This is a genomic window from Rhodocaloribacter sp. (assembly GCF_056451265.1).
On the sequence record NZ_JBWOPL010000062.1, the window covers coordinates 1 to 56929 of the forward strand.

At 65.9% G+C, this 56929-nt stretch carries 50 protein-coding genes (1 of these 50 cut by a window edge); 29 read left to right on the plus strand and 21 right to left on the minus strand.

The window, feature by feature from the left end; translation table 11 throughout:
* The first annotated feature begins 115 nt into the window (after positions 1-115).
* The 7 genes from AC1HIY_RS11110 to AC1HIY_RS11140 all read left to right on the plus strand — a co-directional run bounded on the left by AC1HIY_RS11110 (position 116) and on the right by AC1HIY_RS11140 (position 5962).
* Positions 116-727 carry an RNA polymerase sigma factor gene (locus tag AC1HIY_RS11110; protein WP_479576805.1) on the plus strand — a complete coding sequence of 204 codons (612 nt, stop codon included), beginning with the start codon at positions 116-118 and terminating at the stop codon, positions 725-727.
* 24 nt (positions 728-751) lie between these two features.
* Positions 752-1399 carry a hypothetical protein gene (locus tag AC1HIY_RS11115; RefSeq protein ID WP_479576806.1) on the plus strand — a complete coding sequence of 216 codons (648 nt, stop codon included), beginning with the start codon at positions 752-754 and terminating at the stop codon, positions 1397-1399.
* 53 nt (positions 1400-1452) lie between these two features.
* Positions 1453-2349 (plus strand): hypothetical protein, encoded by an 897-nt coding sequence (locus AC1HIY_RS11120; protein ID WP_479576807.1) that lies wholly within the window; start codon positions 1453-1455, stop codon positions 2347-2349.
* A gap of 41 nt (positions 2350-2390) precedes the next feature.
* Positions 2391-3176 carry a hypothetical protein gene (locus AC1HIY_RS11125; protein ID WP_479576808.1) on the plus strand — a complete coding sequence of 262 codons (786 nt, stop codon included), beginning with the start codon at positions 2391-2393 and terminating at the stop codon, positions 3174-3176.
* A gap of 425 nt (positions 3177-3601) precedes the next feature.
* Complete coding sequence (locus AC1HIY_RS11130) at positions 3602-4777, plus strand: N-acetylmuramoyl-L-alanine amidase family protein (RefSeq protein ID WP_479576857.1); 1176 nt, start codon at positions 3602-3604, stop codon at positions 4775-4777.
* Between the two features lie 19 nt (positions 4778-4796).
* A complete protein-coding gene (locus AC1HIY_RS11135) occupies positions 4797-5324 on the plus strand; it encodes an adenine phosphoribosyltransferase (protein ID WP_479576809.1) in 528 nt (175 codons plus the stop codon).
* Positions 5325-5389: 65 nt separating this feature from the next.
* Entirely contained in the window at positions 5390-5962 is a 573-nt protein-coding gene (locus AC1HIY_RS11140; protein WP_479576810.1) for a hypothetical protein, read from the plus strand.
* Between the two features lie 6 nt (positions 5963-5968).
* Here the strand turns inward: AC1HIY_RS11140 and AC1HIY_RS11145 are convergent, their stop codons facing one another.
* Entirely contained in the window at positions 5969-6370 is a 402-nt protein-coding gene (locus tag AC1HIY_RS11145) for a RidA family protein (protein ID WP_479576811.1), read from the minus strand.
* Between the two features lie 113 nt (positions 6371-6483).
* On the opposite strand from AC1HIY_RS11145, the gene AC1HIY_RS11150 reads away from it, so the two are divergent.
* Positions 6484-7299, plus strand: a complete 816-nt coding sequence (locus tag AC1HIY_RS11150; protein WP_479576812.1) for an SDR family oxidoreductase — start codon at positions 6484-6486, stop codon at positions 7297-7299.
* Positions 7300-7392: 93 nt separating this feature from the next.
* A complete protein-coding gene (locus tag AC1HIY_RS11155) occupies positions 7393-8352 on the plus strand; it encodes an MBL fold metallo-hydrolase (RefSeq protein WP_479576813.1) in 960 nt (319 codons plus the stop codon).
* 3 nt (positions 8353-8355) lie between these two features.
* Here AC1HIY_RS11155 and AC1HIY_RS11160 read toward each other — a convergent pair whose 3' ends face one another.
* A complete protein-coding gene (locus tag AC1HIY_RS11160; RefSeq protein ID WP_479576814.1) occupies positions 8356-8607 on the minus strand; it encodes a hypothetical protein in 252 nt (83 codons plus the stop codon).
* 211 nt (positions 8608-8818) lie between these two features.
* Between AC1HIY_RS11160 and AC1HIY_RS11165 the strand changes: the two genes are divergently transcribed.
* From AC1HIY_RS11165 to AC1HIY_RS11200, 8 genes are all read left to right on the plus strand, one after another.
* Positions 8819-10660, plus strand: a complete 1842-nt coding sequence (locus AC1HIY_RS11165) for a T9SS type A sorting domain-containing protein (protein WP_479576815.1) — start codon at positions 8819-8821, stop codon at positions 10658-10660.
* Positions 10661-10772: 112 nt separating this feature from the next.
* Complete coding sequence (locus AC1HIY_RS11170; protein ID WP_479576816.1) at positions 10773-11201, plus strand: copper-binding protein; 429 nt, start codon at positions 10773-10775, stop codon at positions 11199-11201.
* 478 nt (positions 11202-11679) lie between these two features.
* The gene (locus AC1HIY_RS11175; protein ID WP_479576817.1) at positions 11680-12291 is read left to right on the plus strand and encodes an acyltransferase; all 612 of its coding nucleotides are present in this window, start codon (positions 11680-11682) and stop codon (positions 12289-12291) included.
* 315 nt (positions 12292-12606) lie between these two features.
* The gene (gene paaZ, locus AC1HIY_RS11180) at positions 12607-14682 is read left to right on the plus strand and encodes a phenylacetic acid degradation bifunctional protein PaaZ (protein ID WP_479576818.1); all 2076 of its coding nucleotides are present in this window, start codon (positions 12607-12609) and stop codon (positions 14680-14682) included.
* Positions 14683-14702: 20 nt separating this feature from the next.
* On the plus strand, positions 14703-15122 hold the full coding sequence (locus tag AC1HIY_RS11185; RefSeq protein ID WP_479576819.1) for a secondary thiamine-phosphate synthase enzyme YjbQ: 420 nt from the start codon (positions 14703-14705) through the stop codon (positions 15120-15122).
* Positions 15123-15150: 28 nt separating this feature from the next.
* Positions 15151-15603 carry an OsmC family protein gene (locus tag AC1HIY_RS11190; protein WP_479576820.1) on the plus strand — a complete coding sequence of 151 codons (453 nt, stop codon included), beginning with the start codon at positions 15151-15153 and terminating at the stop codon, positions 15601-15603.
* The gene (locus tag AC1HIY_RS11195) at positions 15600-16445 is read left to right on the plus strand and encodes a 2,3,4,5-tetrahydropyridine-2,6-dicarboxylate N-succinyltransferase (protein ID WP_479576821.1); all 846 of its coding nucleotides are present in this window, start codon (positions 15600-15602) and stop codon (positions 16443-16445) included. Before AC1HIY_RS11190 ends, AC1HIY_RS11195 begins: the two co-directional genes overlap by 4 nt.
* Before the next feature lie 495 nt (positions 16446-16940).
* Positions 16941-21455: an Ig-like domain-containing protein gene (locus AC1HIY_RS11200; RefSeq protein ID WP_479576822.1), complete on the plus strand. Its 4515-nt coding sequence runs from the start codon at positions 16941-16943 to the stop codon at positions 21453-21455.
* Positions 21456-21585: 130 nt separating this feature from the next.
* Here the strand turns inward: AC1HIY_RS11200 and AC1HIY_RS11205 are convergent, their stop codons facing one another.
* Both AC1HIY_RS11205 and AC1HIY_RS11210 read right to left on the minus strand, forming a co-directional pair.
* The gene (locus tag AC1HIY_RS11205; RefSeq protein ID WP_479576823.1) at positions 21586-23358 is read right to left on the minus strand and encodes a FlgD immunoglobulin-like domain containing protein; all 1773 of its coding nucleotides are present in this window, start codon (positions 23356-23358) and stop codon (positions 21586-21588) included.
* 62 nt (positions 23359-23420) lie between these two features.
* Positions 23421-23951, minus strand: a complete 531-nt coding sequence (locus AC1HIY_RS11210) for a hypothetical protein (protein ID WP_479576824.1) — start codon at positions 23949-23951, stop codon at positions 23421-23423.
* Between the two features lie 263 nt (positions 23952-24214).
* Here AC1HIY_RS11210 and AC1HIY_RS11215 point away from each other — a divergent pair, with 263 nt between their 5' ends.
* From AC1HIY_RS11215 to AC1HIY_RS11230, 4 genes are all read left to right on the plus strand, one after another.
* Positions 24215-24982, plus strand: a complete 768-nt coding sequence (locus AC1HIY_RS11215; protein ID WP_479576825.1) for an enoyl-CoA hydratase/isomerase family protein — start codon at positions 24215-24217, stop codon at positions 24980-24982.
* On the plus strand, positions 24979-27087 hold the full coding sequence (locus AC1HIY_RS11220) for an alpha-ketoacid dehydrogenase subunit alpha/beta (RefSeq protein ID WP_479576826.1): 2109 nt from the start codon (positions 24979-24981) through the stop codon (positions 27085-27087). The genes AC1HIY_RS11215 and AC1HIY_RS11220 overlap by 4 nt, the downstream gene beginning before the upstream one ends.
* 90 nt (positions 27088-27177) lie before the next feature.
* Positions 27178-28404 (plus strand): dihydrolipoamide acetyltransferase family protein, encoded by a 1227-nt coding sequence (locus AC1HIY_RS11225; protein ID WP_479576827.1) that lies wholly within the window; start codon positions 27178-27180, stop codon positions 28402-28404.
* 50 nt (positions 28405-28454) lie between these two features.
* Positions 28455-30149: a hypothetical protein gene (locus AC1HIY_RS11230; RefSeq protein ID WP_479576828.1), complete on the plus strand. Its 1695-nt coding sequence runs from the start codon at positions 28455-28457 to the stop codon at positions 30147-30149.
* A gap of 6 nt (positions 30150-30155) precedes the next feature.
* Here AC1HIY_RS11230 and paaD read toward each other — a convergent pair whose 3' ends face one another.
* The 12 genes from paaD to AC1HIY_RS11290 form a co-directional block, all read right to left on the minus strand.
* A complete protein-coding gene (gene paaD / locus AC1HIY_RS11235) occupies positions 30156-30653 on the minus strand; it encodes a 1,2-phenylacetyl-CoA epoxidase subunit PaaD (RefSeq protein WP_479576829.1) in 498 nt (165 codons plus the stop codon).
* A gap of 56 nt (positions 30654-30709) precedes the next feature.
* The gene (gene paaC / locus AC1HIY_RS11240; RefSeq protein WP_479576830.1) at positions 30710-31489 is read right to left on the minus strand and encodes a 1,2-phenylacetyl-CoA epoxidase subunit PaaC; all 780 of its coding nucleotides are present in this window, start codon (positions 31487-31489) and stop codon (positions 30710-30712) included.
* A gap of 37 nt (positions 31490-31526) precedes the next feature.
* Positions 31527-31826, minus strand: a complete 300-nt coding sequence (gene paaB, locus AC1HIY_RS11245; protein WP_479576831.1) for a 1,2-phenylacetyl-CoA epoxidase subunit PaaB — start codon at positions 31824-31826, stop codon at positions 31527-31529.
* Complete coding sequence (paaA, locus tag AC1HIY_RS11250; protein WP_479576832.1) at positions 31826-32782, minus strand: 1,2-phenylacetyl-CoA epoxidase subunit PaaA; 957 nt, start codon at positions 32780-32782, stop codon at positions 31826-31828. The genes paaB and paaA overlap by 1 nt, the downstream gene beginning before the upstream one ends.
* Before the next feature lie 180 nt (positions 32783-32962).
* The gene (surE, locus tag AC1HIY_RS11255) at positions 32963-33757 is read right to left on the minus strand and encodes a 5'/3'-nucleotidase SurE (RefSeq protein ID WP_479576833.1); all 795 of its coding nucleotides are present in this window, start codon (positions 33755-33757) and stop codon (positions 32963-32965) included.
* 126 nt (positions 33758-33883) lie between these two features.
* Positions 33884-34717, minus strand: coding sequence for a 3-methyl-2-oxobutanoate hydroxymethyltransferase (gene panB / locus AC1HIY_RS11260; RefSeq protein ID WP_479576834.1), 834 nt, complete (start codon positions 34715-34717; stop codon positions 33884-33886).
* A 163-nt stretch (positions 34718-34880) separates the two neighbouring features.
* A complete protein-coding gene (locus AC1HIY_RS11265) occupies positions 34881-35459 on the minus strand; it encodes an OmpH/Skp family outer membrane protein (protein WP_479576835.1) in 579 nt (192 codons plus the stop codon).
* A gap of 48 nt (positions 35460-35507) precedes the next feature.
* Positions 35508-36062: an OmpH/Skp family outer membrane protein gene (locus AC1HIY_RS11270; protein WP_479576836.1), complete on the minus strand. Its 555-nt coding sequence runs from the start codon at positions 36060-36062 to the stop codon at positions 35508-35510.
* 111 nt (positions 36063-36173) lie between these two features.
* The gene (gene bamA / locus AC1HIY_RS11275) at positions 36174-38654 is read right to left on the minus strand and encodes an outer membrane protein assembly factor BamA (protein ID WP_479576837.1); all 2481 of its coding nucleotides are present in this window, start codon (positions 38652-38654) and stop codon (positions 36174-36176) included.
* Between the two features lie 185 nt (positions 38655-38839).
* Positions 38840-39613: an isoprenyl transferase gene (locus tag AC1HIY_RS11280; protein ID WP_479576838.1), complete on the minus strand. Its 774-nt coding sequence runs from the start codon at positions 39611-39613 to the stop codon at positions 38840-38842.
* A 149-nt stretch (positions 39614-39762) separates the two neighbouring features.
* Positions 39763-41139 (minus strand): RIP metalloprotease RseP, encoded by a 1377-nt coding sequence (rseP, locus tag AC1HIY_RS11285; protein ID WP_479576839.1) that lies wholly within the window; start codon positions 41137-41139, stop codon positions 39763-39765.
* Between the two features lie 117 nt (positions 41140-41256).
* Positions 41257-42447 carry a 1-deoxy-D-xylulose-5-phosphate reductoisomerase gene (locus AC1HIY_RS11290; RefSeq protein WP_479576840.1) on the minus strand — a complete coding sequence of 397 codons (1191 nt, stop codon included), beginning with the start codon at positions 42445-42447 and terminating at the stop codon, positions 41257-41259.
* Positions 42448-42759: 312 nt separating this feature from the next.
* Here AC1HIY_RS11290 and AC1HIY_RS11295 point away from each other — a divergent pair, with 312 nt between their 5' ends.
* The 6 genes from AC1HIY_RS11295 (at position 42760) to serS (ending at position 49720) form a co-directional block, all read left to right on the plus strand.
* Positions 42760-44655: a tetratricopeptide repeat protein gene (locus AC1HIY_RS11295; RefSeq protein WP_479576841.1), complete on the plus strand. Its 1896-nt coding sequence runs from the start codon at positions 42760-42762 to the stop codon at positions 44653-44655.
* A gap of 27 nt (positions 44656-44682) precedes the next feature.
* Positions 44683-45948, plus strand: a complete 1266-nt coding sequence (locus AC1HIY_RS11300; RefSeq protein WP_479576842.1) for an asparagine synthetase B — start codon at positions 44683-44685, stop codon at positions 45946-45948.
* Positions 45949-46107: 159 nt separating this feature from the next.
* Positions 46108-46656, plus strand: coding sequence for an acyl-CoA thioesterase (locus AC1HIY_RS11305; protein ID WP_479576843.1), 549 nt, complete (start codon positions 46108-46110; stop codon positions 46654-46656).
* A 28-nt stretch (positions 46657-46684) separates the two neighbouring features.
* Positions 46685-47176 (plus strand): hypothetical protein, encoded by a 492-nt coding sequence (locus AC1HIY_RS11310; protein WP_479576844.1) that lies wholly within the window; start codon positions 46685-46687, stop codon positions 47174-47176.
* 147 nt (positions 47177-47323) lie between these two features.
* Positions 47324-48250 (plus strand): dTDP-4-dehydrorhamnose reductase, encoded by a 927-nt coding sequence (gene rfbD, locus AC1HIY_RS11315; protein ID WP_479576845.1) that lies wholly within the window; start codon positions 47324-47326, stop codon positions 48248-48250.
* Between the two features lie 189 nt (positions 48251-48439).
* Positions 48440-49720, plus strand: coding sequence for a serine--tRNA ligase (gene serS / locus AC1HIY_RS11320; RefSeq protein WP_479576846.1), 1281 nt, complete (start codon positions 48440-48442; stop codon positions 49718-49720).
* 72 nt (positions 49721-49792) lie between these two features.
* Here the strand turns inward: serS and AC1HIY_RS11325 are convergent, their stop codons facing one another.
* From AC1HIY_RS11325 to AC1HIY_RS11335, 3 genes are read right to left on the minus strand one after another with little or no spacing between them, the layout of a single operon-like run.
* On the minus strand, positions 49793-50764 hold the full coding sequence (locus AC1HIY_RS11325; protein ID WP_479576847.1) for an aldo/keto reductase: 972 nt from the start codon (positions 50762-50764) through the stop codon (positions 49793-49795).
* 19 nt (positions 50765-50783) lie between these two features.
* Complete coding sequence (locus AC1HIY_RS11330) at positions 50784-52181, minus strand: flavin monoamine oxidase family protein (protein WP_479576848.1); 1398 nt, start codon at positions 52179-52181, stop codon at positions 50784-50786.
* Positions 52182-52202: 21 nt separating this feature from the next.
* Positions 52203-52946 (minus strand): hypothetical protein, encoded by a 744-nt coding sequence (locus AC1HIY_RS11335; RefSeq protein ID WP_479576849.1) that lies wholly within the window; start codon positions 52944-52946, stop codon positions 52203-52205.
* A 256-nt stretch (positions 52947-53202) separates the two neighbouring features.
* Between AC1HIY_RS11335 and AC1HIY_RS11340 the strand changes: the two genes are divergently transcribed.
* Both AC1HIY_RS11340 and AC1HIY_RS11345 read left to right on the plus strand, forming a co-directional pair.
* Positions 53203-54756, plus strand: coding sequence for a radical SAM protein (locus AC1HIY_RS11340; protein WP_479576850.1), 1554 nt, complete (start codon positions 53203-53205; stop codon positions 54754-54756).
* Positions 54757-54792: 36 nt separating this feature from the next.
* Positions 54793-55131, plus strand: a complete 339-nt coding sequence (locus AC1HIY_RS11345) for an SdpI family protein (protein WP_479576851.1) — start codon at positions 54793-54795, stop codon at positions 55129-55131.
* A 183-nt stretch (positions 55132-55314) separates the two neighbouring features.
* Here the strand turns inward: AC1HIY_RS11345 and AC1HIY_RS11350 are convergent, their stop codons facing one another.
* Together AC1HIY_RS11350 and pcaF are read right to left on the minus strand one after the other, a co-directional pair.
* Positions 55315-55803 carry a protease complex subunit PrcB family protein gene (locus AC1HIY_RS11350; protein WP_479576852.1) on the minus strand — a complete coding sequence of 163 codons (489 nt, stop codon included), beginning with the start codon at positions 55801-55803 and terminating at the stop codon, positions 55315-55317.
* A 256-nt stretch (positions 55804-56059) separates the two neighbouring features.
* A protein-coding gene (gene pcaF, locus AC1HIY_RS11355; protein WP_479576853.1) for a 3-oxoadipyl-CoA thiolase crosses the window boundary here: on the minus strand, positions 56060-56929 show its 3' portion. The gene runs 336 nt beyond the window's last position; 870 of the gene's 1206 nt are visible here — the last part of the coding sequence; its start codon lies beyond the right edge, outside the window — the gene reads right to left on this strand; the stop codon is at positions 56060-56062.

Sequence of the window (56929 nt, forward strand, 5' to 3'; positions counted from 1 at the left end):
CCAAACTTTTTCCCGCCCGCGCAATAATACCGGGAACGGCGGCGTTGTATAGAACGAACGTCGGACACAGCGAACGGTCCCTGACGGGTCCCCGACGCGGTCGATCGCCCTGCGGATGCATCTACAAGACGAACAACTGGTCGAAGCTTATCTCGAGCGCGGCGATCAGCGGGCCTTTGGCGCGTTGGTCGAGCGGCATCAGGAGCGCGTGTACGGCTACCTGATGGGGATGGTGCGCGACCCCGACGTGGCGAACGACCTGTTTCAGGAGACCTTCCTCCGGGTGATCGCGGCGCTCCAGAAGCGGCGCGGATCGTACACGCGGCAGGGGCGCTGGCTCGCCTGGGTGATGCGCATCGCCCGCAATGCGGCGCTCGACTATCTGCGCAGCCGAAAGAAGTGGCAGGACGTGACGCCCGCCGACGACGAGGACGGCGCGTCTTTCTGGGAGCGGCTGCCGGACACGGGCGCGCTCGCCGCCGATGAGGCCCTGCACCGCGCCGAAGAGGGCGCATGGCTGGCCGCGTGCATCGACCGGCTGCCGCCCGAACAGCGGGAGGTGCTGCTGCTCAGGCACGAGGCGGAACTGACCTTCCGCGAAATCGCCGAGCTGACCGGCTGTTCGATCAATACGGCCCTCGGACGGATGCGCTATGCGCTCTTGAACCTGCGAAAGATGATGACGACGGCAAAAAAAAAGAGTCTGGCCGAGCCCGCGACGTCCTGACGGACGCTAACCGTGATGACGCCTATGGATAAGAAGCTACAAATAGTGCGGCACCTGTACGGCGAGGTGGATGACCGCGCCGCCTTCCGCCGTCTGCTCGAAGACGAGGAGGTGCGGGCGGAGCATCAGGCGATGAGCGAGGTCAAGTTTCGGCTCGACCACGCTCCGAGGAGACGTCCCGATCCGGCCGTGCTCGGCCGCATCATGGAGGCGGCCGGGCATCCGGAGCGTCTCGAAGCCTCGCCGTCGCGTCGCCGGGATCGCCTTCCGGTGCGCGCCGGACGACGCCGGATGTGGCCGTGGGTCGGCGCGACGGCCGTGGTGGTGCTGGCGGTGGGCCTCGGCCTCGGGCGGCTCGCCTCCGGTCCGGACGACGCGCGCCTCGCTTCGGACGAACGACCGGCCTTTTCCGACCAGGACGAGGGACTGCGGGCGACGCGCGCGCCCGCGACACAGGGAAGACAGACACAAACGGCGGCCGCAGGCCCGGACGACGCGCTCGACTGGGACGGCGCCGACGACGTCCGGCGGCTGCACCGGCGCATCGAGCAGTTGCGGGCGCGCAACGCCGCGCTCCGATGGGGCGAACCCGCCGTGCCGCTGGAGAGGTTGCCTTCGTCCGTGCCCGGCGTCCGGCTGAGCCCGGCCGGCAGCCGACCCCCGGGACGGTGAGGTCCTGCCAACCCCGGCGCCCGAACCTCCCAACGACCCATACGCATACGACGATGAAATCATACCTCCGAATCCCCCTCCTGAGCCTGCCGATGTGGATGCTGGTCGGACTCCTCTTACCCGCGCAGGCGCAGCCCACGCATGCCTTCACCATCAAGGAAGGCAAGGTATACATCGACGGGCGCGAGCTGCCGAAAGACGAACTCCCGGCCTCCCTGAATCTCGAAGGAATGACCGCCGAACTGAAGTTTACCGGCGATGCGCAACCCGTCTTCGAAGTCGGCGGCATCCTCTACAAGGTCGATGCGGAGGGCCTGGTCGAGATTGACCCGGAAGAGGCGGAGGCCTCCGGCGTGGCCGTCTTTTTCCTGCCGGACCTGAAGTTCGATTTCCCGGACATGAACTTCGATGTCAACGTGACCGGCGATGCGCCGCTCGAGGATGTTCGCCAACAGTATGTGGTGGCGCTGAACAGCCGCGCCGAGCAACTGAAAGCGCTGAGTTATGAGTTGAAGACCAGGCACGAGCAGGAGGCCGCACAGATCATGCAGCAGGCGCACCTGCAGGCCGAGGAGGCCGCGCGCATGGCCGGGGCGCTGCCGCGCATCGAACGGGAAAGCTACCTCCGGGAGGTCCGGAAGCACGACCGCGAACTCTTCGAACAACTCATGCGCGAGGAGCAAATGGAGCAGGAGACGCACCGCCTCGCCGCGCGGATACAGACCACCCCCGAAGGCGAAGCGCGGGATGCGCTCATCGAAAAGCTTCGCGCGAAGCTCACCGAGATTTTTGAACTCAAACAGGCCAACCGCCGTCGAGAAATCGCGCAACTCGAAGCGCAACTCGACGATCTCCGCAAGCGCATGAACGAACGTGAACGGATGCGCAAACGCATCATCGAACTGCGCCTGAAAGACCTCCTGGGCCCGTCCGACCCGTACAACTGGTAACGCTTCGTCCGGTCGTGCCCTTTCCCCAAACCCCGATACGCATGAAACCGATGCCGGATTTCCTACCGCTTCGCCGCTTTGTTCTGAGTGCAGCGCTGATGCTCTTCGCCGCCCCCTCGTTCGCGCTCGACCTTGCCGCCGTTGACGCGGCGCCGGACACGATCACGGTCAAAGGCTCGGGCTTCACGGTTCAAGTGATCGACGGGAAAGTGTTCGTCAACGGAGAGGAAGTGGAGGAGGGAACCGCGCTTGCCTTCGAGGTCGATGAGGACAACGTGTGGGTCGATGACGACGATGCGCACATCGTCATGAAGAAGTCGAAGGGTGGGCGTTTCCACGACGAAGATGCGTTCGCCTTCCGGGTGGGGCCCGGCGAGGAACGGGAGCACTTCCGCGCGTTTTTCGGAGAGGGTCCCGAGGTGGAGCGGGAAATCCGACGCGAGCATTTCGCGGGGCCCATCGCGGGGCCCATGAGGGGCAAAAAAATGCTTTTCATCAGCGATGACGACGACGAAAGGTTCGAGCATGTGTTCACCGAGTACGCCGACGCCGAGGTGCGAGAGATGGAGCGTGAGGCGAGCCGGCTGGCGCGGGAGGCCCGCCGCGCCGACGACGACGAGCGAGAGAAGCTCGAAGCGGAACTGCAGAAGAAGCTCGAAGCCATCTTCGAACGGAAGATGGAGCTTCGTGAAAAGCGCGTCGAAGCGCTGGAAGAATCGCTCGAAGAGGCCCGCACGCGTCTGGAAGAGCGGCGGAAGGCCCGAGAGGAGATCATCAGACGACGCCTGCGCGAACTCCTCGGAGAAGACGACCTTTATGAATGGTGATGCGCCGGGGGGCGATACGCTCCACCGGTGAGGGAAATATCTTCCGGAACGAATGAGTGGTTGGTCCGGATGGCCCCTGTCGCGCGCACGGCAGGGGCTTTTCTCTTGCCCTCGAGCGTCCGTCGCGCACGGGTCCGGCGTGGGGGCAGGCGCCGGAGACATGCGTATGGAAATGCGGGCTTTTGGTATTCCCGCGCACGTGGGTTAGTTTACGGGCGACCCTGCCGCCGGAAGCGGGTCGGCGTTCCGGAACGGTAGCGGCGCGCCTCCGCGCCCGCCGGACGGCGGCAACGGGCATCTTGTTTGATGGGAGGAGAAACACGCGCCGGCTCGACGGGTCGATGAGATCAGGCCATGGAACGAGGGGCGGCGCGCGTCCCCCGGATGATATTTTTGCCGAAAGTAATGGAGCACAGGTCGTTGTGATGCAAAGACGGATGGGCCATAGCCGCGTGCGGTCATGGGTGGGCGGTCTGGCGCTGTGGATGGGGGTCGTCGCGCTGGGCGGTGCGGCGGCGGCGACGCCCCGCGTCGAGCGGGTGTCCTTCACGGCGCGCGCCGACGGACAGGGATACGTGATCCGTTTTCACACGAACGAACAGGTGGCCGCCTACAGCGATCCGGTGCGCGTGAGCGACCGGGTGATCGAGATCACGCTCTTCCACATGGACCTCGCGCCCTCGTTCGTGAAGGACGCGCCGGAGGGACCGGTCGAGCGATACACCCTCACTCCGGAGGACGGGCGCATCGTGGCGCGCTTCTTCCTGCGCCGGACCGTCTCGGTGAACGCCTACCGGGATCGTGAAACGACGGATCTGCTGGTGAGCCTGACCTACGAGGCGGGCGCGGCGCAAAAGACCGTCGAGCCGACGGAGGACGCGCGCGAGCGGTGGCGGCTCGACACCGTGGTCATCGACGCGGGACACGGGGGCAAAGACGCCGGTGCGACGGGTGTGGGCGGGCTGCGGGAGAAGGACGTGGTGCTCGCCGTGGCGCTCAAGCTCGGGCAGTACCTCGAAGATCTGCTCGGCGTCAAGGTGGTCTATACGCGCCGGAGCGACCGCTTCATCCCGCTCAAAGAGCGCGGGCGCATCGCCAACGAGGCCGGCGGCAAGCTCTTCATCTCCATCCACGCCAATGCCTCGCCGAGCCGGGGGGCGAAAGGCACGGAGACGTATTTCCTCGGCATGCACAAGACGGCTGCCGCCAGCCAGGTGATGGAGCGCGAAAACAGCGTGATCCGGTTCGAAACCGATCAGGAGCATTACAAGAATTTCGACGAGGCGGACCTCATCCGGATGCAGCTGGCGCAGAGCGCGTTCATGCGACAGAGCGAGCAGCTGGCCGGCCTGGTCGAAGCGCAGTTTGCCGAGCGGGTGGGCCGTCGGAGCCGGGGCGTCAAACAGGCGGGCTTCTACGTGCTCTGGAGCGCGTCGATGCCGGCGCTCCTCGTCGAGCTCGGCTTTCTCTCAAATCCGCGTGAAGCCGCATTTCTCCGAAGCAAATCCGGGCAAGCGTACATGGCAAGCGCTATCTTTAGGGCCGTCAAAGCCTTCAAGAACGATTATGAAAAAGGGCTGCACCTCGTCTCGGCGAAGTGACGCCCCCGACCCCGAGCCCATGGACGCCCTCGAAGCGCTGCGCCGGGCCGTGCGCACCATCCCCGATTTCCCCAAGCCCGGCATCCGGTTCAAAGACATCACGCCGATTTTCGGCCACCCGGAGCTTTTGCGGGAGGCCGTGCGCCTGCTCGCCGACCCCTTCCGCGAGGCCGGCATCACGAGGGTCGTCGGCATCGAGGCGCGCGGATTCATCCTGGGCGGTATGCTGGCTCACGCGCTCGACGTCGGCTTCGCGCCCGTGCGGAAAAGCGGGAAGCTCCCGTATCAAACCATGCGCGAAACGTACGAACTGGAGTACGGCGTGGACAGCCTCGAAATGCACGTCGATGCCGTGGGACCGGGCGACCGGGTGCTCATCCACGACGACGTCATCGCCACCGGCGGCACGGCGGCGGCCACGGCCCGGCTGGCCGAACGCGCCGGCGCGGAGGTCGCCGGCTATGCCTTCCTCATCGAACTCGGCTTCCTCGAAGGCCGCCTCCGGCTCGACGAAGGCCTCCCCGTTCACGCCGTGCTCACGTACTGACGTCCCAGGCTCACGCGCCGACGTCCCGGACGGCCTTCGAACGCGACCCAACCCGCAAAAGACGCATGACGAGATTGTCGATGACGCGCCTGTTCCTGGCCTTCGCGCCGGCGCTGCTCCTGTTTTCCGGTTGCGATTCGTCGCCGAGCGAGCCCGGGACGATCATCCTGCGGCCCGAAGTGTCGGAGGCCGCCGACGGCAAGGACATCAGCTTCTCCTTCTCCGCGGACGGCTTCCCGGTGGGGCAACTCACCGACGTGGACTGTGATTGCCGGATCGACCTCGGGCCGTACCTCGAAGAGCAGGGCTTCACGAAAGCCGACGTCGTCTCGGCTACGCTGGAGTCCGCCCGGCTGGTGATGCTCTTCCCGATCAGCGAAAAGCTCGACTTTCTCGATCAGGCCATCCTCAAGTTCGAAGCCGACGGCCTTTCCGTCACGGAGGTCGCCAACCGGGGCGCCTTTCCGGCCGAGCGGGAGGCCACGCTCACGGTGTTGCCGAACCGGGACGTCTCGGGTTTCCTCACGCGGAGCGACTTCGGAGCGATCCTTCAGATCGACGCGCGGGCGCTGGAGCCGGGCGAGGACTACGAGGTGGCGCTGGTGATGACGTTCCGTCTGGAACTGGAGGGGCTGTGAGCGCCGTCATCGCACCGCGATGCACGAGATCTCGACGCGGACGCCGCGCGGGAGGGCCGCCACCTGAACGGCTTCGCGGGCGGGCGGAGCCTCGCTGAAATACCGGGCGTAGACCTCGTTCATCTGCGCGTAGTCGTTGATGTCGATCAGATAGACGGTGCAACGAACCACGTGCCGGAAGTCCATCCCGGCAGCCTTGAGGACGGCGCCCAGGTTCTCGAGCACGCGCTCGGTCTCGGCCTCGATGCCCTCGTCGATGAGGTGGCCGGTCTTCGGATCGATGGCGATCTGACCCGAACAGTACAGGGTGTTGTCGACGAGGAGAGCCTGACTGTACGGGCCGATGGCAGCCGGCGCGAGCGGCGTCTTGATGCGGGTGCGGGCGGTAGGAGCAGCTTGACGGCGCATAGAACGAAAGGGGTCGTTGGGGGAACCAACTTAACTTCAGGAGCAGAGCCGCTGAACACAAACGAATATTCTTTTAAAAGCCTTTCTCCATTAAAAACACACAACGAACCGACATGGATCTGGGACTCAAAGACCGCATCGCTTTTGTGGCGGGGGCCAGCAGCGGGCTGGGCCGCGCCGTGGCCACGGAACTGGCGCGGGAGGGGTGCAAAGTCGCCCTGTGCTCGCGCGACGCCGCGCGCATCGAGGAGGCCGCCGGGGCGATCCGCGAGGCCACCGGCGCTTCGTGGGACCGCCTTTTGCCTCTCGCGTGCGACGTGACGGACGAGGCGCAAATCGAGGAGGCCGTGCTTCGCACCGTCGGGCATTTCGGCGGGCTGAACGTCGTCGTGACGAACGCGGGAGGGCCGCCCGCCGGCTTCATCGGCGACTTCGATGCGGAGCAGTGGCGCGCCGCGCTCGAACTCAATCTGATGAGCACGATCAACCTGTGCCGCCACGCGCTGCCGCATCTGTACGCAGCGGCAGACGCAGACGATCCCCTGGCGCGCATCCTGATGATCACGTCCATCTCGGCCAAAGAGCCCATCCCGAACCTCTATCTCTCGAACGTGTCGCGGGCGGGCGTGCAGGGCTTCGCCAAGAGCCTCGCCGCCGAGGTCGGACCGGCGGGCATCACCGTGAACACGATCCTGCCGGGCTATACGCGCACCGAACGGCTGACCGAACTCTCGGAGGCAATCCGGGCGCGCACGGGCGCTTCGGTCGAGGACGTCGAGCGAGGATGGGCCGAGGCGACGGCGCTCAAGCGCCTGGGCACGGAGGCCGAGTTCGCCGCCGCCGCTGCGTTCCTCGTCAGCGCCCGCGCCTCGTACGTCACCGGCGTCGCCTTCGTCGTCGACGGCGGGCGGGTGAAGCACCTCCTGTGAGCCGACCGCCCGGTCTGATCTCGCGGACGGCGCGTCCGAGGCGCGCGCGGAATGTGCGTCTCGGCCCGTGTCACGCATACGTTTCGGGAAATCATGAACCTTCGAAAACATTCCGGGGCGAGACGCCTCGCTGCCATGACGGGCGGACTGCTCGTCCTCCTGGCGTGCGCCGCGCCCGCGCCCGCGCCGGAGCCGTACCTCGTCGTGCTCGGCATCGCTCAGGACGGCGGCGTGCCGCAAGCCGGGACGAAGACGCATCCGGGGTGGACCGACCCGGCCTTCCGGCGGCATGTCGTCAGTCTCGGCCTCGTCGATCCGGCGAGCGGCCGCCGATGGCTCTTCGAGGCCACGCCGGATTTCCGCGAGCAGCTTCACACGCTCGATACCTTTGCGCCGACGGCGGGGAAGCCCGGCCTCGCGGGCATCTTTCTCACCCACGCGCACGTGGGCCACTATACCGGGCTCATGTTCCTCGGCCACGAGTCGATGGGCGCCCGCGGCGTGCCGGTCTATGCCATGCCGCGCATGAGCGCGTTCCTCGCCTCAAACGGTCCCTGGAGCCAGCTCGTCCGGTATGAGAACATCGCGCTTCGCCCGCTCGAGGACGGCGCGCCGGTGCGACTCAACGAACGCCTCACCGTGACGCCGTTTCTCGTGCCGCACCGGCAGGAATACTCGGAGGTCGTCGGCTTTCGCATCGACGGGCCGCGCCGCTCGGTGGTGTTCCTCCCGGACATCGACGCGTGGGAGGCGTGGGACGCCGAGGGCACGCGCATCGAAGACGTGATCGCGGGCGTCGACGCGGCATATCTCGACGCCACGTTTTATGCGAACGGCGAGATTCCGGGGCGCGACATGACGGGTTTCCCGCATCCGTTCCTCACGCACAGCATGGCGCGTTTGGCTCCGTTGCCGCCGTCGGAGCGGGCGAAGGTGCGGTTCATCCACCTCAACCACACCAACCCCGCCCTGTGGCCCGGCTCCGAGGCGCGCGCCACGGTGGAAGCGAACGGCTTCCGCATCGCCGAAGAGGGAGAACGCGTGGAGCTTTGAGCCTCAGCGCCCGAGGCCGGCGTCCTCGACGAGCATGATGCCGGCTTCGAGAGGGTCGGTCCGGTTGGCTTCCGGCGCGATCACCCATGAGCCGGCCCGGAAGCGGGGAGGGGAGAGATGACGGCTTCCCGCGGGGCCGCGCCGTCTGGTATCGTATCTGCTCTCGGGGGCGTCGGTACCTCTTGTGAATGCAGGAGATAGGCGCTCGGTGCGGGCCGTCGGCGGGCCGGTCTCTTCGAGATGGAATACGGACATATTCGTCACACAAACGTGCCCGGCCGCCGGCGATATTATCCTACCCTGACGTGCGATACCGGTGCGTTGCATCTCATGTTTCAGTTCGCATCGTCTCGGGAGCACGGCTCGCGCCGGTTCCCCGGCTTTCTGCCTCGTCTCCGCGCGTTTCGGGAGGCGTCTCACCCGCGCTCGGAAGCGCGCCGCCGATCACCTCAACCCCCTCAGCCTCATGCTTCGCCAGAACCGACTCCCGGCGCCGCCACGCCGAAACCGCCGCGCGCATGCGCCGATCGTTGCGCGTGCGGCTGCCCTGTTGCTCGCCGCCGTCGTTACCGCGCCCGGTCTCCTCGCGCAAAACTTCGTGCGCCTCGAAAACCCCGCGGACAACCCCATCACCGGCCTTTCGGCGCCTTCATACAGCGGGGTCGCCTGGATCGATTATGACGGCGACGGCGATCTCGACCTGTTCATCAACAATGATTTTCTCTTTCGAAACGACGGCGGAGACGCCTTCGCGAAAGTGGCCACGGAGATCGGCGCGGTGCAGCCCGAGGCCCTCGGCAACGGACAGACGTGGGCCGACTACGACAACGACGGCGACCTCGACGTCTACGTGTGCAGCGTCACGTCTTTTCTCTATCGAAACGAGGGCGGCGGGGCGTTTACGCGCATCACCGATGGCGAGATGGGGGCGGGAACGGCCAACCGGGGCTGGTCGTGCGCGTGGGCCGATTATGACAACGACGGATACGTGGACCTCGCCATCACGTACCCCGACGGCTTCGTCGATGGGAGCCAGTCGACGAACCACCTCTTTCGGAATGACGGCCCGCCCGCGTACACCTTCAGCCGCATCCTCACCGGGCCCATCGTCACCGGCTTCGCCACGTACACCGTCGGCACGTGGTCCGACTACGATCAGGATGGGGACATGGACTACTTCATCGGCGCCGGACCGGTGAGCAGCGCCACGGCGCCGGATTATCTCTATCGCAACCTCCTCACGGAAAGCGGCGAAGCGACGTTCGAACGCATCACCGAGGGCATCATCGCCACGGAGCCGCAGGACGGGCAGGTGTGGACGTGGATCGATTACGACAACGACGGCGACCTCGACGCCTTCCTGACGAACTGGGGCCTCTTCGTCAACGGCGGCATGCCCAACCGCCTCTATCGCAATGACGACGGCGTCTTCACCAAGGTCACCTCCGGTCCCGTCGTCGAAGACAACGACGTCTCGATCGCGCCGGTCTGGGGAGACTTCGACAACGACGGCGACCTCGACCTCTTCGTGACAAACGACAGCGGGCGTCCCGACCGGTATTATCAAAACAACGGCGACGGCACGTTCACCTCCGTCGAGAACGAGGCCACGCGGACGCAGACGAGCCGGGGCGCTTCCGCGGGCGACTATGACGACGACGGCGACCTCGACCTCGTGGTGGCGGCTCCCGATGAGGGCACGGCGCTCTTTCGAAACGACCTCGCCGAAGGCAACCACTGGCTCAAGCTCCGGCTCACCGGCACGACGTCGAACCGGGCGGCCATCGGGGCGAAGGTGCGCGTGCTCGCCACCGTCGGCGGCGTGTCCGTGTGGCAGATGCGCGAGGTCTCGGCGCAAAATACGTTCAACGGCCACAACAGCCTTGAAGTGCACTTCGGTCTCGGCGACGCCGCCACCGCCGAGACCGTTCGCGTCGAATGGCCGAGCGGAAGTGTGAGTGTGCTCAACGACGTGCCTGCGGATCAGACGCTCTCGATCACGGAGGTGCTCGTCAACGTGGCGAATGAGACGGACGAGCTCCCGGGGGACGTCGCGCTGTGGCAAAACTACCCGAACCCTTTCAACCCCGTTACCACCATCGGCTTCGATCTGGCCCGGGCCGGTTCGGTGCGTCTGAGGGTATTCGATCTGGCGGGCCGCACCGTGCGCACGCTCGCCGAGGGCTTCCGCCCGGCAGGCGCCTATGAGGTGCGCTTCGATGCGACCGGGCTGCCGAGCGGCATCTATCTCTACCGGCTCGAAGGGGAAGGCTTCGCGCAGACGCGGCGGCTGACGCTGCTCAAATGATTCGCGCGCCCGCCCGTCGAAAAAAAATGTACAGGTATGCGGGCGACGTACGTGTAACGTTGCTTCCCCGAGGGGAACGAAGAAGAACCGTGACCGACTTCACAGGAGAAACATGACGAAAAAAAGACTCTGGATCGCCGCGCTGATCATGGGGCTTGGGCTGGCCGGTTGCGCGCAGAAAAGCAAGGAGGCCTCCGAGACCGCTGCGGCGACGAACAGTCCCGCCGAAAGCGTGGAGACCACACCGCCCGACGCTGTCGCCCCGGATCACGAGGCGACGGCAGCCGAAGGCGGCGAGCCCGCAGCCGAAGTGCAGACCTTCGAGGGAACGGGAGTCGTGAAGAACATTACGCCGAGCAAAAGCCACATCATCATCGAGCACGAAACGATTGAGGGCTTTATGAATGCGATGACGATGCCTTTCCGAATCAAGGACCAGGCGGTTCTGGAAGGGATCGCGCGGGGAGATAAGGTCAACTTCGTGCTCACCGTGGCGGGCAACGACGTCTACGTGAGCGCCCTTAAGAAGGTGGACGAATAGCCGCGCGTCGCGCCTTCAAAGAACTAAGACCTGGCCGGGGAATCTCTCGTATCGTACCGTTTTAACGGTGTGGGGAGCGCTATGAGAGCAAAACCGGCCGGGTCTTACTGTTTATTGTCGCCGGGGACGCACCTCTCATGCCGGGGCCGTGATCCCCGACGTTGACCCCGTGCCCGTCGGCGGCATCCCCCGTCCGTGCGTCCTCCGCGTGGGCGCTATACGTAACGAAGCACTTCTTTTTCCGAGCAAATCCGGACAAACCGTTACGGTCCTGATCGGGTGGGGCATGAGGTAGGAAGACCTCTCCGGCGCGCAAAGGGATTGCTTCTTGATCCCCACGTCAAATTTCGATCTGCTCGTCCTGTGGCGGCAAAATCGCATTTGGAACCTTGTCGGCTCCGGCCTTAAGTTGAAGCCGTGAAAAGCATCTTCGGCGCTTTCAGCCGGTTCACGATTCGTCCCTACGCCCTACGTCCCCATGCCGAACATTTTTGAATTCGAAGGCTTTCGCCCGGTCATCCACGAGAGCGCCTTCATTCACCCGAACGCCACCGTCGTGGGCAACGTCGTCATCGGGCGGGACGTGTACGTCGCGCCGGGGGCCGTCATCCGGGGCGACTGGGGTGAGGTCGTCATCGAAGACGGGTGCAACGTGCAGGAGACGTGCGTCATCCACATGTTTCCCGGCGTCACGGTGCGTCTCGAAGAAGGCGCCCACATCGGGCACGGCGCGGTGATCCACGGGGCGCACGTCGGGCGGAACACGCTCGTGGGCATGAACGCCGTGGTGATGGACCACGTGGTGGTGGGCGCGGGATGCATCGTCGGGGCGCTGTGCTTCGTCCCGGCGGACATGAAGATCCCTGCCCGGAAGATCGTCGTGGGCAATCCGGCGAAGATCGTGGCCGACGTGAGCGACGAGCGCCTCGCGTGGAAGACCGCCGGCACGGCACTTTACCAGCAGCTTCCGGGACAGCTTCACCGCTCACTCAAACCCTGCGAGCCGCTCCGCGAGATCCCGAAGAACCGCCCCAAACAGGAGGCCACGTACCGGACGTTTCGGGAGACCATGACGGGGGATCGTTCGTAGTGCATAGTTCGTATGGCGTATCCTCTCATCCGGTCTTCGGAATGATCGTACGTCGGCGCTGTCGTCCGCGCAGCCTGAAGGCTGCTTCTTCATACAAACCATGTGATCGCATGCTTTAGCTTGCGCGGAAAGAGAAACCGGGTCAAGGAAAGCTGTAGAAGGGATATATGCCGGTTCCGCTTACAAAGGTCGGGATAGCTCCTCCGTCATGCGTAGTGCGTATTTCGTAAAGGAGGCGCCAACGGACGGAAAGCCGGTCTTGCGAAATCGAAGATTCACGCCAGTAAATACACAATCCTTAAACCTCATACAGCCATGGAAACGACGGTTCATCTTCACAGGGTCCAGAGTTACGCACAGGGACGGTGGCACGCGGGCGGCGGGAACGCCCGCGCCGTCTATCACGCCGTCACCGGGGAGCCGGTGGCCGAGGTCTCGAGCGAGGGCCTCGACTTCGGGGGTATGCTCGACTATGCGCGGACCGTCGGAGGGCCGAAGCTCCGCGCGATGACCTTTCACGAGCGGGCCCGCATGCTCAAGGCCATGGCGAAGTATCTCATGAGCCGGAAAGAGGAGTTTTACGAAGCCTCGTGGGCCACCGGCGCGACGAAGAAAGACGCCTGGGTGGACGTCGACGGCGGCATCGGGACGTTCTTCGTCTATTCGAGCAAAGGGCGGCGCGAGCTTCCCGACGAGACCTTCCTCCTCGACGGCAACCCGGAGGTCCTCTCGCGCGGCGGCACGTTCATCGGCCATCACCTCCTCGTGCCGCTCGAAGGCGCGGCGGTGCACATCAACGCGTACAACTTCCCGTGCTGGGGCATGCTCGAAAAGCTCGCCCCGACGTTCCTCGCCGGGATGCCCGCCATCGTCAAGCCCGCTTCCGTGACGGCGTTTGTGACCGAGCGCATGGTGCGCGCCATGATCGCGTCCGAGATCCTCCCCGAAGGCGCGCTTCAGCTCATCAGCGGCGGCGTCGGCGACCTCTTCGAGCACCTCACGGGACAGGACGTGGTGACGTTCACCGGCTCGGCCACGACCGGGCGCAAGCTCAAGGCGCACCCGACGGTCATCAACGAGGGCGTGCGCTTCAACATGGAGGCGGACTCGCTCAACTTCTCCATGCTCGGCCCCGACGTGACGCCGGACATGCCGGAGTTCGACCTCTTCATCAAAGAAGTGGCGAAAGAGATGACGATCAAGGCCGGGCAGCGATGCACGGCCATCCGCCGCACGTTCGTCCCGGAAAGCCGGATGGACGCGGTGATCGAAGCGCTCTCGAAGCGGCTGAGCGGGGTGAACGTGGGCAATCCGGCGAACGAGGGGGTGCGGATGGGGCCGCTCGTGAGCCGGGGGCAGGTGCGCGAGGTGCGCGAGCGCGTGGATGAGCTGGCCGAAGCGGGCGAAGTCGTGTACGGCGGGCTCGCGGGCGCCTTCGAGGTGATCGACGCCGACCCCGAGGCGGGCGCGTTCTTCCCGCCGACGCTCCTCCACTGCGCCGAGCCCTTCGCCCACACGGCCCCGCACGACGTCGAGGCCTTCGGTCCGGTGAACACGCTCATGCCGTACGCCACGCTCGACGAGGCCATCGCGCTGGCGAAGCTCGGCAAGGGCAGTCTCGTCGGCTCGCTCGTGACGGCGGACGACCGCGTGGCGCGCGAGGTGGTGCTCGGCACGGCGGCGTATCACGGCCGGCTCCTCGTGCTCAACCGCACGTGCGCGAAGGAGAACACGGGGCACGGCTCCCCGCTGCCCCACCTCGTCCACGGCGGCCCCGGGCGCGCCGGCGGCGGCGAGGAGATGGGCGGCATCCGGGGCGTGCGACACTTCATGCAGCGCACCGCCATTCAGGGCGCGCCCACCACGCTCTCGGTCATCGCCAACGAGTGGCTGCCCGGCGCCGACCGGCCCGAGGCCGACCGGCATCCCTTCGGCAAACCCTTTGAGGATCTCGTCATCGGCGAGACGCTCACCACCGCCCGACGCACCGTCACCGAAGCCGACATCGTCAACTTCGCCGGCGTCAGCGGCGACTTTTTCTACGCCCACATGGACGACATCGCCGCCCGCGAGAGCGACATCTTCGAGGGGCGCGTGGCGCACGGCTACTTCGTCCTCTCGGCGGCGGCGGGCCTCTTCGTCGATCCGCGACAGGGGCCGGTGCTCGCCAACTACGGCCTCGAAAACCTGCGCTTCACCAAGCCCGTCCGCCCCGGCGACACCATCCGGGCAAAGCTCACGGTGAAGAAGAAGACCGCCAAAGAACCGCGCGAGGACGAGCGCCCGAGCGGCGTCGTGGAATGGCACGTGGACGTGACGAATCAGGACGACGAACTCGTCGCCACGTACGACATCCTCACGCTCGTGGCGCTGCGTGACGTCGAAGCGTGAGCTTGTCCCGGAAAAAGCCCATGACCGTGCATCAGGAAACGCTCGAATTCGCCACCACCGGGCACGGCGACCTGCGCGACGTGACGGAAGCCGTCGCGGGCGTCGTCCGCGCCTCGGGCATCGCGACGGGGCTCGTCAACGTGCACGTGATCGGGAGCACGGGAGCCGTCGGCACGATCGAGTATGAGCCGGGGTTGAAGCGCGACCTCCCGGAGACGCTCGACCGCCTCATGCCGCCGGGTCGCCATTACGGGCACGAGCAGACGTGGCACGACGGCAACGCCCATTCGCACCTGCAGGCCACCACGCTCGGCTCGTCGATCACCGTGCCCGTCGGCGAGGGCGGTCTGCTCCTCGGCACGTGGCAACAGATATTCTTCCTCGAATGCGACGTTCGCCCGCGCCGCCGCACCCTCGTCGTTACCGTGCAGGGCGCGTGATCCCTTTCATTCTCCCCCAAACCCGCTCATGGCCACCGTAAACGTCACCCTCGAACAACTCGACGACGCCTTCCACTTCCGCGCCTCGAACGCCGACGGCAACACCGTGGACATCGACGACGCCACGGCGCGGGAGGACGGCGTGGGCAAGGGCGTCGGGCCGATGCAGCTCGTGGTGATGGCGCTCGGCGGATGCAGCGCCGTCGACATCGTCTCGATCCTCCGCAAGAGCCGTCAGAAGATCGACACCTTCACCATCGACGTGACGGGCGAGAAGCCCGACGGCGTCAGCCCCTCGCTCTATGAGCGCATCCACGTCCACTATGCGCTCACCGGCGACCTCGAGGCGAAGCGCGTGCGCCGCGCCGTCGACCTGAGCCTGAACAAATACTGTTCGGTGGCGAAGACGCTCGAGCCGACGGCCCGCATCACGGCCTCGTTCAGCGTCAACGGCGAGCGGTTCGACCTCCCGCGACCATGAGCCCCGACGCCCTTCGAAGCCGCATCGAGGCGCTTGCTGCCCGTCCGGACACACCCGGTGCGGAGGAAGCCTTCCGCGCCTTCCGCGACGCCCTGGACGCCGGCACGATCCGCGCCGCCACCCGCGACGACGACGGGCGCTGGCGCGTCCACGCGTGGGTGAAGGCGGGCCTTCTTCTCGGCTTTCGGCTCGGCGCGCTCACCGACTTCTCCACCGGCCCTTTCGCTTTCTTCGACAAGCACACCTATCCTCCGAAGGCGCTCCGCGTGGCGGACGGCGTGCGCGTGGTCCCGGGCGGTTCGGCCATCCGGAGCGGCGCGTACGTGGCTCCCGGCGTGGTATGCATGCCGCCGATGTACGTGAACGTCGGGGCGTACGTGGACGCCGGAACGATGATCGACTCGCACGCGCTCGTCGGGAGTTGCGCGCAGATCGGCCGGCGGGTGCACCTCTCGGCGGCCGCACAGATCGGCGGCGTGCTCGAGCCCGTCGGGGCGCTGCCCGTCATCGTCGAGGACGATGTGTTCGTCGGGGGCGGATGCGGCGTGTATGAGGGCTGCCTCGTGCGGGCGGGGGCGGTGCTCGCGCCCGGCGTCACGCTCACACGCGCCACGCGGCTCTTCGACCTCGTGCGCGAGCGCGTCCTCACGGCGGAGGACGGGGTGCTCGAAGTGCCTGCCGGGGCGGTCGTCGTGCCCGGCTCGCGCCCGGCGGCCGGAGCGTTCGCCGCCGCGCACGGGCTCGCGCTCTACGCGCCCGTCATCGTCAAGTACCGGGACGAGAGGACCGACGCGGCGACGACGCTCGAAGAAGCGCTCCGGAGCCGCCTCCGAGGCGTGTGACCGGACCCTTTGCCGCCCGCTGCCTGCGCATCTTCTGCGCGCCCCTGTGCACGGCGTGCGCCGCCCCGGTGCGCCGGAACGTCCATACCCGGCGCGCGCGGTCGCCCCGGGCCATACACGCACCGGAATTTTTACCGGTCCGTTGCCTGATAAAATCTGATTCGGGACCCTTTCGCCAAAATATTTCCCCGTGGATTCGCCCAAAGGTGCATTTTAGTGCGGGAATGCAGATATTCTTCTCATGCCGTGAACCGATGTGCTTCTCTCATGCGGCGCCACCCGTGCGAAAAACGAGAGAGGGGGGAAACCAAAAAAGAGACGACCACCGGAGTCTCTGCACTGCAAAAGAGAGCAATCGTAAAGCTATTTTTGAAGTCCTGACCTTGCCGTCAATTTTTCCGGCACAGTCATTTCAGGTCAGCGATTTGCTCTCCGATACCCTTCTCCAACCCGCACTCCACCACGTATATCCCGGGACAGGTATAGGACCGAACTATGAGGCGACTGGCTACGACGGTTTTCGGCTTGCTATGGGTTGTTTCCGCCGTTGCGCAAACGATCCCCGACATCCCCATTTCCTTTACGCTTCCCGAAGCGGGGTATGTCACCATCGTGCTCGAAGATCAGAACGGCAACCGTGTGCGCAATCTGATTCAGGAGACCTATTTCCCGGCGGGTGCGCACACCATCTCATGGGACGGCTATGACGTTGGCTATCCCGTGAACCGGCCCCGCCCGGAGGGTGAGTACGACATCGAGCGGCAGCTCGTCGCTGCCGGGACGTACCGGATCAAGGGACTCTTTCATAAAGGCATCTCCTATAAATACGAGTTCTCCGTGCAAAGTCCGGGCTCGACGCCCTGGCTCACGGACGACGAGCGCGGCGGCTGGCTCTCGGACCAGCAGACCAGTTACGACGTGATATGGCTGCCCGCGGGCGCCGTCGGCATGACGCCGGAGCCGAGCCTTTTCTTTGCGGCGAAAACCGGTGAGGCCGGCAACGCCCTCATGATCACCGACGAAGACGGCAACAAGGTCTATGGTCGGCAGAGCACCCCCGGCGGCTTCTTCGGCGCGCACAACCTCGCGCGCGATCCCGGCCCTGCAGCCAACCCGGACGTGGCCGTCTACCTGGCTGTCGCCGACAGCACGACGCTTCGGGTCCATCATTTCAAAGGGATCAACGGCAACGTCAACGACGATCCGGCTACCTATACGCTCGCCGTCAATGACGACGCCAACGTCAAGGGAATGGCGGTCTACAATGAAATAGTCGCCGTCTCGCTCCCGCTCATGAACGAGATCGTCTTTTTCGATTACCCGAACCGAACGGTGCTGAAAACCGTCTCGGCCGCGAGCCCGCGCGGCATGTACGTGACCGAGGATGAGTTGCTATACGTGGTCGAAGGAACGGAGGTGGTCCGTTATGACGCCCGCTTCGATACGGGCGCTCTCGCACAACGCACCGTCATCGTGGCGAGCGGGCTCGAAGATCCGCAGAGCATCACCCTCCACAACGACGAGATCTACGTCTCCGACTGGGGGTCGAGCCATCAGGTGAAGGTCTTCGACATGAACGGCGTCTTGCAGCGGACCATCGGCAGCCCCGGAGGTCCGCAGATCGGCCTTTACGATGAGACCGGCATGGGCTACCCGCGCGGCATCGCCGTGGACAGTCGCAATCAGCTCTGGGTGGCCGAAAAGCACAAGGCGCCGAAACGTATCTCGCGATGGGATGCGCTCACCGGCGCCTTCGACCGGGCGTGGTACGGCCCGCCCAAGTACGGCGGCGGCGGCATGCTCGACCCCTTCGACCAGACGCGCTTCTATTATTCGCAGTCCGGAAAGGACGACAAGATGCGCGGCTACGAGTTTGAAATCGACTGGGCTGCCGGGACGTCTCACGTCTCCCGCATCCTCGTCGATGAGGAGCACCACCCCACCGGCGTCGACGTGCCCACCCGGCGCGCGCCCGAATATGTGCGCATGGTGGACGGCAGGAAGTACCTCGTCAACAACAACCAGGAGCCGCAGGCCGGACGCGGCGCCGTGACCATCTGGCTGCTGGAAAACGACCGCCTGTGGCCGGTGGCCGCCGCCGGACCCGCAAGCGAATGGGAAGCGGTCGCGGAGTTGAATGAATGGACGGCCTACGACGACGACAACCGCAAGGTGTTCTTCGTCTGGAGCGACCTCGACCGGGACGGCGACGTCGAACCCGGGGAGGTGCAATACCACAGCCAGGATAAATTTCAGGGAACCGTCTATGCCGAGGAGGACCTCTCGGTGACGAGCATCTGGGGCTACAAGGTGGGCGCGCCGAGCATACAGAGCAACGGCGTCCCCCTGTATGACATCGACACGTGGACGGCCTTCGCTCCGGACTCCGTCGGCAACGACTTCCACAGCTACCACCTCTCGAACGACAGCCTCTTCATCAGCATGCTCGGGCCGCTCACCTTCTTCAAGGACGGCCAGCTCATCGCGCAATACCACTCGCAGTGGCCCAACCGCAACCCGGACGAAGTGCCCGTGCCCACGGAACAGTACCCCGGGCAGTTGCTCGAAACGGCCCGCGTCCTCGGCGACTTCGTCGAGCCCAAAGGCGGCGACGCCGGGCTGATCTGGGGCGTCAACTCGGACTACGGCCAGGCCTACCTCCTCACGTGGGACGGCTACTTCGTCACCAAAATCCTCGAAGACGACCGCACGCATCCCATCTGGCGCTTTCCCGAAGGCGAAATTCAGCGCGGCGACGAGATCGCAGGGGTGAGCGCCGAGTTCGAGCAGTTCTGGATCACCCTCAACCAGGGCGCCGACGGCGAGGTCTACCTCGTGGCGGGCAAGGAGCACGCTTCCATCCTCCGCGTCGACGGCCTCGACACGATCCAGCGCTTCGACTTCGGCGACGTCGTGGTGACGGAGGAGGACCTCGGCGGCGCCGGCGACACCATCACCGAGGGCTTCGCGCCGCTGGCCTTCATCACGTCTCCGGCGCTCGATGAGAAGTTTATCGTGCCTTCCGACGTCCCCATCGTCACGGACGTGAGCGACAATGACGGCGTGGTCACGAAGGTCGCGTTTTACGCCGACGGCGTGCTCATCGGGGAAGTCTTCAGCGAACCGTTCGACTTCACCTGGACGAACGTTCCGGCGGGGACGCATACGCTTCAGATCATTGCGACCGACGACGACGGCAACGAAGGGCCGTCGGGTGAAGTGCCTATCCTCGTGAACACCCTGCCGACGGCGACCATCGTCGCTCCACAGGCGGATTCGGTCTTCCTCGCGCCGGCCACGATCACCATCGAGACGGACGTTGCCGACGTGGACGGGACCATCACCAACGTCGCTTTCTGGAGCGGAGGCGTCTTTCTCGGCGACGTGACGGCGCCGCCCTATACCTTCACGTGGACCGACGCCGAGGCCGGAATCTATGACCTTTACGTCATTGCCACGGACGATCAGGGCGACACGGCGACTTCGGACATGGTTTCCATCACCGTCAACGCTCCCCCGACGATCTCCCTGAAAAAACCCGCCGAGGGGGAGGTCTTCACCCTCCCCGCAGACATCGAGATCCGCGCCACGCCCCTCGACGACGACGGGACCATCGCCGGCGTCGCGTTCTTTGCCGGCGACTCGCTGCTGACCGAGTTGACCACGGAACCGTTTACGTACTTCTGGAGCGACGCCGCGCCGGGCGCGTATGCCCTCAGCGCCGTCGCCACGGACGACCTCGGCGCCGCCGTGCGGTCGGACACGGTGAACATCATCGTCAACGAGGCGGGCACGGTCGCGATCACCTCGCCTTCGGACGGCGCGATCTTCGTCTGGCCCGCTGAAATCACCATCGACGCCACGGCCGACGACAGCGACGGCGCGATCGCGAAGGTCGAGTTCTTCCGGCGGAACCTGCTCCTCGGCGAAGACACCACGGCTCCGTACAGCTTCACGTGGGCGGACCCCGGCACGAACACGCACGACCTCATCGCCGTGGCCACCGACGACCAGGGGGCCGTGACCGTCTCCGACACCGTCACGGTCATCGTCACCGAAGCGCCGACGGCCGCGATCCAGAACGTCGCCGACGGGGCCGTCTTCGTCGAGGGCGAGGACCTCGACATCCGCATCAACGCCACGGACGACGGCGCGGTGGCTCAGGTCGAGCTCTTTGCCGACACCACGAGCCTGGCCGTGCTCACCGAGTCCCCCTACACGTTCACATGGACCGGCCTGGAACTCGGCGCGTATGTGCTCACCGCCGTCGCCACGGACGATCTGGGCGTGCAGACCACCTCCGATGCGGTGAACATCGAGGTGCAGGCCGCCGTCGCCGATCTCACGGTCACGGTGACGCCGCTCGATGCGCCCATCGTCATCGGGGCCTCGGGCGGGCTCTATCAATACGACCTCGACGTCGTCAATACCGGCACCATCTCGGCGACGACGGACGTGTGGGTCACCTTGAGCGGGCCGGGGATCACTTTCACGAAGGGGCCGATTCCGATCACCGTGGCGGCGGGGGACACGTTCGGAGCCACCATCGCGCAGAACGTCCCGGCCGGAGCAGCGGCGGGCACGTATACGCAGAGCGGATCCATCGGCGCGTTCCCCATCGCTGATCAGTCGGACAGCTTCACGTTCGAGAAACTGGCGGGCAAACGAGGGAGCGGTCCCGTCGTGACCAACTGGAACTCGACCTTCGATGCGCTCATCGCCGCGTCCACCGAGGAGCCGATTCCGGAGTCCTACGGACTCGGCCAGAACTACCCCAATCCCTTCAACCCGCAAACGACGATCACGTACGATCTACCCGAGTCGGTGCCCGTGCGCCTGACGATCTATGACGCACTGGGCCGTGAGGTGGCGCGTCTCATCGACGGGGTGCAGCCCGCCGGCACGCACCGCGCGGTGTGGAATGCCGGACGCATGGCGAGCGGGTTGTACTTTTACGACCTGCGGGCCGGAGACTTCCATCAGGTGAAAACGATGATTCTCCTTCGTTAGCGCGTTCCTTCGTTAAAATGTTTGAACGTTCCTCCAGGGCCCTGACGTTCAAACGCCCCGACGCAAAGAAGCCCTCCCACGGACCGCCGGGGAGGGCTTCTTTCATGAAACCGGAAGGGCCGGATAGCGGCTATTTGAGCAAAACCATGAGGCGGCTCTTCTCGAAGTCGCCGGCCCGGAGCTTATAGAAATACGTGCCGCTCGGCAGGTCGGCCCCGGCGTCGTCACGCCCGTCCCACACGACGGAGCGGAAACCGGCGTTCTGCACACCGGAGGCGAGCGTGCGGACCTCGCGGCCCAGCGCATTGTACACCTTGAGCGTCACCCGCGCCGGTTCCTTGAGGGCGTACCGGATGGTCGTCGTGGTGCGGAACGGGTTCGGGTAATTCTGTTCGAGGCTGAAGATGGCGGGCACGACGCGCGAGCCGGCGGTCTGGAGGTCTTCGGTCACCCACGCCTGTCCGTCTTTCACCGGCGCGTCCGTGCTTGCGTCGAAGAGGGTCCAGCGGTCGTCGCCGCGATGGGCAGCCGCCGCTCCGGCGAGTTTTTCGAACGTGAAGCCGTCCGACTGATCGGCGACGGGGAACGCGCCGACGGAGGCCGTATAGGTGTACGTGCCCGCCGGCGCTCCGGCCGGCACCTTCTGCGTGACCGTTCGGAGGAGCGAGCCGCTCGCGTCGAGCGAGACGTTGAACGGCCCCCGCGTCACGTCGACGCCGCCGTCGTTGGTGATCGAGAGCCAGAGGTCCGTCGTCTGCGCCGAGGTCGTCGTGTTGACCACCGTGAGGTCGAAGGCGAAGCTCCCGCCCTCGGGCGGAATCTCGACGGGCGGGTTCAGCGGCGCGACGGCGACGGTGACGGCGGATTGATCGTCCTGTCCCCAGTCGCCGAGGGGCGTCAGCGTCGGCCCGCCGACCTCGCAGGTGTCGAGGTCGCCGCCGAGATGGCGGTGCCCGGTGCGGTACCACAGCACGACGTCCGTCTGATCGATGGGCTCCCCGTTGACGAGGCCGTTGGGCTGGATCTCGCACTGAAACGTGTTGTCGTCGAGCTCATTGGGGCGGTAGCTCGTAAAGAAAGCGTCCAGCTTTGAGAACTCGTCCACGGGCAACTCATAATCTTCGAGTCCCGGTTCGAGGTGGTAGCCGCGCCCGGTCAATGCGTCGAGGACGGACCAGCCCACGTTGTCGAGCGGGTCGCCCCACGTCCGCGTCGTCTCGGTGGCGAAGGTGAGGTCCGCGCCGGCATCGCTCGTCTCGACGATGTAGTCATTCGCCGCCCCTTCGATGTCGAAGTCGAGCCGCCAGTAGACGTGATGGTTGTGCGTATTGTTCACGCATGAGGCGGGCACCGAGGCGAAGGCAAACTCGGGCTGGATGCGACCGTCGAGGTAGAAATTCCAGCGCATCGTGTAGCGGTACCATCCCGCTTCGGCCTGGGTGGTGAGCACGAGCCGGTCGGCGTACGACTCGGACGCGACCCCGGTGAAGCTGCCCACGTCGCCGCCCGAGCCGCCGGTGTCGCAGACGGTCTGCACGGTCCCCGGCGTCGATTCGGCATAACAGCTGTTGACCACGCCGTCGGCGATGAAGGTCACCTCCTGATCGAGCCAGTCACGGAAACAGCCGCACCCGCCCGGATCATATTCCACGTTGAGGATGGGCGCGTGCCCGCGTTTGAGCACGAGGCGCCCGTTGTACCTTACGTCACGGATCTCGATGCCGGAGCCGTTGGTCCCCGAACTGGCGGCGGCCGGGATCCAGCAAAACTCCCAGACGGGGTTCGTCTCGGGCCAGGCGACGGGATTGCATCCGCCCGTGCAACTTTGTGCGGCGGCGGAGACGGGCCCCAGAAGCCCGATGAGACCAAGGCTGAAGAAGAGGGATAAAGACAGGCGTTTCATATGCGGGGGAAGCGGCAGGATGAAGGGGGCGACGGAAAAGAGGCGGGTGCGCCGGGCGGCGCTCAATGGCCCGGATAAAGGTTGCGGTGCACAACCCGGCGGGACACCAGGTCCACGGCGACGAAGCGAAGCGAGCGCGTGCGTTCGGGCGCGAGGATCTCGATCTGAAGGCAACGAGTGCCGGGACCGCAGGGCCCTTCATCCTCCCGCAAGACGAAACCGCCGTCGAGCACGGCGTTGTTCTCCCGGAAGAGCGCGCCGAGTTCGTCGTCGGCCAGCACGAGGGTGTATGCCTCCGCCAGTTCTTCGGCGGTGGGCCGGGGCAGCTTCGTCACCGTCTCCTGTTCGATGAGCGTGCCCGCCGCATCGTAGACGTACTGCCGGGCCTCCCCCGCATCGTAGTCGAAGACGACCTCGACGCGGTAGACGAGCTCTTGTCCGTCCACCTTGACCGGCTCGGACCATGACTTGAGCACCCGCGTGTTGCCCTGCCCCCACGCACCCGGCGTCGACCAGAGCGCCGCGAGCGCTACGATGAGGGCCGGGCCCAGGCTCCGGCGAATGAAACGGGGAAAGAGGGCGCGCAGGATCATGACGTTGAGGGAGACGGTGAAGGGGGCGGCGGACGTTTCTCACACATAATTACTTTTATTCAAAATAACGCAAGGCGTCATGGCAATCCAATCGCCGGGGCAGATTTGCCGAAAGCTCCCCGTCCGGGCGTTTTCGGGCCATTATCCACCTATACTCCATCTTGTGCCCTGTCCATCCCGGCCCGGATTGCGGTATATTGGCGCGTCCGCTTTCGTCAGACCTTCCCGGCCGTTCGATGTCTTCAACGCCTTCTTTTTCGACCGTGCTTCTGGACGTAGACGAGCAGGGCCTCGCCGTGTGCACGTTCAACCGTCCCGAGGTGCGAAACGCGCTGAACATGGACATGGTGCGCGACGTCCGGCGCGTGCTCGAAGTCCTTGCCGTGCGCGACGACGTGCGCGTGCTCATCTTCACGGGTGCGGGCGGGCAGGCGTTCGTCAGCGGGGCCGACATCGCCGAGCTTCGGGAGCGGGGCCGCGCCGACGCGCTCCGCCGGATCAACAACAGCCTCTTTCGGGAGATCGAGCAGTTCCCCGCGCCGACGATCGCGGCGGTGCGCGGGTGGGCGCTCGGGGGCGGCTGCGAGCTGGCGATGGCGTGCGACCTTCGCGTGGCGGGCGAAGGCGCGAGGTTCGGTCAGCCCGAAGTGGCGCTCGGCATCATCCCCGGGGCGGGCGCCACGTACCGCCTGCCCCGCCTCGTCGGCCTGGGCGCGGCCCGCGAGCTCATCTTCACCGGTCGCCTCATCGACGCTTCGGAAGCGCTTTCGATCGGCCTCGTCAACCGCGTCGTGCCGGACGACGAGGTGCTCTCGGCCGCCCGCGCCCTCGCCGCGCGCATCGCAAAGAACAGCGCCGTCGCCGTGCGCTTCGCCAAAATGGCTCTCAACGCCTCCGACGAGATGAGCACCGACGCCGGGCTCGCCCTCGAAACGACCATACAGGCGGTGCTCTTCGAAGACGAGGAGAAATACCGGCGCATGACGGCGTTTCTCGAAAAAAAGAAAGCGAAGAAAGACCAGCGACCATGACCCCTCCCCCCGCACAAACGACCTCCGGCGCTTCGTCGGCCACCCGTGCCGCCCTCGACTGGCGGCGGGCGGCCTACCACGTGCTGTGCTCCCGGGCGCTCGACGAGATCGAGGAGACGCGGCTCGTCCCGGCGCGGAAGGTGCTCTATCAGTTTTCCGCCCGGGGACACGACGTGGCGCAGGTGCTCCTGGGCATGCTCCTGACGCATCCGAAGGACGGCGTGAGCGCGTATTACCGGTCCCGCCCCCTCCTCCTGGCGCTGGGCCTCACCCTCGAAGACGCCTTCGCCGCGCCAATGGGCAAGGCGGGCGGCTTCAGCGACGGGCGCGACATCGGCGTCGTGTGCAACCTGCCCAACCCCGGCGGCCCCACCGTGCTCCCGATGGCAGGCGACGTGGGCTCGCAGTATACCCCGGCGGCGGGGTGGGCGCAGGCCCTCCGGTTCCGGCGCGCCACGCTCGGCGACGAAACTTACGAGGGCGCCCTTGCCGTGGCCCACGGCGGCGACGCCTCCGTCGCCACCAACGGCTTCTGGTCCGCCCTCACCATGGCGACCACCCTCCGCCTGCCCGTGCTTTTCTACATCGAGGACAACGGCTACGGCATCTCCGTCCCCTCCCACCTCCAGACGCCGGGCGGCAACATCGCCGAGAACCTCGCCTCGTTCAAAAATCTGCACCTCCTCGACGGCGACGGGACGGACCCCGCGACGGCGCTTCCGATGATGGAGGAAGCCGTCCGTCACGCGCGCTCGGGGGAGGGGCCGGTGCTCCTTCGCCTGACCGTTCCGCGGCTCTCGGGTCATTCGGGGCAAGACAACCAGGCGTATAAGGGCCGGGAGCGGATCGAGGCCGAGCAAGCCCGCGACCCCCTTCCGAAGCTTCGCCGCTTCCTCGTGCCCGAACACCTGACGCCGGCGGAGTGGGAAGCCCTCGAAGCCGAAGTGACCCGCGACGTGGAGGCCGCCCTCGAAGCCGCCCTCGCCCGCCCCGACCCGGACCCTGCCTCCGTCACCCGGTATGTCTTTGCCGAGACGAAGGCCGACGGCTCCCTCGCCGTGCAACAGGTCGGGGGCCTTGCCCCGGAGCGCGTCCCGTTGCCCGTCGGCACGGACACGCCGACGCCCGAGCCCTCGCGCGTCAACATGATCACGGCGATCCGGCGCACGCTGGAGCACGAACTGCGCGTCAATCCGCGCCTGCTCATCTTCGGCGAAGACGTGGGGCCGAAGGGCGGCGTCCACACCGCCACGATGGGACTTCAGGAAGCCTTTGGCGAGGCGCGGGTGTTCGACACGAGCCTTTCCGAAGAGGGCATCGTCGGGCGGGCCGTGGGCATGGCGCTTGCCGGACTGATGCCGGTGGCCGAGATCCAGTTCCGGAAATACGCCGATCCCGCCACGGAGCAGCTCAACAACTGCGGCACGATCCGATGGCGCACGGCCAACCGCTTCGCCGCGCCCATCGTCGTCCGGATGCCCGGCGGATTCGCCAAGGTGGGCGACCCGTGGCACAGCGTCACCGACGAGGTTCGGTGGGCGCACGCCATCGGGTGGCAGATGGCCTTTCCTTCGAATGCGGAGGACGCCGTGGGGCTGCTCCGGGCCGCCATGCGGTCGAACAACCCGACGATATTTTTCGAGCACCGCCTCCTTCTCGACTACCCGTGGGCGCGCCGCCCGTACCCCGGCGACGAGTACGTGCTCCCGTTCGGAAAGGCGCGGCGGATCCGGGCAGGCGACGACCTGACGGTGGTCACCTGGGGCGCGATGGTCGAACGGTGTGAGCGTGCGCGGGAGCACGCGAAGGTCTCGGCGGAAATCATCGACCTGCGCACGATCATGCCGTGGGACAGCGAGGCCGTGCTCGCCTCGGTGCGGAAAACGAAGCGCTGCCTGATCGTCCACGAAGACGCCGTCACGGCGGGCTTCGGAGCCGAGATCGGGGCGACGCTGGCGCGGGAAGCCTTCTTCGACCTCGACGCTCCCGTCGAACGCCTTGCCGTCCCGGACGTCCCGATCCCGTACAACCTCGGCCTTCTCGCCGCAACCGTGCCGGGCGTGGAGGTCATCGCCGAGAAGATGGCAGAACTTGTCGCCTTTTGATACGTCCCTGGACCTTTTTTCGAGTGAAATGGACCTTTTCCGGCAGGCACGCCGGGGCGGTCCGTTCGCATTCACGACGCCGATAATGCCATGACCGTCCCCGCAACGACCCTCATCGACATCACCATGCCGGCTTCCGAGGAAGCGACGGAGGCCGTCGTGATGGGCTGGTTCAAGCAGCCGGGCGACCCGGTGAGTGAGCACGAGCCGCTGCTCGAAGTGAGCACGGACAAGGTGACGATGGAAGTCGCCGCGCCCGCGTCGGGCGTGCTCCGAGAGATCCTCAAACGCGAGAACGAGGCCGTCGCGCCGGGGGAGGTGCTCGGACGCATTGCCACGGGAGAAGGGGCGGAGCACGCGTTGGCGCGCGAAGCGGAAGGTCCCCGTGCTCCCGAGACGTCCGTCTCCGCGCCGTCTCCGAGCGCCGCGCCGCCCGTGGCGTCGGATCGGCGGATGAGGCTGAGCCCGCTCGTCAAGCGCATGCTTCGGGAGCACGATCTCGACCCCGCCCGCATCTCCGGCACGGGACGCGGCGGGCGCATCACGCACAAAGACGTCCTCGCCTACCTCGAAGGCATGGGCGCCGCCCCCGCGCCGCCGCCGTCCGGCCCGATCCCGAGCCGCATGGTCCCGCACACACCGATCCGGCGACGGGTCGCGGAGCACATGGTCGAGAGCATGCTCCGCACCGCCCCTCACGTGACGGCCGTCTTCGACGCGGACCTGACGGCCGTCGTCGCGCACCGGGCGGAGCACAAGGCGGCCTTCGCGGAGAAAGGCGTCAAGCTGACGTATACGGCGTATTTCGTGAAGGCGGCGGTGGAGGCGCTCCAGGCCGTGCCCGAGGTGAACAGCCGGTGGCACGACGACGCGCTCGAAATCTTCGAGGACGTCAACGTCGGCGTGGCGACGGCGCTCGGGAAGAAGGGGCTGATCGTGCCGGTGATCCATCAGGCGCAACTGCTCGGCCTCTTCGGCATCGCCACGAAGCTCCAAACGCTGGCGGAAAAGGCGCGCGCGGGCAAGCTTCAGACGGAAGACGTTCAGCGTGGCACGTTCACGATCACGAACCACGGCGTCTCCGGCAGCCTCGTCGCCACGCCCATCATCAACCAGCCGCAGTCGGCCATCCTCGGCATCGGCAAGATCGAGAAGCGCATCACCGTGGCGGAGGATCGCGGGCGCGACGTGATCCAGATCTCGCCGCGCGCATACGTCACCCTCACCATCGACCATCGCGCGCTCGACGGCTTCACGGCCAACCTTTTCCTCTCGAAGTTCGTCGAGGTGCTCGAACACTGGAACGAGCGCCCGTGAGCGTCGTCCTTTCCCAGACATACCCGGAACCTTTTAAACGGAGTTTTCGAATGGCGCGAGACGAACGTGTCCTCGTTCTCGGCGGATCGGGCCTGGTCGGCTCGCAGATCGTGCGCGAAGTGAGCCGACAGTTGAAGCCGAAAAAGATCGTGGTGGCAAGCCTCTCCGAAGACGAGGTGCGCGACTTTCTGCATGATGTGAGCCGGGAATTCCCGGACATCGACTTCGACGGCGCCTGGGGCAACATTTTCGTGCGGGATGCTTTCCGCATGGAGCCTCGTGGACGCCTCGTCGAGCGTGAGGAGCATCGCGAGGCCCTGTACGAAGACCTCTTCGGCGACATCGACGCGGCCTACGAGCGTTCGGTGCTCGTGCAACTCATCCGGGAGCACCGCCCGGACGTGATCATCGACTGCATCAATACCGCCACGGCCATCAGCTATCAGGACGTGGAGCGCATCAGCAAAAAGACGCACGACGCGCTCTCCCGTCTGCGCGAGGCTGCCAAGGACGACGAGGCGCTTCGCGAGACGGTCGAGCATCTCGGACAGGACGTAAGCACGCTGCTCATCTCGCAGGCCACCTCCCAGCTCATCCGCCACGCGCGGTTGCTCTACGGCGCCATGCGCGAGGTGAAGACGCGCCTGTACGTGAAGGTGGGCACGACGGGCACCGGCGGCATGGGGCTCAACATCCCGTACACGCACAGTGAGGACAAGCCGAGCGTACAGCTCATGACCAAAACCGCCATGGCTTTCGCGCACACCGGCCTGCTTTTCCTCATGGCGCGCACGCCCGAGGGGCCGCTGGTCAAGGAGCTCAAGCCTGCCGCGATGATCGGATACCGACGCGTGGCGCATCAGGCCGTCAAACGACGCGGTCGCCCCCAGTTCGTCTATGAGAGCCGAACCGAGACGCTCGACGATGCGCTGACGCTCCACGACGACGACACCCGGTACGAGCAGCGCGGCGAACTGAAGATGGCAGGCGTCGATACGGGCGAGAACGGCTTCTTCGCGCGCGGCGAGTTCGAGACGATCACGTACATCGACCAGATGGAGTTCGTCACGCCCGAGGAGATCGCCGAGCAGGTGGTCCTCGAAATCAAGGGCAGCAACACCGGGCATGACATCATCGCGGGGGTGGACAGCAACGTGATGATGCCGAGCTACCGCGCGGGGGTGCTTCGGGACACGGCGCTCCGGCGGCTGGTGAAGATCGAGGAGGAATCGCAGGGGCACAGTGTGGCGCTCGGCCAGCTCGGGCCGCCCGAACTGTCGAAGCTCCTCTACGAGGCGCACCTGCTCAAGCTCAACTACGGCACGCTCGAAGCCGTCCGCGCGACACCTGCCGAGGAGATCTCTGAGACGCTCTTCCATTTCCTCGAAGCCAACGACGCGCTCCGCACGCAGATCGTCTCCATCGGCGTGCCGATCCTCGCGCCGGACGGACGGCGGCTCATCCGAGGGCCGTTCATCAACATCCCGGAGAGCATCTATCCGGAAGTGGAGATCCGCGAGGGGGACCTCGACAAGTGGGCGCGCAAAGGCTGGGTAGACCTCCGGCCCGTGAGCATGGAGAGCTGGCGGGAGCGGTTCGGCCGGATGCAGCGCGCCCAGGACATGCTGCACACGCGCGGCACCTCGTCCATCACCCGCACCACATACCTGTACGAGACGATCGAAATCGGCGCGGTGACGGCGTGGATCTTCGCCAACGAGGAAGGCGGCTACCGGATCAAATGACGAGCGTCAGATGCACTTGAAGTGCTCGAACGGCTGTTGACAGGCGCGGCAGAAGTGGAGGGATTTGCAGGCGGTGGAGCCGAACTCACTCGTGCGCTCGGTGTCCTCGGAGCCGCAGAAGGGGCACCGGACGGGCTTCGGCTGCGCGGCGAAAGGCAATGCCGGCCACAGCGCGTCGTCCGTCTTCGGCGGCGGCGCGATGCCGTACTTTTCGAGCTTGCGCTTCGCCTCCTCGGTCATCCAGTCGGTGGTCCACGCTTCCCGGAAGACCGTATGGACGACCACCTTCTCGAAGCCTTTCGCGTGCAGGGTGCGGACGATCTCCTCCTCGATGGCCTTCATGGCGGGACAGCCGGAGTACGTCGGCGTGATGTCCACGTGCACCGTGTCGCCGTCGAGGCGCGCGTCGCGCACGATGCCCATCTCCACGACGTCGAGCACCGGGATCTCCGGGTCCTTCACCTCGGCGAGATAATCGAGCACCTGCTCCCGGGTCGTTTCCATAGCTTTCCCACGTCGAATGTCGGCCGGATGCGCGAGGCATTCGGCCTTTTCCCGCTTTACCACACCGCGTCGGGATAGGCGCGGGGGAGAAACTGCATCTCGGCGAGGATGTGGCCGAGGTGCTCGGTATGCCGGCCCGAGCGCCCGCCGGTCTGCATGAAGTCGTCTTCGGGCAGCGTCAGCGTTGCCTGCGAGACGACGGCCTCGACGCGTTCGCGCCACGGCGCTTCGAGGGCGCGTGGGTCGGGCGCGAGGCCTGCGTCGATGAGCGTTCGGAGCGTGTCGTCCTTCTCGAAAAGCTCGCCGCTATACATCCACAGATCGTCGAGGGCCGTCTGAGCGCGGCGGTGGCTCTCGTCGGTGCCGTCGCCGAGGCGGATCAGCCACTCGCTGCTGTGGCGCAGGTGGTAGCGCGCCTCCTTGAAGGCCTTGGCGGCGATCCCCGCCAGCGGCTCGAAGGCGCTCTCGCGCAGCCCTTCATAGAGCAGATGCGCATAGGCCGAAAAGAAGAACTGCCGGGCGATGGTGAACCCGAAGTCGCCTTTCGGCAGTTCAACGATCAGCGCATTGCGGAAATCCAGCGCATCGCGGCGGAAGGCGAGGTCGTCGGCGTCGCGGCCCGCGCCTTCGACCTCGGCGGCCAGCCCGAGGAGGCTGTTCGCCTGTCCCACGCAGTCGAGCGCGATGTTGGTCAGGGCGATGTCTTCTTCGAGATACGGTCCGTGGGCGCACCATTCCGAGAGCCGGTGGCCGAGCACGAGCGCGTCGTCTCCGAGGCGCAGGAGATACTCGAAGAGGGCCGGGCGCAGCGCGGGGTTCAGGGTCTCTGTGGTCATGTCTGTGTCCGATGTGGGCGTTCCGGAGGCGCGCCCGTCAAACATTCTTCACCCCGTGGGGGACCTTGTAGAAGGAGGGGTGGCGGTACGGCTTGTCGTCGGCGGGGTCGAAGAACGGCCCGCGGTCATCCGGCGTGGTGGCGTGGATGGCCGAGGCGGGCGTCACCCACAGGCTCACCACCTTGCCGCGCCGCCCGTACACGTCGCGGGCGTTCTGAAGCGCCATCTCGGCGTCGCTCGCGTGGACGTTGCCCACGTGCTCGTGCGGGGCGCCCGTGCGCGGCTGCACGAACACTTCCCACGGGACCATTCCATCCGTGCTGTTCTGTTCACTCATCAGGCTGCCCTCAGGCCGTTTGTTTCCTGTTTTGCTCGTTGTTTGGCCGCGTACGCTTCGGCGGCGGCCCGCACCCACGCGCCCGCCTCGTGCGCCGCGCGGCGGGCCCGCAGGCGCTCGCGGTTGCACGGTCCATGCCCCCGCACCACGCGCCAGAACTCCTCCCAGTCGATCTCGCCGAAACGCCAGGCGCCCGCCTCCTCGTCGTACCTCAGGTCCGGGTCGGGGAGCGTCATGCCGAGCGCTTGCACCTGCGGCACGGTGATGTTGACGAAATGCCGGCGGAGTTCGTCGTTCGACTTCTGCTTCACCTTCCAGCGCAACAGTTCGGCGCTGTTCGTCGAGTCCTTGTCCGAGGGGCCGAACATCATGAGCGTCGGCCACCACCACCGGTTGATGGCGTCCTGAAGCATCTCCCGCTGTTCCGGCGTGCCTCGCGCCATCGTCACACAGATCTCGTAGCCCTGTTTCTTGTGAAAATTCTCCTCTTTGCAAATGCGGATCATGGCGCGCGCATACGGCCCGTACGACGCCTTCGCGAGCATGGTCTGATTGACGATGGCCGCGCCGTCGACGAACCACCCGATGACGCCGATGTCGGCCCACGTCAGCGTGGGATAGTTGAAGATGCTCGAATACTTCGCCTTCCCCTCCAGAAGGGCCTGCACGAGGTCGTCCCGGTCGACGCCGAGCGTCTCGGTGGCGCTGTAGATGTAGAGGCCGTGCCCCGCCTCGTCCTGCACCTTTGCCAGCAACGCCATCTTCCGCCGGAGGCTCGGGGCGCGGGTGATCCAGTTGCCTTCGGGCAACATGCCCACCACTTCCGAGTGGGCATGCTGGGACATCATGCGCACCAGCTGTTTGCGATACCGCTCCGGCATCCAGTCTCTCGGCTCGATCTTCTCTCCCTGCCGGATGCGGGCCTCAAAATCTTCGACCTGGGCGACTTCGTTCATGATTTTCCTCGTCTGATCGGAAGGGACGTGAAGGGGGGACGACCGTTCGGAACCGCTTCCGAAACCGGCGCAAAACGTGACGGCTGTCGGGTCTCGGGGATCGAAAAACCGTATGCCGTTCCAACCCTCGGGGTTGCGTCTTGGTTTCCGCCGGGAGGCGGCTCCCGCGTGCCGGAGCCGTCAACCGCCCCACGACCGGCCTCGGAGCGCGTCGAGGGCCTCGTATGCGGTCAGGTCGTAGTGGAGCGGAGTGACGGAGACGAAGCCGTTGTCGATGGCGGCGAGGTCCGTGTCCGCGCCCTCGTCGAGGTTGACGAAGCGACCCGTCAGCCAGTAATACGGCTGGTTCGAGGGGTCGACGCGGTCGACGAAGGACTCCTCCCAGCGCGAGTGCGCCTGCCGGGTGACGGCCACGCCCCGGATCTGGTCGAGGGGCAGCGCCGGGACGTTCACGTTGAGGAGCACACCTGGCGGGAGCCCTTCGCGCAGCACGTTCCGGGCGATGCGCCGGGCATACCGCCCCGCCGGCCCGAAGTCGCCGCCCCGCCACTGGCACAGCGACACGGCGACGGCGTCGATGCCGAGGATGGCGGCTTCGGTGGCCGCGCTGACGGTGCCGCTGTAGATGACGTTGACGGCGGCGTTCGGTCCCTGGTTGATGCCGCTGACGACGAGGTCCGGGCGGCGCGGCACGAGCTTGTCGATGGCGAGCTTGACGCAGTCGGCGGGGGTGCCGGTGACGGCGTAGGCGGCGACCACGTCCGGCGGCGTCTCGAAGGGCCACGGACGCGCGCGCACGGGGTCCCGCACGGTGATGGCATGCCCGACGGCGCTCTGCTCGGTCAGCGGCGCGACGACGCACAGGTCGCCGAGTCCGGAGAGCGCCGAGACCAGCGCCCGAAGGCCCGGCGCGTCGATGCCGTCGTCATTGCTGATCAGGATGAGGGGCCTGTTCGTAGAGAAGTCGTTCGTCATCTGCTCATGGCCGCGAAGCCTGCCGTTGGTTGGCTGCGCACGCCGCGAGCCGCCTCCGGCGCGGGACGATGCTCTGGGGAATCGGCGGCGAAGGCGACATGCCGGGCCCGGGCGCGTTGCGAAAGATCAATAGCTCTCCTCGTCGGTGGGGAAGGAACGCTCCCGCACGTCCTGGATGTAGGCCTGCACGGCGTCGGTGATGACGGCGTCGAGGTGGGCATAGCGGCGGACGAAGCGGGGGTTGAAGTCGGTGGTGAGCCCCAGGGCATCGTGGGTGACGAGCACCTGTCCGTCGCAATGCACGCCGGCGCCGATGCCGATGGTCGGGATGCGGATGGATGCGGTCACTTCGGCCGCGAGCGAAGCCGGGATCTTCTCGAGCACGATGCCGAAGCACCCGGCCTGTTCGAGGAGCACGGCGTCGCGTTTGAGTTGCTCGGCCTCCTCCTCTTCACGCGCCCGCACCCTGTACGTGCCGAAGCGATAGATGCTCTGCGGCGTCAGGCCAAGGTGGCCCATCACCGGGATGCCCGCCGTCAGGATGCGCTCGATGGTCGGCACCACCGCCGCGCCGCCTTCGAGCTTGACGGCGTGCGCGCCGGCCTCTTTCATCACGCGGATAGCCGAGATGAGCGCTTCCTTCGAATTGCCCTGATACGAGCCGAACGGCAGGTCGACGACCACGAGCGCGCGCTGGACGGCCCGCACCACACATTGCGCGTGGTAGATCATCTGATCGAGCGTGATCGGCAGCGTGGTTTCGTGGCCGGCCATCACGTTCGAGGCCGAGTCTCCCACCAGCAACACGTCGACGCCGGCGCGGTCGAGGAGGCGGGCGGTCGTATAGTCGTAGGCGGTCAGCATGGCGATGGGCGTGCCCGTCGCCTTCATGTTCTGGAGCGCCTGCGTGGTGACCCGTTTGATGCCGAGGACGGTCGAAGCCGTGGTCTGCGTGCTCATGGCGATGAAGTTTGGAGCGGAAGAGGAGCAATATACGAAATGCGCTCGGGTGTGCACGCGGGCGGGCCCGCAACGATCCCGAGGCGCGGTCTCCGAACGAGAAACGGGCATCCACCGCAGCAGATGCCCGTTGACGCCGGAGCGCAATACGGCTCAGGCCCGCTCAGTTTGCGTTCGAGGTGTTGGAGGTATCGGCCGAGGCGTCGTCGACGGGAATGCCGAGCTTGCGCGCCACGCTCTCGGTGATGTTGACGACCTGCGTGTCGTCCACGTAGATGAGCGCCGGAGCCCGCAAGACGAGCGCCAACCCCTCGGCGCCGGCGACCTCGTTGATGGCGGCCTGCACCTTGTCGAGCAGCGGCTTCATCAGCTCCTGTTCCCGCTGAGCCATCTCCTGATCTTTCTGAGCGGCGGATTGCTGGAGCTGCTGCTGAAGCTGCTGCAACTCCTGCTCGCGCTTGGCGCGGCTTTCCGCCGAAAGCAGCGGCTGCTGCTTCTGGTACTTCTCCAGTTTGTCCTGGAAATCGGCGCTCATGGTCTGCAACTGTTGCTGCGCCGTCTGATACTCCTGCTGGAGCTGTTGCTGAATTTGACCATATTCCGGCATCGCCGCAATAATGGCTTCAGGATCCGTGTAGCCGACTTTGAGGGGCTGGCTCTGTGCCTGCGCCGAAAGGTGCAACAGCGGAAGCGCGAGCAATGCCAGCGCCAGCGCGCCGGACATCCGTTTCAAGCTATACATATAGAGGTCTCTCCGTGGTTGGTTTCGTATAAACTAAAGGGCGGCCGGTCAACTCCCGCCACGCCCCGCGCCGTCAACGTCTATGCCAAGTTCTTCCAGCACCCGGTCGCTGAGGTTGTATTGCTCCCGGGCGAAAAGGAAAACAAAGTCTCCGCTCTTGTCAAACACGAAGTCGTATCCATCCCGCGTAGCCACCTCTTCGATGGCCCCGAGGATGCGTTCCTGAAGCGGGCGCATCAGTTGATCCTGCTGCTGAAAGAGCTCGCCTTCCGGTCCGAAATACTTCACCCGAAGGCGTTCGACTTCCTCCTCGGCCTGAACGATTTCGTCCCGCTTGCGCTGGCGCTCTTCGTTCGTATAGAGCAGTTCACGGGCCTGATATTCCCGGAAAAGCTCGTCGACTTCCTCTTTTTTCTTCTTGAGTTCGGTCTCCCACTCCTGCATCAGACGGTTCACCTGATTCTGGATCGTCTGATACTCGGGCAAGCGCTGCAGGATATAATCCGAATCGACATAAGCGATCTTCTGCTGGGCCTGCGCACCGGGCGCCGACAGGCAGAGACCAATCATGGCCAGCAAGGGAAAATACCAAATTTTTTTCATACGACCCCTTTAATTTTGCGCTAAGGACTGTCCACCTTGCCGGACGTAGGCAACCCGTTTACCCTGCTGCCACGAGACGCGCACCGTCTGCCGAATCGTTCGGGCGCGCCATTAGTTCCCGAAGCCCTGCCCGAGCGTGAACTGGAAGGTCCATTTCTTCGAGCCGTTGTGCCGGTTGTTGACGGGCACGAACTCGTCGAAATTATAGCCATAGACCAGTTCGACCATGCCGAGGATCGGCAGGAAAAGACGCGCGCCGAACCCTGCCGAGCGGAACAGTCCGGTGGGGTTATAACTGCGGAAACCGTCCCAGGCATTGGCGGCGTCCATGAAGAGGTAAGGAGCCGCCGATAGTTGTTGCGATTGCACGGCGATCCACCGCAGTTCGGAGGTGTACATGTTCAGGATGCGTCCGCCGAAGGGCTCGCCGTTCTGACGCGGCCCCAGCGCCCCGATGGGATACGAGCGCATATAGACGATGTCCTTTCCGAAGAAGTTGAAGAACCCCTGCGTCTCGAACGGCGAGCCGCCCACGATGAAGCGCTCGAAGGCCACCGGATCGCCCGTCACCGAGCCGATGAAGCCGTAATCCATCCCGAAGCCCAGGGCGATCTTGTTCGTCAACGGCACGTTCCAGCTCGATTTCAGTCGCCACTTGTGGTACTGGATCAACCCGCCCACCGGCGGCGCGATCTCCACGGAGAAGAGCATTTTCGAGCCCGTCGTCGGGAAAATGGGGTGGTTCGTGGAGTTTCGAGAGAGCGACTGACGGAAGGTCACCTCCTGGCTGACCCCCTGCGGGAGGGTGCGGAGCCAGTTCTGGTTGTCGAAGAACTGATAGCCGATGGTCGTCGAGGTGCTGAAGAAGTTGTCCGGCCACTTGAGGCGCTGCTCATAGAACACCGAGGCGGACGTGGTGATTAACTGTCCGTTGTTCGTCGTGGTGGTGAGCGCACGCCCGGAGATTTTGGAGAAAGACAGCGAGAAACCGATCGGCGTGGGCCTGCCGCGGAACCACGGTTCGGTGAAGGACAGCGAGTATTGTTGATAGAACCGGCCGTTCGTCTGAATGCCTACCGAGAGGCGCTGTCCATCGCCGGAAGGGAGCGGCTTCCAGGCCTCGGATTTGAACAGGTTCTGCGCCGAGAAATTGTTGAAGCCGAAGCGCAACTGCAGCACGAGCCCGAACCGTCCCCACGTTCCCGAAAGCTCCAGCTGGTCGCTGCCGGTCTCTTCAAGGTGGTACGTCAGGTCGACCCGCTTGGCTTCTTCGTTGATCCGTATGTCCGGCCCCGCCCCCAGCGACTCCTGACTGAAATAATTGAGTTGCATCAGGCGGCGGATCGACTCCTGAATGGCGTCGCGGCTGAAGGTCTCCCCGGGGAAGGTGATCAACTCGCGGCGCACCACGTGCTCCTTCGTCTTCGTATTGCCCGCGATCTCTATGGTGCCGAACTCATACTGATCGCCCTCGAACACGTCGAAGATGAGCTCGAGGGAATCCTTGCCGACCACGCGCACCATCGGCTGGACGTTGGCGCGCATGTAGCCCCGGTTCAGATACCGGCTCATCACGTCGGAGCTGTTCTTGTTTCCGTAGAGGTTCTCTTCGAGCTTCTTGGCGTTGTACGGATCACCCGGATGCAACCCGAGCGCCTCGGTCAGCGCCTCGTCCGGGTACATCGTGTTGCCTTCCCACTTCACGTCGCGGATGTAGAAGCGCGGCCCCTCGTGCACCGTCAGTTCGATGACCATCTTCGGCTTGCCGCCCTCGTCGAAACTGAGGTAGACCGAGTCCTTCACGATCTTCGCATCGTAATACCCCATCTCGTTGTACTTCTCGATGATGCGCTGCGGGTCGCCCTCGAACTCATCGGGCTTGTACGTGTTTTTCCGCCAGAACTGCCACCACTTCTTCGTCTTGGTCTCCATCGCTTTCTTAAGCTTGCCGTCCGAGACGGCTTTGTTGCCTTCGATGATGACCTTCCCGACGCCCACACGCGGCCCCTTATCGACCTGAAAGTCCAGATAGAGCGTGTTGTCGGGGTTGACGGTGCGGCTGACCTCGACGGTCGTGAGCGGATGCCCTTTTTCGGCGAAATAGTTTTTGATGATCTGCCTGGTGCGCTCGATGGAACTCGGACGCACGGGGCTGCCCTTGTAGAGCGGCGCCTGCTGCTGGATCTTTTTCCGGTCTCCGCCCTTGATGCCCGTAAACTTGTAGTCGGCCAGCTTGGGCACCTCCCGCACTTCGATGACGAGGTAGACGCCCTGCCCGAAGCGGCGTTCTTCCTTGATCTTCACGTCGGAGAACATGCCGAGACGATAGATGGCGCGGATGGCGTCGGCGAGGGCGGGGTCGCCGGGAAGCGTCACCTTCTGCCCGATCGACAGCTTGCTCGTCTGCTGCACGAAGGCCCGCGTATAGTCCGACGTCACCCCTTCGACGGTGAGGCCGAGGATGTCGAAGACCTGCGGGCGCGCCGCCGAAGCCGAACCGGCGCCGGCCGCAGCGAGCGGACGCTGCGCCTGAGCGACCGCCGGCAGGAGGACGAAGAGGGCGGGGATGAGCCAGAAAAAACGTGCACGCATGCCAGGGGCTTTCGGTTGATCACGGTGGGTCCACGGAGAGAACATGCAGCCTAAACGGTGTAGCTTGACGCTTAGTTTCTCCAAAATAGTGCGAAACGACGTCCCCAGAGAACGCCTCTCCGCGCGGATTATTGCCCGCTGTCGACGCCCCGGAGGGGCGGAGGTCGGGGCGACCGGCGGCCGCATCAAGACTCGTCCTTCACGCGTCCGAAGCGGCGCTCGCGGTCCTGAAAGTCGCGGATGGCGGCGTAGAGTTGCGGGCGCCGAAACGCGGGCCAGAACGCCTCGGTGACGTAGAGTTCGGTGTAGGCGATTTGCCAGAGCAAAAAGTTCGAGATCCGCTGCTCGCCGCCGGTGCGGATGAGCAGGTCGGGGTCGGGCATGCCGGCGGTGCCCAGGGTCTGCCCGATCATCTCCTCGTCGATGGCTTCCGGATCGAGTTCGCCGCGCGCGACGCGCCGGGCCAGGGCGCGGACGGCCTCGGTCAGTTCCCACCGCCCGCTGTACGAGAGCGCCAGGTTGAGCGTCATCCGCTTGTTGTCCGCCGTATCCGCCATGGCCTGCTCCAGCTCTTTCCGGCACGCCGCCGGCAGCTTCGAGACGTCGCCGATGGTGCGGAGGCGGACGTCGTTCTTCATCAGCGTCTGCTTCTCCCCGCGCAACGTCCGGATGAGCAGTTGCATCAGCGCGTTCACCTCGCTCAGCGGGCGATACCAGTTCTCCGTGCTGAAGGTATAGAGCGTCAGATATTCGACGCCGATTTCTGCGCAGGCCTCGGTGATCTCGCGCACGGACTCGACGCCTTCGTAATGTCCGTGATAGCGCCTCTGTCCGCGCGCTTTCGCCCAGCGTCCATTGCCGTCCATGATGATGGCGACGTGACGCGGAATCGCTCCGCGACGGCGAAGCGTCTCCTGATCGATAGCGTCTGTAGAGGGGGATAACGTCTCTTTCGACACGGCTTTTTTCTGTAGATCGGAACCACGTGTAATTTTGTAAAGCATAAGAACTTACGGCGTCTCGTCGCAAACGTCAATGTGGCGCTTCCCCGCGCGCCCGTCGGCGGTCCGGATGGGAGCGTATTTCTACGGGCAGACGCCTCGCCCGGTCACAGGCGCAGGAGGTCGTTGAAGATGAGGAAGGTCATCAGCGCCAGCAGCAGCAGCATGCCGATCTGCTGCGTGACCATGCGCACTTTCAGCGACGGCTCGCGGCGGGTGATGCCTTCATAGAGGAGGAACACGAGGTGCCCGCCGTCGAGGGCGGGAATGGGCAGGATGTTGATGATCGCCAGCGTGATCGAAAGCACGGCGACGATGTTCCAGAACGCATACGCTCCGTTGGCGGCGGCGTCGCGCGTGAGCACGGCCACTCGGATCGGCCCGCCTAGGTTCTCCCGGATGCTCTCCGAGCCGAAAAAGACCCGCTTGAGGCTTGTGACAATGATCTTCGTGTTGAGCCACGTGTCCTTGAGCCCGGCCACGACGGCCTCATCGAAGTCGTAATCGATGAAACGCGTGATCTGATACACGCCGAGCACGTAGCGGTCCCCCTCCTTGCGCGGCGTCACGACGGCCTCGTAGACGCGCCCGTTCGTGCCCGAGCCGACCCACTGCGCGCCGGGCGGCGGCGGACGGTCCGCGAGCGAGTCGGGGCGTTCCCACCGGAGCGTGAACGGCTCGCCCCCGGTGGCCTGGATCTTCTCGGTCATGTCGCGCCAGAAACGGATCGGCTCGCCGTTGACGGCGAGGATGCGGTCGCCGGGGAGCAGGCCGATGGCTTCGGCGGGCGAGCCCTCGACCGTCGCGCCGACGACCGGCGGATCGAAGGCGATGCCGAAGGCGCCGCCGGAACGGCTGAGCTGCGTCATGATGTCCCGCGGCCCTTCGAACGTGAGCGTGTCGCGCCCGCGCACGACGGTGAGCTTCAGCGGTTCGTCCCGGAGCATTTCCTGCAGTCCCTCCAGCCCCGTGAACGTGCTCATCTCCTTCCCGTTGATGGCGAGGAGCCGGTCGCCCGTGCGCAGCCCGATGTCGTAGGCGAGCGAGCTGTCGGCCACGATCACCCCGCCGATGGGGGGGATGAACCGCTCGCCGTAGACGTCCTTGAGCGCGATGAAGACGATGGCGGCGAGGATCATGTTGAAAATGACGCCCGCCGTGATGACCACGATGCGCTGCCACACCGGCTTTGCCCGGAACTCCCAGGGCTGCGGCTCCGACTCGGCATAGCCGGTGTCCATGCTCTCGTCCACCATCCCGGCAATCTTGACGTAGCCGCCGAGCGGCGTCGCTCCCAGCACGTATTCCGTCTCCCCGATCTGCTTGCCCACGATCTTCGGGGGAAAGCCGATGGAGAAGCGCTCCACGCGCATCTTGAAGAGCTTGGCAAAGAGGAAGTGTCCCAGTTCGTGCACGAAGACCAGGAGCATGATCGCTCCCAGAATGGGCAGGATGTAGGAAAGTGCGTTTAAAATAAAATCCATTCGACCTGAATCGTTTAATCCGGCTGACGCGGTCCGGCGTGGAGAGACGGAGAGGGGTTCATGAGCTTCTGGGAAAGGCCTTCACGGCATTTCCGGGGCCGCGCCCGGAGGTGGCCTTCAATGAATGCCGACCCCGTGGAGTTCCTGTACCCGCCGCCGCGCGCGGGCGTCGGCTTCTACGAGCGTCTCGAAGGAGAGCTGCGGGGGAGTCTCGGCCAGTTCGTCGAGCGCGCGCTCGATCAGGCGGGGGATGTCGACGAAGCGGATCCGCTCGTGGAGGAAAAGCGCGACGGCGGCTTCGTTGGCCGCGTTGAGCACGGCCGGGGCCGTGCCGCCGCGCTCGAGCGCATCGAAGGCGAGGCGGAGGCAGGGGAACCTGTCGAGGTCCGGCTCCTCGAAGTCGAGCCGCCGCAGCTCCGACCAGTCGAGGCGCGGATGCGGGGCGGGCCACCGGTCGGGGAAGGTCAGGGCATACTGAATGGGCACCTTCATGTCGGGCACGCCGAGTTGCGCCTTGACCGAGCCGTCGGTGAAGGCGACCATCGAGTGGATGATCGACTGCGGATGCACGAGCACGCGGATGCGCGCGCGCGCGACGCCGAAGACCCAGCGTGCCTCGATCACCTCCAGCCCTTTGTTCATCATCGTGGCCGAGTCGATGGTGATCTTCGCGCCCATCGACCAGTTCGGATGGCACAGCGCTTCGTCGCGGGTGATGGCGTCGAAGGTTTCGGCGGGGCGGGTGCGGAACGGGCCGCCGGAAGCGGTGAGGATGAGCGTCTCGACGGCGTGGCGCGGTTCACCGACGAGGCACTGAAAGATGGCGGAGTGCTCGCTGTCTACCGGGATGAGCGTGCCGCCCGTGGCTTCGAGCCGTTCGGTCACGAGCGCCCCGGCCACGACGAGCGTCTCCTTGTTCGCCAGGGCGATTTTTTTGCCCGCTCCGATGGCGGCGAGCGTCGGCTCCAGACCCGCGAAGCCGACCACGGCCGTGAGCACGGTGTCCACGTCGGCGAGGGTGGCGGCTTCGCACAGCCCTTCGGGCCCGGCCAGCACGCGGATGCCCGTCCCGGCGAGCGCCTCGCGCAAGCGCCCGTAATGCGTCGCATCGCCGATGGCCACGCACGCCGGACGGAACGCGAGCGCCTGCCGCGCCAGCAGCTCGACGTTCGCATGGGCCGTAAGCGCGCGGACGCTCAGCCGTTCCGGAAAGAGCCGCGCCACCTCCAGCGCCTGCGTGCCGATCGAGCCCGTCGAGCCGAGCAGGCACAGTCCTTGTCGTTCACTGTCGGAAAGAGGGGCGGGCATGGCCTGGGGGTCGTCGGAGGTCAAACGTGCCGGGGCGCGGAAAGGGCGCACACCCGGGCAATAATGCCTACCCTATACGTACGACGCCGGGCTTTGCTTCCGCCTTCGGCCGGAAGGGCGTGAAACTTAGGTGGATCCGCGCCATTACAACGCTCTGCGTTCTCCCGGCGGCGCGCGAGGCGGCTGGGCGAAGGCGATCTCTTCCTCGCATCGGCTCGACTCTCCCGGTTCGTCCGCAGGAACCACGCAACATGGGCGTCCGTCGCCCGTTCTTCTCAGCAGACCCGTCTTCGTCCACGGAGCCCTTTCACCATGGCGCATTTGAAGTCTTTCGATGTTCCCCTTCGCTTCGCCGCCGGTCTTGCGCTTTTCCTGATCGCGGCGCCGGGGTCTTTGGCGCCGCTCCGGGCGCAGGCGCAGGGCGTGGACAGCACCCTCGTGGCGCGCTTCCAGCTGGCGGAGTCCTACCTGCGCGGCGCGCAGTACGACCGGGCCATCACGCTGCTCGAAGACCTCTACGAGGCCAGCCCCGAGACGCACGTTTTCTACGACCGGCTCCGGCAGGCTTACGAGAACGTGAAGCGATACGACGACGCCCTTCGCCTCATCGACGACCAGATGAAGCGGACGCGCGCGCCGACGACGCTTCTGTCCGAAAAGGCGCGGCTGCTCTACCTCAAGGGGGACGAAGAGGCGGCCCTCGCCACGTGGGAGGCGGCCCTCGAAGCGCTGCCCGAGAACGCCAACACCTATCTCACCGTGTACCGCTCGATGATGCGGCTGCGGCTGTTCGAGGAGGCCATCGCGGTGCTCGAAGAAGGGCGACGGACGCTCAAGCGGGACGACCTCTTCCAGACGGACCTGGCCTATCTCTACAGCCTCACCGGGGCGCACGCCAGGGCGATGGCCGAATACCTCGGATTGCTCGCCCGGAACGAGCGCCAGCTCAGCTTCGTGCGCAGCCGCCTCAGCCGCTACACGGATCAGGAAGAGGCGCTCCGGGCCGGCATCGCCGTGGTGGAGCAGGCCGTGCGGCGCAACCCGCTCAACCGCGCCTTCCGCGAACTCCTCTCCTGGCTTTACCTCGAAGGCGGCATGTACCGGCAGGCGCTCAACGTCAACCGCGCCATCGACCGGCTCGAACAGGAGCGCGGACAGGTGCTCTTCACCTTCGCCCGGCAGGCCGCCGACGCCGGCGCGTACGACGTCGCACTCGAAGCATATGAGGAGATTCTGGCCCGCTATCCCGACGCGCCCGCCGCTCCGGAGGCCGTGCGCGGCCTCGCCGAGATGTACGAACGCCGCGCCGAAAAATCCGGCGAGCGCGCTTTCGACGCGCGCGGCAACCGCATCCCCGCCCCCAACTACGACCAGGCCCTCGACGCCTACCGCACCTTTCTCCAACGGTACCCGAATCACCCGCGCTATCCCGACGTGCTCCGCCGCATCGGACGCTTGCAGCAGGACGTCTTCTTCGACCTCGGCGCCGCCGAAGCCACGTTGCGGGAGGTGGTGGACCGCTACCCGAACACCGACGCTGCCCACCGGGCGGAGTACGACCTCGGGCGCATCGCGCTCCAGCGCAACCGGCTCGACGTCGCTCGTCTTACCTTCAGCCGTCTCGCCGACCGGCTCCGCACCGGCGAGCTGGCCGAGCTGGCGCGGTATGAGCTGGCCCTCATCCACTTCTACCAGGGCGAGTTCGACGCCGCGCTGACGCTGACCGAAGCGATGAAAGAGAACACGTCCGCCGACGTCGCCAACGACGCCATCGAGCTGAAGGTGCTCCTCGTCGAGAACAAGGGACCCGACTCGCTGAACACCCCGCTGCGGCGCTATGCCGAGGCGCGCCTGCTCCAGCGCCGACACCAACCCGCCGAGGCGGTCGCCGTCCTCGACGAGCTTTTGCAGACGTACGGCGGCCATCCCCTCGCCGACGACGCCCGTTTCCTGCGCGCATCCCTCCTCCGGCAGATGGGCCGCGCCGAAGACGCCCTCGCGGCGTTCCTCGAACTGCCGCTGTTGCATCCGCAAAGCTACCTCGCCGACCGCAGCCTCTTCGCCGCCGGCGAGCTTCAGGAAAGCGTCTTCGACGACGCCGAGGCGGCGCTCCAGACGTACACCCGCATCCTGATCGAATATCCCGGCTCGCTGCTCGTCAGCGACGCCCGCGCCCGCATCCGCGCCCTCCGCGGCGACGGCGCGTGACGGTCTCCGCTTCACCTTCCGGCTATCATGATCCGACGCCTGCTTCCCTTCCTTGCCCTGCTGCTGATGACTTTCCGGCCCGCCGCCGGACAGGACCTCCTCATCCCGATGGACACGCGCCAGACCGATCACCTGAAGGCCTATGGCGTCACGTACTGGACGCTCGGCCGGGGCATCGAGGTGGACTGGCTGCTCAACTACCGGGGCGGCTCGTTTCTGGTCGGCGCCTTTCCCGAACTCGAACAGGAGCTGCGCATCCGCGGGGTCTACTTCGAACGCCTCAGCGCCGCACAGTCCGCACAGATCATCGCCGAGGTGGAGAGTGACGAGCACAACACCGCCGTCGTGCGCCTCGAAAAGCCGCCCCGCATCGCCGTCTATGCCCCGGAGCTAACCCAGCCGTGGGACGACGCCGTATTGCTGGCGCTGAACTACGCCGAGGTGCCCTACGAGATGATCTATGACGACGACGTGCTCGCGGGCAAACTTCAGGAGTACGACTGGATCCATCTCCACCACGAAGACTTCACCGGCCAGTACGGCAAGTTCTACACCTACCGCTCGATGCCGTGGTACATCGAACAGCAACGGCAGGCCGAAGCGACCGCCCGTCGGCACGGCTTCCGAAAGGTCAGCCAACTCAAGCTCGCCGTGGCACAGACCATCCGCGAGTACGTCCGAAACGGCGGCTTCCTCTTCGCCATGTGTTCCGGCACCGACACGTTCGACATTGCGCTGGCCGCCCATGACACCGACATCGTGCCCGCCGAATACGACGGCGATCCCGTGGACCCCGACGCCCTCTCGAAGCTCGATTTCTCCGCAACGTTCGCCTTCGAGAACTTCCGTCCGAGCTTCAACGCCCACGAGTACGAGCATTCGAACATCGACACGGGACCGCCGCCGCCGCCGCTGCTCAACCCCGCGCTCGATTACTTCACGCTCTTCGAGTTCAGCGCCAAATGGGACCCCGTCCCTTCGATGCTGACGCAAAACCACGTCGCCACGGTCAAGGGCTTCATCGGCCAGACGACCAACTTCCGGAAGCGTCTCATCAAACCGAACATCGTCATTATGGCCGAGGCGCCGGGCCGCGATGAGGTCCGATACCTGCACGGCACGTTCGGGCAGGGCACGTTCACCTTCTATTCCGGGCACGACCCCGAAGACTACCAGCACTTCGTCAACGACCCGCCCACCGACCTGAGCCTTCACAAGAACTCCCCCGGCTACCGGCTCATCCTGAACAACATCCTGTTCCCGGCGGCGCGGAAGAAGAAACAGAAGACCTGAGCCCGTCGTTCACGGCGCGCCTGTTCTTTCCCGGGCGCTTCGGGTCGCCTCCGCGCGCGGCGGTATGATTCAGGAGCGCCTTGCGCCGGGCCGGTCCACGGGGCACGCCTGTGCGCGCCGCTTCCCGGCGCTTTCCAAGATTCAAAATAGATTCCTTTCATGCACGAAATATCAACCGCTCCCGCCGTCAAGACCGTCAGCGCCACGCGCACGGTGATGAACGAGATCGTTTTGCCGAACGACACGAACGGCCTCGGCAACCTGATGGGAGGGCGTCTTTTGCACTGGATGGACGTGTGCGGGGCCATCGCCGCGCAGCGCCATGCCAACCGTATATGTGTCACCGCTTCGGTGGACTCGGTCGAGTTCAACTGTCCCATCCGGCAGGGCGAGATCGTCGTCCTCGAAAGCCGGGTCAACCGCGCCTTCCGCACGTCGCTGGAGGTGCAGATCAACGTGTGGGCCGAGAACCCGCGCGACCAGACGAAGCGGCGATGCAACCGGGCCTACTATACGTTCGTCGCCATCGGCGAGGACGGGCGCCCGAAGCCGGTGCCGCCGATCCACCCGGAGACGGAGGAGGAGAAGCGGTGCTATGAGAACGCCGCCAAACGTCGTGAATTCCGTCTGCTCCTCTCGGGTCGCCTGAAGCTTGAAGACGCCACGAGCATCAAGTCCGACATTCTTTCGGCCCTCGACGCCGAGTGAACGCGCCCGCGTCCGTCCCTCGCCCGCCATGAAGAAGGCGCTTCGCGTCTCCCGTCTGCCCGGATGCCTTGCCCTTCTCGGGCTGTGCGTCGGGCTCGCGGCTTCGGCGGCGGCGCAACCGGCGGGCCGCACGTTCGGGCTCGGCGGTCAGATCGGTCGGCCCGCCGGCGTCACGCTCAAGGTCTACCGGCCCGGTCCGTCGGGCGCATCCCGGCGGGGCGACGCCTTCACACTGCTGGCCGCCTGGGATCTCGAAGAGGTCTTCTTTCTGAACGCCCACCTGCTCCGGGAACGCCCGATTCCCGCCTCGCCGCTGCGCTATTTCTATGGCCCCGGGCTCGTCCTCGGCTTCGAAGATACCCGCCGCGCCGGGCTTGTCCTCGGCGTCAGCGGGGCCTTCGGGGTCAATTTTTTCCGGGAAAGCTTCGAGGTCTATCTCCAGATCACCCCGCGCCTCAAGCTCATTCCGAACACCCGCGGCGCTTTCGACGCGGGCATCGGCATGCGGTATTATTTTTGACGCTATCGTCTGCGTCGAGCGGGGCGGCTGTGCCAACCGGGCGAAGTGAACCCTTCCGCCCCCAGGTACGTTTACCTGCACGACGCCCCACCCGGGCACGACGCCCTCCTTCCTTCATCATCCTCGTCCCCGACTCGATTGCCCGCCATGTTGTTCAAACGCGTCCTCATTACCGGAGCCAACGGTTTGCTCGGGCAGGAGCTCGTCGCGCAGATGAGCCGCCACCCGGAATATGATCTGCTGGCGACGGCGCGGGGCGCGACGCCCCTCTTCCCCGAGAGCGCCGGCGGGTACGTCCCCCTCGACATCACCGACTTCGCGGCGGTGCGGCGGCTTTTTCTCGACTTCACGCCGGACGTGGTGGTCAACTGTGCGGCGATGACACAGGTGGACCTGTGCGAAAGCGAGCGCGATGCCTGCTGGAAGGTGAACGTAGACGCCGTCGAACATCTGGCGAAGTGCTGCCTTCAGCACGGCAGCCGCCTCGTGCAGGTCTCGACCGACTTCGTTTTCGACGGCGCGAACGGCCCCTACCGTGAGACCGACCGGCCCCACCCGATCAGCTTCTACGGCAAGTCGAAGTGGGCCTCGGAGAACGCGGCGCGCGGCGCGGGGCTGGACCGGTGGGCCGTGGCGCGCACGATCCTCGTCTACGGCACGGGCCGCAACCTGAGCCGCTCGAACATCGCGCTGTGGGTGCTCGACAAGCTCTCCCGCGACGAGCCCATCGACGTCGTGACCGATCAGTGGCGCACTCCCACCTACGTCGTCGACCTGGCCGCCGGCATCGAAAAGATCGTGCGATACAACCGTTCCGGCGTCTATCACCTCTCCGGGCGCGAACTGCTTTCGATCCACGAGTTCGCCCATTGCATCGCCGAGGTGTTCGACCTCGACGCCTCGCTCATCCGCCCGACCGACGGCACGCGCTTCCGGCAGACGGCGGCCCGCCCGCCCCGCACCGGCTTCATCATCCTCAAGGCCGAGACCGAACTCGGCTTCCGCCCGCGCTCCGTCCGGGAAGCGCTCCGCCACCTCGGCCGGCGCCTCGGCCTCTCCGTCACCGCCTCCTGACCGCCCCGCCGGGCACTCTTGACCAAGAATCCATAGCCGCACACGCGTTGCGTTGCGTTTCTTTGGAGAGAAGCCTGATCCACGTATTTCGCCGCGCGCACCCGTGAGCGCCCGACCCCGAAAAAATCCCGAAGGCGCGCTGAGGATCGGCTTCCGTCATCCGTTTCACCGACCCATGCTTTTCTCCCCATGCTCGACCTCACCGTCATCCGCGAGAACCCCGAACGCGTCCGGCAGGCGATGCGTGACAAAGGCATCGCCTCCGTCGAGGTGGTCGATGCCGTACTGGCCACCGACGCTCGCCGGCGCGAGACGCTGACCGAGCTTCAGGCAGCCCAAACCCGGGCGAACGTCATCTCGAAGCAGATCGGGGGGCTCATGCGGGAGGGCAGGCGCGACGAAGCGCAGGAGATCATCGCCGAGACGGGGCGGCTGAAGGAACGCATCAAGGCGCTCGAAGAGGCGGCGCGCGAGGCCGAGGCCGCCCTCGAAAAGCTCCTCCTGGAGATCCCGAACCTTCCGCACCCGAGCGTGCCCGTGGGCCGCACGCCCGAGGACAACGTGGTTATCCACGAGGAAGGCGCGATTCCGGCGTTCGACTTCGAGCCGCTGCCGCACTGGGCGCTCGCCGCGAAGCACGGCCTGATCGACTTCGAGCGCGGCGCGAAGGTGACCGGCGCGGGCTTCCCGTTCTATGTGGGGAAAGGGGCGCGCCTCCAACGCGCCCTCCTCAACTTCTTCCTCGACCTCGCCGTGACCGAAGGCGGCTATACGGAGATGCAGCCGCCGTACGTGGTCAACGCCGACAGCGCCACCGGCACGGGACAACTGCCCGACAAGGAGGACCTGATGTACGAGATCCCGCGCGACGGGCTGTACCTCATCCCCACCGCCGAGGTCCCGGTGACGAATTTCTTCCGGGGCGAGATCCTCGAAGAGGCCGCGCTTCCGGTCACGTTTTGCGCGTACACGCCGTGTTTTCGACGCGAGGCGGGGTCGTACGGCAAAGAGGTGCGCGGGCTCAACCGTCTCCATCAGTTCGACAAGGTCGAGCTCGTCCGCTTCGTGCATCCGGAGACGAGCTACGACGCCCTCGAGACGCTCCGCGAGGATGCCGAACGCCCCCTCCGCCGCCTCGGGCTGCCATACCGGCGATTGCTCATGTGCACCGGCGACATGGGCTTCACGCAGGCCAAGAAGTATGACCTCGAGGTGTGGAGCGCCGGACAGAAGCGCTGGCTGGAGGTCTCGTCGATCTCGAACTTCGAGGCGTTTCAGGCGCGGCGCATGCAGATCCGCTACCGCCCCGCCGACGGCGGCAAGCCCGTGGTGCTCCACACGCTCAACGGCAGCGGCCTCGCCTTTCCCCGCATCGTCGCCGCCCTCCTCGAACAGCATCAACAGGCCGACGGCAGCATCCTCATCCCCGAAGCCCTCCGCCCGTACACCGGCTTCGACCGCATCGGGTGAGGGCAGGGGTTCGCCGTCATTGAGCGCACACCCACACACCCACACAATCCACCCTCCTCAAAAAAACTCGCCTCACTGAGACCACGCGTTCGGCAGGCGATCCCATCGGTGGAGGCGGAGGCGTTCGTGGAGGGCGCCCGGAAGGGGCCCCGCGTCGCTGCAGGCCATGTTGGCCTCCACGTGCCGGAGCTTGCGCATGCCGGGGATGACCGTGCTCACACGCGCGTCGTTGAGGATGAACCGGAGCGCCATCTCGGGCAGCGTCATGCCCTCGGGAAGGATCGCCTTCAGCCGCTCGGCCCGCTCGACGCTCGGGATGAGGTTCTCCGGCACGAAATACGTGTTTCGCCAGTCCCCTTCGGGCCACGTGCTGTCTTTCGTCAGATTGCCCGTGAGCGTCCCCTCATCGAACGGGACGCGCGCGATGACCGCCACATCCTGCTCCGCGCACGCCGGGAACAGCTCATCCTCCGGGTTCTGATCGAAGATATTATAGATGACCTGTACGGCGTCGACGTGGCCGCTTCGGACGGCGCGGATGCCGTTCCAGGGCTCCCACCGATTGATGCTGATGCCGACGGCGTCGAAGAGCCCCTGACGCTTGAGGTCGTCCATCTTCCGCACCCACCGGTCGTCGTCCACCCAGTCGTCTTCCCACACGTGAAACTGCACGAGGTCGAAGCGGTCGATGCCGGCGTGCTCGAGGCTCTCGTGCACGCGCTGTTCGATGTAGTCCGGCGGGAAGCATGCGTCGAGCGGATAGCCCCGGCGGCTCGGCCATTTGAAGTTTTTCGGGGGGACCTTCGTGGCCGTATAGAGGGTCTTGCCGGGGTTGGCGCGAACGAGTTCGCCGAGGAGGCGCTCGCTGTGGCCGCTGCCGTACGCCCACGCGGTGTCGAAAAAGTTGCACCCGAGGTCGACGGCGCGCTGAAGGGATCGGAGCGACTCCTCGTCGTCCGAGCCGGCCCATCCGGCCATGCCCCACATGCCGTACCCGATCTCGCTCGTCTCCAGGCCCGTGCGTCCAAAACGTCGATGTTTCATGCGATTCCTCGATGGATGGTCAAAGGTTTTCGGCGGTGCGTCCGGTGTCCGCGTGCAGGCGGGCGAGCACTTCTTCGGCGGCGCGTTCGCCGGAGCGGACGGCCCCGTCGAGGTAGCCGTTCCAGACGGTCGCCGTCTCGGTCCCGGCCCAGTGGAGACGGCCTTCGGGCGCGCGGAGGAGGTTGCCGTAGGCCGTCATCACGCCGGGCGGCATCAGCCCCACATAGCAGCCCGCGGACCACGGCTCGGCGGCCCAGTCGTGGTCGAGGTAGTGAACGGGGCGGGCGGCTTTCGGGCCGAAGAAGCGGGTGAAGCGGTCGAGCACGACGGCGCGGCGCTCGGCCGGGTCGCGGCCGCTCCACGCGCGCGCGCTCCGTCCCGCCATGAAGCCGAGGAGGGCCCCGTACGCGCCCTCCGGCGGTCCGTCGTCGAAGATGACCTTGACGGGGTCCTCGTCGCACACGACCTCGCCCGACCACCCTTCTTCCCGCCAGAAGGGGGTCTCATAGACGGCGATGCATTTGATGACCGAGCCCATCGGCAGGCGCTGAAGGAGCTGTACGCGTCGGGGCGAGAGGGCGGGGCGGAAGTCGATCCGCCCGACGAGCGCCGGCGGCACGGCGAGCACGGCAAAGTCCGCCGAGAAGGCGCCGGCGTCGGTGCGGGCCGTCACGCCGTGCGCCGACCGTTCGAGCGCGCGGACCGGCGCGGCGAGGTGCACCCGCTCGCCGAGGGCATGGGCGAGCCGTTCGGCGATCTGTTGCACGCCGCCCCGGATGCGCGTCTGCTGGGCGCCGTCGCGGATCTGCGAGAGCCGCATGAGGCCGCCGCCGGAGCGGAGGTAAAAGAGGAAGTGGAGGAAGGAGAGGTCTCCCGGCTCCGCCGCGAAGATCGCCTCGACGCCCACGTCGAAGACGGCGCGGGCGTGCTTCGTCTTGAGGAAGCGCCGTTTCCACGTCTCCACCGTCATGGCGTCCCATTCGGCGGCGCGGGGCGCTTCGTGCGGCGCCTCGAGCGGGACCTCGGCGGCGAGTGCGTCGAGGCGGGAGAAGACGCGGTGGAGGTCGAGCAGGCTCAGCGGCGGCAGCGACGGGATCTCGCCCCGGTACGTCCGACGCGCGCCGCACACCTGCAGCTGTTTGCGTCCCGCCTCGTATTGCGGAAACGTGTCGAGGCCGAGGCTTTCGACGAGGGCGAGGATGCGGTCCTGCGTCGGCCCGACCCACTGCCCGCCGAGGTCGAGGGCCGGACCGTCGTCGAGCGTATGGACGAGCGTCCGCCCGCCGACGCGGTCGCGGGCTTCGAGCACGCGCACCGTCGCGCCCGCCTCCGTGAGCCGCCGCGCCGCCGTCAGTCCCGCCGGCCCCGCCCCGACGATGAGCACGTCCGTTCGATCCTGCGCCGTCGTATGCGTCATGAGATATTGCGTTGGGGCGTTTTAACGAATGGCGACCGCCAGCGTATCGTGATGCCGCGCGATGAGGGAGCGGAGGTACGGGCTGATCTGAAAGACGCTCTCGAAGCCTGCCGCCTTCGCCGCTCGATCCTCCTCTTCGAGCGGCACGTCGGCGCTCTCGGCGAAGTGCTTGAGGTCGCGGTAAAAGCCAAGCGTGAACAGATCGACGGCTCCGCCCCGGTCCCGCACGAAGATCAGGTTCGGCGGGTGGTTCATCGCCGCATAATACCGGTTCTCCATCTCCCGCTGTTCGTACAGTTCGGCGCGCTTGCCCGGCAGCGCCTCGAACATCTCGACGTGGAAGAAGCCCATCCCCTCGAAGCGCGCCCGGAGCGTGTCGAGCGGGGGGCCATAGACGAAGAGGTCCTCTTGCCATGCCGCGCGTTCGCCGAGCGCTTCGGCAAAGGCGGCGTCGGCCTCCGCGTGCGCCTCCCGCCGCGCGATGCGGTCCGGATGATAGTACGCCGCATAGCTCTCCATCGGAAAGATCAGCAGGAGGTCCCACTGGTCGCCCTGACTGTGGCGCATCCAGAACGGGGCGGCTTCCCCGCGCGCGGCGAGCGCCTCCCGGCGAGCCGTGTAGAGGTCGATCAGGTCGAGGAGTCGCCCCGGCGCGGCGCGCACGAGCGTCACCCGGTAGAGATAGCCCGGCGGCTCCGACGCGGGAACCACCGTGACGGGCGTCGGAGCCGGGAGCACGGCAAGCAGGCAAAACAAAACGAGCATCGTTTCCTCCGGGATGGTTCGCCGGAAGCTACGCAGACCGAGGCACGCATACAATCCCGCAAGAGGCCGCCTCGTCCTTGCCGCGCCGCGCTTTTCGACAAGCTTTCGCCTCGGGCTTGGAAAGGAGCCTGCCAAGTGTGTATTATTCACAACTTAAAAGGGAAAAGCCTCCGTCGCCTGACAGAGAGACGACGGCGCGATGCCCCACCCTGCAGGAACGGCTCCTGTCCACGCGATCTCAGCTCCCCACACCGCCATGCGCAAGCTCTCCATCGGAATCATCGACGTCGCTTCCCGCACGGGCCATCAGAACTTGTACGGCCGCGTCATGCGGGCGAATCTGACGAGCATCATGCCGCAGGTCATCGCCGTGTGGTGCGAGGAACAGGGGCACGAGGTCTCGCTGACGGTTCACAACGGCCCCAACCCGCTGCTCGACCCGCTGCCGGACGACCTCGACCTCGTCATCATCGGCGCGTTCACGCAGTCGGCGCAGGTCGCCTATGCGCTGAGCAACTATTACCGCGCGAAAGGCGCCGTGACGGCTCTCGGCGGTCCCCACTCGCGGTGCTACCCTGAAGACGCCGCCCGGTACTTCGACTACGTGCTCGGCTTCACCGACCGGGCCGTCCTCGACGACATGCTCCGGGATTGCGCGCCGCATCGTCCCGAGGGCGTCTACCTCTCCGCCGACCGGCAGCCGGCGCAGCTGCCCAGCGTGCGCGCGCGGTGGAAATACGTCGAGCGGCTCATGGAGAAGGCCCCGCTCATCCAGGTCGTCGCCATGCTCGGCAGCCTCGGATGTCCGTACACGTGCAGCTTCTGCGTCGATTCGGTGGTGCCCTATCAGCCCCTCGACTTCGACGAGATGAAGGCCGACCTTCGCTTCGTCCGCGAAAAGATGAAGCGCCCCATCGTCGGCTGGCATGACCCCAACTTCGGCGTCCGCTTCAACGACTATCTCGACGCCATCGAGGAGGCCGTCCCGCCCGGAAGCGTGGAGTTCATCGCCGAGAGCACCCTCTCGCTCCTGTCCGAGCCGAACGTGAAGCGCCTGAAGAAAAACGGCTTCAAGGCCATCCTGCCCGGCATCGAGTCGTGGTATGACATGGGCTACAAGACGAAGACCGGCAAGACCCTCGGGCGCGACAAGGTGTTGCAGGTGTCCGACCAGGTCAACATGATCCTGAGCCATCTGCCCTATCTGCAGGCCAACTTCGTCCTCGGCCTCGACTGCGACGAAGGCGACGGGCCCTTCGAACTGACGAAGCTCTTCCTCGACCGCGCGCCCGGCGCTTTCCCCGCCTACTCCATGCTCACCGCCTTCGGGCGAAGCGCCCCGCTCAACCTCGAATACCAGCGCCAGGATCGCGTCCTCCCCTTTCCCTTCCACTTCCTCAACAACAACGGCGCGATGAACGTCCGCCCGAAAAATTACGACTGGCCCGACTTCTACGACCGGATGATCGACCTCCATCGCCATTCGTTCTCTCGCCGCGCCATCGCGCGTCGCATGAAGGCGAACCGGGGCTGGATCCCGAAGACGATGAACGTGATCCGCGCCGTCACCTTCGAAGGCTGGGGAAAGATCCGGTATTTCACCGAGGTGCGGCGGCTGCTCGACGAGGATCGGGCGTTCCGCGCGTTCTTCGAACAGGAAACGACCGAGATCCCGTCGTTCTTCACCGAACAGATCCGAAAAGACCTGGGCTGGCTGTGGGACTGGCTCCCCGAGGGCGCCCTCGACCACGACCCGTATGCCTACCTCAAGTCCGACGGCGTCCTCACGCCGGGCATCGCGACGGTGTGAGGCGCCCGGGAGGCGAACCCAACCGTCTTGTGGCTCATGGCTTCGATCAACCTCATCCTCGGACTGAGCAACGTCTTTTGCGCCGCGCTGGTGATCGGGCTGTCTCTGCCCTTGCTCCGGGGCAAGGTCAAGCGCAATCTCTTCTACGGGATGCGCTTCGCGAAGTCGTTCGAATCGGAGGAGTTGTGGTGCGAAATCAACGCCTACGGCGCCCGTCGCATGATCTTCTGGTCGCTCGTCCTGCTCGTCATCGGAGGAATCGCCTTCTTCGTTCCGCTGGAGGGCCACACCCTGCGGACGCTCCTCTTCGCCTTCGCGCCGTTGCTCTACCTGATTCCGACCCTTGAGACGTACCGATACGCCCGGAAACTCTGAGCCTTTGCGCGAAGCCCGTGTCGGGGGTTTGCCTACGTCACGATACGTACTTTACCGGCAGCACCGGGCCGCCCGATTGTTTATCATAACCCCTGCAAGTCCCTCTCATGCTTCACGTCTGAGAGATACACAGCGAGCGGGGCCGTTTGGTGGAGCGGCCCCGCTATTTTTTACCCCCGCCCCTCAATGGAACGTGCACGGCAACGTCTCGGTGCGATGCGTGAAGCGCACCGTCCCCTCGGCGCGGCGCACCTTCACCGCCTGATACGGCACGGCGCGGCCCTCGACCGGGATGCAGTCCTTGTCCGGCCCGTAAAGCACGTAGCTCACCATGACGGTGTCGCCCTTCTGCTCCACCGTCTCCACCTCCACGCCGTATCCGCCCGAGGGCGACGGCACGGCGACGAGCACCACCATCTCCTGCGTGAAGTCCACCTTTTTGAACGGGCCCACCGAATGGAGGCGGCTCCGGTAGGCGTCCCACTCCGCTTCCGTGCGCAGGACCACCTCCGTCGTGTCGGGGAGGGTGCTGTTCGGCCCGAGGCCGATGTTCTCGAACGGCAGCAATTCCGTGTCCTCTACGACGACCTCGGCCTCCGGCCCGCGCCGGCAGCCCCCGGCGAGCACGGCGACCACGAGCCATGCGACGAACAGAACGAGCGTGTATTTCATGGGTTCGTTGATTCGTTGGCGCGTTGGAACGTTCGCCGAAACATACGCTTAGTCGCGCCGAGAATCCCGCGCCTTCCCGTGAATCCTCGGCGCGAAACGACGTCGAAGGGGAGCGGGGGGCAAGCCCCCACGAATACCGGCTCCGGTGAACCCCTCACGGTTCGGCGTCGGCGTTCATCGCGGCCTTGATCGGGCGAAGGCGTTCCGTCTGTCCCCTTCGCCATGCGAAAAAAACGCGGCGCCTATGCGCGATCCGTCACACCCGTTCGATTACGGTCGCCATGCCCTGTCCGACGCCGACGCACAGGGTGCACAGCGCATAGCGTTCGTTCCGGGCTTCGAGTTCGGCGGCGGCGGTGAGGAGCAGTCGGGCGCCGGTCATGCCGAGGGGATGTCCGAGGGCGATGGCGCCGCCGTTCGGGTTCAGGCGCGGGTCGTCGTCGGGCAGGCCCCACTGCCGGATGACGGCGAGGCTCTGTGCGGCGAAGGCCTCGTTGAGTTCGATCACGGCCACATCGTCGAAGGTGAGGCCGGCGCGGGCAAGCGCTTTCCGCGCGGCCTCCACCGGCCCGATGCCCATGATGCGCGGCTCCACGCCGACGACTGCCGAGGAGACGAGGCGCGCCTTCGGGGTCAGGCCGAAACGCGCGGCGGCGTCTTCGGAGGCCAGGAGGAGGGCACACGCGCCGTCGTTGATGCCCGAGGCGTTGCCCGCCGTCACGGCGCCGCCTTCGCGGAAGGCCGGGCGGAGCTTCGCCAGCACCTCCGGCGTCGTGCCCGGGCGGATGAACTCGTCGGCATCGAAGACGAGCGGCGGCGCTTTCCGGCGGGGGACCTCGACGGGCGTGATCTCCCGGGCGAAGCGGCCCCGCGCGCGCGCCGCGGCGGCCTTCGCCTGCGAGCGCGCGGCGAAAAGGTCCTGATCCTCGCGGCTGATGTCGAACATCTCGGCGAGGTTCTCGGCGGTGCATCCCATCGAATCGACGCCGTATTCCGCCGCCATCTTCGGGTTGACGAAGCGCCAGCCGATGCTCGTGTCGAAGAGTTCGGCGTCGCGGCCGAAGGGGCGGCTCGTCTTCGAAAGGACGTACGGCGCGCGCGTCATGTGCTCGACGCCGCCGGCCAC

What these genes read in the sequence shown, in the direction of transcription:
- AC1HIY_RS11110 (WP_479576805.1), top strand. Translation starts at nt 116, where the DNA reads ATGCATCTACAAGACGAACAACTGGTCGAAGCTTATCTCGAGCGCGGC.
- AC1HIY_RS11115 (WP_479576806.1), top strand. Translation starts at nt 752, where the DNA reads ATGGATAAGAAGCTACAAATAGTGCGGCACCTGTACGGCGAGGTGGAT.
- AC1HIY_RS11120 (WP_479576807.1), top strand. Translation starts at nt 1,453, where the DNA reads ATGAAATCATACCTCCGAATCCCCCTCCTGAGCCTGCCGATGTGGATG.
- AC1HIY_RS11125 (WP_479576808.1), top strand. Translation starts at nt 2,391, where the DNA reads ATGAAACCGATGCCGGATTTCCTACCGCTTCGCCGCTTTGTTCTGAGT.
- AC1HIY_RS11130 (WP_479576857.1), top strand. Translation starts at nt 3,602, where the DNA reads ATGCAAAGACGGATGGGCCATAGCCGCGTGCGGTCATGGGTGGGCGGT.
- AC1HIY_RS11135 (WP_479576809.1), top strand. Translation starts at nt 4,797, where the DNA reads ATGGACGCCCTCGAAGCGCTGCGCCGGGCCGTGCGCACCATCCCCGAT.
- AC1HIY_RS11140 (WP_479576810.1), top strand. Translation starts at nt 5,390, where the DNA reads ATGACGAGATTGTCGATGACGCGCCTGTTCCTGGCCTTCGCGCCGGCG.
- AC1HIY_RS11145 (WP_479576811.1), bottom strand. Translation starts at nt 6,370, where the DNA reads ATGCGCCGTCAAGCTGCTCCTACCGCCCGCACCCGCATCAAGACGCCG.
- AC1HIY_RS11150 (WP_479576812.1), top strand. Translation starts at nt 6,484, where the DNA reads ATGGATCTGGGACTCAAAGACCGCATCGCTTTTGTGGCGGGGGCCAGC.
- AC1HIY_RS11155 (WP_479576813.1), top strand. Translation starts at nt 7,393, where the DNA reads ATGAACCTTCGAAAACATTCCGGGGCGAGACGCCTCGCTGCCATGACG.
- AC1HIY_RS11160 (WP_479576814.1), bottom strand. Translation starts at nt 8,607, where the DNA reads ATGTCCGTATTCCATCTCGAAGAGACCGGCCCGCCGACGGCCCGCACC.
- AC1HIY_RS11165 (WP_479576815.1), top strand. Translation starts at nt 8,819, where the DNA reads ATGCTTCGCCAGAACCGACTCCCGGCGCCGCCACGCCGAAACCGCCGC.
- AC1HIY_RS11170 (WP_479576816.1), top strand. Translation starts at nt 10,773, where the DNA reads ATGACGAAAAAAAGACTCTGGATCGCCGCGCTGATCATGGGGCTTGGG.
- AC1HIY_RS11175 (WP_479576817.1), top strand. Translation starts at nt 11,680, where the DNA reads ATGCCGAACATTTTTGAATTCGAAGGCTTTCGCCCGGTCATCCACGAG.
- paaZ (WP_479576818.1), top strand. Translation starts at nt 12,607, where the DNA reads ATGGAAACGACGGTTCATCTTCACAGGGTCCAGAGTTACGCACAGGGA.
- AC1HIY_RS11185 (WP_479576819.1), top strand. Translation starts at nt 14,703, where the DNA reads ATGACCGTGCATCAGGAAACGCTCGAATTCGCCACCACCGGGCACGGC.
- AC1HIY_RS11190 (WP_479576820.1), top strand. Translation starts at nt 15,151, where the DNA reads ATGGCCACCGTAAACGTCACCCTCGAACAACTCGACGACGCCTTCCAC.
- AC1HIY_RS11195 (WP_479576821.1), top strand. Translation starts at nt 15,600, where the DNA reads ATGAGCCCCGACGCCCTTCGAAGCCGCATCGAGGCGCTTGCTGCCCGT.
- AC1HIY_RS11200 (WP_479576822.1), top strand. Translation starts at nt 16,941, where the DNA reads ATGAGGCGACTGGCTACGACGGTTTTCGGCTTGCTATGGGTTGTTTCC.
- AC1HIY_RS11205 (WP_479576823.1), bottom strand. Translation starts at nt 23,358, where the DNA reads ATGAAACGCCTGTCTTTATCCCTCTTCTTCAGCCTTGGTCTCATCGGG.
- AC1HIY_RS11210 (WP_479576824.1), bottom strand. Translation starts at nt 23,951, where the DNA reads ATGATCCTGCGCGCCCTCTTTCCCCGTTTCATTCGCCGGAGCCTGGGC.
- AC1HIY_RS11220 (WP_479576826.1), top strand. Translation starts at nt 24,979, where the DNA reads ATGACCCCTCCCCCCGCACAAACGACCTCCGGCGCTTCGTCGGCCACC.
- AC1HIY_RS11225 (WP_479576827.1), top strand. Translation starts at nt 27,178, where the DNA reads ATGACCGTCCCCGCAACGACCCTCATCGACATCACCATGCCGGCTTCC.
- AC1HIY_RS11230 (WP_479576828.1), top strand. Translation starts at nt 28,455, where the DNA reads ATGGCGCGAGACGAACGTGTCCTCGTTCTCGGCGGATCGGGCCTGGTC.
- paaD (WP_479576829.1), bottom strand. Translation starts at nt 30,653, where the DNA reads ATGGAAACGACCCGGGAGCAGGTGCTCGATTATCTCGCCGAGGTGAAG.
- paaC (WP_479576830.1), bottom strand. Translation starts at nt 31,489, where the DNA reads ATGACCACAGAGACCCTGAACCCCGCGCTGCGCCCGGCCCTCTTCGAG.
- paaB (WP_479576831.1), bottom strand. Translation starts at nt 31,826, where the DNA reads ATGAGTGAACAGAACAGCACGGATGGAATGGTCCCGTGGGAAGTGTTC.
- paaA (WP_479576832.1), bottom strand. Translation starts at nt 32,782, where the DNA reads ATGAACGAAGTCGCCCAGGTCGAAGATTTTGAGGCCCGCATCCGGCAG.
- surE (WP_479576833.1), bottom strand. Translation starts at nt 33,757, where the DNA reads ATGACGAACGACTTCTCTACGAACAGGCCCCTCATCCTGATCAGCAAT.
- panB (WP_479576834.1), bottom strand. Translation starts at nt 34,717, where the DNA reads ATGAGCACGCAGACCACGGCTTCGACCGTCCTCGGCATCAAACGGGTC.
- AC1HIY_RS11265 (WP_479576835.1), bottom strand. Translation starts at nt 35,459, where the DNA reads ATGTATAGCTTGAAACGGATGTCCGGCGCGCTGGCGCTGGCATTGCTC.
- AC1HIY_RS11270 (WP_479576836.1), bottom strand. Translation starts at nt 36,062, where the DNA reads ATGAAAAAAATTTGGTATTTTCCCTTGCTGGCCATGATTGGTCTCTGC.
- bamA (WP_479576837.1), bottom strand. Translation starts at nt 38,654, where the DNA reads ATGCGTGCACGTTTTTTCTGGCTCATCCCCGCCCTCTTCGTCCTCCTG.
- rseP (WP_479576839.1), bottom strand. Translation starts at nt 41,139, where the DNA reads ATGGATTTTATTTTAAACGCACTTTCCTACATCCTGCCCATTCTGGGA.
- AC1HIY_RS11290 (WP_479576840.1), bottom strand. Translation starts at nt 42,447, where the DNA reads ATGCCCGCCCCTCTTTCCGACAGTGAACGACAAGGACTGTGCCTGCTC.
- AC1HIY_RS11295 (WP_479576841.1), top strand. Translation starts at nt 42,760, where the DNA reads ATGGCGCATTTGAAGTCTTTCGATGTTCCCCTTCGCTTCGCCGCCGGT.
- AC1HIY_RS11300 (WP_479576842.1), top strand. Translation starts at nt 44,683, where the DNA reads ATGATCCGACGCCTGCTTCCCTTCCTTGCCCTGCTGCTGATGACTTTC.
- AC1HIY_RS11305 (WP_479576843.1), top strand. Translation starts at nt 46,108, where the DNA reads ATGCACGAAATATCAACCGCTCCCGCCGTCAAGACCGTCAGCGCCACG.
- AC1HIY_RS11310 (WP_479576844.1), top strand. Translation starts at nt 46,685, where the DNA reads ATGAAGAAGGCGCTTCGCGTCTCCCGTCTGCCCGGATGCCTTGCCCTT.
- rfbD (WP_479576845.1), top strand. Translation starts at nt 47,324, where the DNA reads ATGTTGTTCAAACGCGTCCTCATTACCGGAGCCAACGGTTTGCTCGGG.
- serS (WP_479576846.1), top strand. Translation starts at nt 48,440, where the DNA reads ATGCTCGACCTCACCGTCATCCGCGAGAACCCCGAACGCGTCCGGCAG.
- AC1HIY_RS11325 (WP_479576847.1), bottom strand. Translation starts at nt 50,764, where the DNA reads ATGAAACATCGACGTTTTGGACGCACGGGCCTGGAGACGAGCGAGATC.
- AC1HIY_RS11330 (WP_479576848.1), bottom strand. Translation starts at nt 52,181, where the DNA reads ATGACGCATACGACGGCGCAGGATCGAACGGACGTGCTCATCGTCGGG.
- AC1HIY_RS11335 (WP_479576849.1), bottom strand. Translation starts at nt 52,946, where the DNA reads ATGCTCGTTTTGTTTTGCCTGCTTGCCGTGCTCCCGGCTCCGACGCCC.
- AC1HIY_RS11340 (WP_479576850.1), top strand. Translation starts at nt 53,203, where the DNA reads ATGCGCAAGCTCTCCATCGGAATCATCGACGTCGCTTCCCGCACGGGC.
- AC1HIY_RS11345 (WP_479576851.1), top strand. Translation starts at nt 54,793, where the DNA reads ATGGCTTCGATCAACCTCATCCTCGGACTGAGCAACGTCTTTTGCGCC.
- AC1HIY_RS11350 (WP_479576852.1), bottom strand. Translation starts at nt 55,803, where the DNA reads ATGAAATACACGCTCGTTCTGTTCGTCGCATGGCTCGTGGTCGCCGTG.